Annotated in this window: 55 protein-coding genes and 5 tRNA genes (1 of these 60 running past the window's edge); 33 read left to right on the top strand and 27 right to left on the bottom strand. The window is 63.8% G+C overall.

Annotated features, from left to right (window positions below; translation table 11 throughout):
- Window positions 1-1578, top strand: the 3' portion of a protein-coding gene (locus MnOB_RS06155) for a DEAD/DEAH box helicase (protein WP_077523077.1). The gene continues 108 nt to the left of window position 1, outside the view; only the last 1578 of its 1686 coding nucleotides appear in the window; the start codon falls outside the window, past its left edge; it ends in the stop codon at window positions 1576-1578.
- Between the two features lie 185 nt (window positions 1579-1763).
- On the opposite strand, the gene MnOB_RS06150 is transcribed toward MnOB_RS06155, so the two are convergent.
- On the bottom strand, window positions 1764-2531 hold the full coding sequence (locus MnOB_RS06150; RefSeq protein WP_077523075.1) for a DODA-type extradiol aromatic ring-opening family dioxygenase: 768 nt from the start codon (window positions 2529-2531) through the stop codon (window positions 1764-1766).
- A 99-nt stretch (window positions 2532-2630) separates the two neighbouring features.
- On the opposite strand from MnOB_RS06150, the gene MnOB_RS06145 reads away from it, so the two are divergent.
- Window positions 2631-3287, top strand: coding sequence for a thiopurine S-methyltransferase (locus MnOB_RS06145; protein WP_077523073.1), 657 nt, complete (start codon window positions 2631-2633; stop codon window positions 3285-3287).
- A gap of 168 nt (window positions 3288-3455) precedes the next feature.
- On the opposite strand, the gene htpX is transcribed toward MnOB_RS06145, so the two are convergent.
- The 3 genes from htpX to MnOB_RS06130 all read right to left on the bottom strand — a co-directional run bounded on the left by htpX (window position 3456) and on the right by MnOB_RS06130 (window position 6087).
- Entirely contained in the window at window positions 3456-4328 is an 873-nt protein-coding gene (htpX, locus tag MnOB_RS06140) for a protease HtpX (protein WP_077523071.1), read from the bottom strand.
- Window positions 4329-4416: 88 nt separating this feature from the next.
- A complete protein-coding gene (locus MnOB_RS06135; RefSeq protein ID WP_077523069.1) occupies window positions 4417-4869 on the bottom strand; it encodes a hypothetical protein in 453 nt (150 codons plus the stop codon).
- Between the two features lie 6 nt (window positions 4870-4875).
- Window positions 4876-6087 (bottom strand): pyridoxal phosphate-dependent aminotransferase, encoded by a 1212-nt coding sequence (locus MnOB_RS06130; RefSeq protein WP_077523067.1) that lies wholly within the window; start codon window positions 6085-6087, stop codon window positions 4876-4878.
- Between the two features lie 175 nt (window positions 6088-6262).
- Here MnOB_RS06130 and msrB point away from each other — a divergent pair, with 175 nt between their 5' ends.
- From msrB to MnOB_RS06115, 3 genes are all read left to right on the top strand, one after another.
- Window positions 6263-6655, top strand: a complete 393-nt coding sequence (gene msrB / locus MnOB_RS06125) for a peptide-methionine (R)-S-oxide reductase MsrB (protein WP_077523065.1) — start codon at window positions 6263-6265, stop codon at window positions 6653-6655.
- Window positions 6656-6771: 116 nt separating this feature from the next.
- Window positions 6772-7257 (top strand): glutathione peroxidase, encoded by a 486-nt coding sequence (locus tag MnOB_RS06120; protein WP_077523063.1) that lies wholly within the window; start codon window positions 6772-6774, stop codon window positions 7255-7257.
- Window positions 7254-7721, top strand: a complete 468-nt coding sequence (locus tag MnOB_RS06115) for a MarR family winged helix-turn-helix transcriptional regulator (protein ID WP_077523060.1) — start codon at window positions 7254-7256, stop codon at window positions 7719-7721. The genes MnOB_RS06120 and MnOB_RS06115 overlap by 4 nt, the downstream gene beginning before the upstream one ends.
- Here the strand turns inward: MnOB_RS06115 and MnOB_RS06110 are convergent.
- Entirely contained in the window at window positions 7702-10029 is a 2328-nt protein-coding gene (locus MnOB_RS06110; protein ID WP_077523488.1) for a response regulator, read from the bottom strand. The two genes, MnOB_RS06115 and MnOB_RS06110, sit on opposite strands and share 20 nt — an antisense overlap.
- Before the next feature lie 98 nt (window positions 10030-10127).
- Between MnOB_RS06110 and MnOB_RS06105 the strand changes: the two genes are divergently transcribed.
- On the top strand, window positions 10128-11018 hold the full coding sequence (locus MnOB_RS06105) for an ATP-binding protein (RefSeq protein ID WP_077523058.1): 891 nt from the start codon (window positions 10128-10130) through the stop codon (window positions 11016-11018).
- A complete protein-coding gene (locus MnOB_RS06100; protein ID WP_077523056.1) occupies window positions 11015-11497 on the top strand; it encodes a GAF domain-containing protein in 483 nt (160 codons plus the stop codon). Before MnOB_RS06105 ends, MnOB_RS06100 begins: the two co-directional genes overlap by 4 nt.
- Window positions 11498-11563: 66 nt before the next feature.
- Here the strand turns inward: MnOB_RS06100 and MnOB_RS06095 are convergent, their stop codons facing one another.
- The gene (locus tag MnOB_RS06095) at window positions 11564-12226 is read right to left on the bottom strand and encodes a glutathione S-transferase family protein (protein WP_077523053.1); all 663 of its coding nucleotides are present in this window, start codon (window positions 12224-12226) and stop codon (window positions 11564-11566) included.
- 23 nt (window positions 12227-12249) lie between these two features.
- The gene (locus tag MnOB_RS06090) at window positions 12250-13020 is read right to left on the bottom strand and encodes a hypothetical protein (RefSeq protein ID WP_077523051.1); all 771 of its coding nucleotides are present in this window, start codon (window positions 13018-13020) and stop codon (window positions 12250-12252) included.
- A 229-nt stretch (window positions 13021-13249) separates the two neighbouring features.
- Here MnOB_RS06090 and MnOB_RS06085 point away from each other — a divergent pair.
- The 5 genes from MnOB_RS06085 (at window position 13250) to MnOB_RS06065 (ending at window position 13747) form a co-directional block, all read left to right on the top strand.
- Window positions 13250-13325, top strand: a tRNA-Glu gene (locus MnOB_RS06085).
- A gap of 12 nt (window positions 13326-13337) precedes the next feature.
- Window positions 13338-13413: transfer RNA gene (locus MnOB_RS06080), tRNA-Gly, on the top strand.
- Window positions 13414-13501: 88 nt separating this feature from the next.
- A tRNA-Gly gene (locus MnOB_RS06075) sits at window positions 13502-13577 on the top strand.
- Between the two features lie 6 nt (window positions 13578-13583).
- Window positions 13584-13659 (top strand) — tRNA-Glu (locus MnOB_RS06070).
- 12 nt (window positions 13660-13671) lie between these two features.
- A tRNA-Gly gene (locus MnOB_RS06065) sits at window positions 13672-13747 on the top strand.
- A 54-nt stretch (window positions 13748-13801) separates the two neighbouring features.
- Here MnOB_RS06065 and MnOB_RS06060 read toward each other — a convergent pair.
- Window positions 13802-14941, bottom strand: coding sequence for an SRPBCC family protein (locus tag MnOB_RS06060; RefSeq protein ID WP_077523049.1), 1140 nt, complete (start codon window positions 14939-14941; stop codon window positions 13802-13804).
- A gap of 88 nt (window positions 14942-15029) precedes the next feature.
- On the opposite strand from MnOB_RS06060, the gene bsrA reads away from it, so the two are divergent.
- Window positions 15030-15947, top strand: coding sequence for a LysR family transcriptional regulator BsrA (bsrA, locus tag MnOB_RS06055; RefSeq protein ID WP_077523047.1), 918 nt, complete (start codon window positions 15030-15032; stop codon window positions 15945-15947).
- Between the two features lie 288 nt (window positions 15948-16235).
- Window positions 16236-16424, top strand: coding sequence for a hypothetical protein (locus tag MnOB_RS06050; protein ID WP_077523045.1), 189 nt, complete (start codon window positions 16236-16238; stop codon window positions 16422-16424).
- A gap of 96 nt (window positions 16425-16520) precedes the next feature.
- Here MnOB_RS06050 and MnOB_RS29000 read toward each other — a convergent pair whose 3' ends face one another.
- The 7 genes from MnOB_RS29000 to MnOB_RS06020 all read right to left on the bottom strand — a co-directional run bounded on the left by MnOB_RS29000 (window position 16521) and on the right by MnOB_RS06020 (window position 25011).
- Complete coding sequence (locus tag MnOB_RS29000) at window positions 16521-16694, bottom strand: hypothetical protein (RefSeq protein ID WP_179062742.1); 174 nt, start codon at window positions 16692-16694, stop codon at window positions 16521-16523.
- On the bottom strand, window positions 16691-17821 hold the full coding sequence (locus MnOB_RS06045) for a PepSY-associated TM helix domain-containing protein (RefSeq protein ID WP_077523043.1): 1131 nt from the start codon (window positions 17819-17821) through the stop codon (window positions 16691-16693). The genes MnOB_RS29000 and MnOB_RS06045 overlap by 4 nt, the downstream gene beginning before the upstream one ends.
- Window positions 17822-17887: 66 nt before the next feature.
- The gene (locus tag MnOB_RS06040; RefSeq protein WP_077523041.1) at window positions 17888-20302 is read right to left on the bottom strand and encodes a TonB-dependent siderophore receptor; all 2415 of its coding nucleotides are present in this window, start codon (window positions 20300-20302) and stop codon (window positions 17888-17890) included.
- A 148-nt stretch (window positions 20303-20450) separates the two neighbouring features.
- Window positions 20451-21410 carry a FecR domain-containing protein gene (locus tag MnOB_RS06035; RefSeq protein WP_077523039.1) on the bottom strand — a complete coding sequence of 320 codons (960 nt, stop codon included), beginning with the start codon at window positions 21408-21410 and terminating at the stop codon, window positions 20451-20453.
- On the bottom strand, window positions 21407-21925 hold the full coding sequence (locus tag MnOB_RS06030; protein ID WP_077523037.1) for an RNA polymerase sigma factor: 519 nt from the start codon (window positions 21923-21925) through the stop codon (window positions 21407-21409). The genes MnOB_RS06035 and MnOB_RS06030 overlap by 4 nt, the downstream gene beginning before the upstream one ends.
- Before the next feature lie 156 nt (window positions 21926-22081).
- Window positions 22082-22492: a PA2817 family protein gene (locus MnOB_RS06025; RefSeq protein ID WP_077523035.1), complete on the bottom strand. Its 411-nt coding sequence runs from the start codon at window positions 22490-22492 to the stop codon at window positions 22082-22084.
- 71 nt (window positions 22493-22563) lie between these two features.
- Window positions 22564-25011: an acyl-CoA dehydrogenase gene (locus tag MnOB_RS06020; protein WP_077523033.1), complete on the bottom strand. Its 2448-nt coding sequence runs from the start codon at window positions 25009-25011 to the stop codon at window positions 22564-22566.
- Between the two features lie 153 nt (window positions 25012-25164).
- Here MnOB_RS06020 and MnOB_RS06015 point away from each other — a divergent pair, with 153 nt between their 5' ends.
- The 6 genes from MnOB_RS06015 to MnOB_RS05990 all read left to right on the top strand — a co-directional run bounded on the left by MnOB_RS06015 (window position 25165) and on the right by MnOB_RS05990 (window position 31501).
- Window positions 25165-25827, top strand: a complete 663-nt coding sequence (locus tag MnOB_RS06015; protein WP_077523031.1) for a transglutaminase-like domain-containing protein — start codon at window positions 25165-25167, stop codon at window positions 25825-25827.
- 87 nt (window positions 25828-25914) lie between these two features.
- Window positions 25915-26832 (top strand): AAA family ATPase, encoded by a 918-nt coding sequence (locus tag MnOB_RS06010; RefSeq protein ID WP_077523029.1) that lies wholly within the window; start codon window positions 25915-25917, stop codon window positions 26830-26832.
- Window positions 26832-27779, top strand: coding sequence for a DUF58 domain-containing protein (locus tag MnOB_RS06005; protein WP_077523027.1), 948 nt, complete (start codon window positions 26832-26834; stop codon window positions 27777-27779). The genes MnOB_RS06010 and MnOB_RS06005 overlap by 1 nt, the downstream gene beginning before the upstream one ends.
- Window positions 27776-29764 carry a transglutaminase TgpA family protein gene (locus MnOB_RS06000; protein WP_077523025.1) on the top strand — a complete coding sequence of 663 codons (1989 nt, stop codon included), beginning with the start codon at window positions 27776-27778 and terminating at the stop codon, window positions 29762-29764. The genes MnOB_RS06005 and MnOB_RS06000 overlap by 4 nt, the downstream gene beginning before the upstream one ends.
- A gap of 58 nt (window positions 29765-29822) precedes the next feature.
- Window positions 29823-30584, top strand: coding sequence for a CHAD domain-containing protein (locus tag MnOB_RS05995; RefSeq protein WP_077523023.1), 762 nt, complete (start codon window positions 29823-29825; stop codon window positions 30582-30584).
- A gap of 116 nt (window positions 30585-30700) precedes the next feature.
- Complete coding sequence (locus MnOB_RS05990; RefSeq protein ID WP_077523021.1) at window positions 30701-31501, top strand: acyl-CoA thioesterase; 801 nt, start codon at window positions 30701-30703, stop codon at window positions 31499-31501.
- A gap of 243 nt (window positions 31502-31744) precedes the next feature.
- On the opposite strand, the gene MnOB_RS05985 is transcribed toward MnOB_RS05990, so the two are convergent.
- From MnOB_RS05985 to MnOB_RS05975, 3 genes are all read right to left on the bottom strand, one after another.
- Complete coding sequence (locus tag MnOB_RS05985) at window positions 31745-32104, bottom strand: Mpo1-like protein (protein WP_077523019.1); 360 nt, start codon at window positions 32102-32104, stop codon at window positions 31745-31747.
- Window positions 32105-32327: 223 nt separating this feature from the next.
- A complete protein-coding gene (locus MnOB_RS05980) occupies window positions 32328-33809 on the bottom strand; it encodes a methyl-accepting chemotaxis protein (protein ID WP_077523017.1) in 1482 nt (493 codons plus the stop codon).
- Window positions 33810-33915: 106 nt separating this feature from the next.
- On the bottom strand, window positions 33916-34722 hold the full coding sequence (locus MnOB_RS05975; protein ID WP_077523015.1) for a TatD family hydrolase: 807 nt from the start codon (window positions 34720-34722) through the stop codon (window positions 33916-33918).
- A gap of 233 nt (window positions 34723-34955) precedes the next feature.
- Here MnOB_RS05975 and MnOB_RS05970 point away from each other — a divergent pair, with 233 nt between their 5' ends.
- Both MnOB_RS05970 and MnOB_RS05965 read left to right on the top strand, forming a co-directional pair.
- Entirely contained in the window at window positions 34956-36377 is a 1422-nt protein-coding gene (locus tag MnOB_RS05970) for an MltF family protein (protein WP_077523013.1), read from the top strand.
- Between the two features lie 101 nt (window positions 36378-36478).
- Complete coding sequence (locus MnOB_RS05965; protein ID WP_077523011.1) at window positions 36479-36913, top strand: DoxX family protein; 435 nt, start codon at window positions 36479-36481, stop codon at window positions 36911-36913.
- 47 nt (window positions 36914-36960) lie between these two features.
- On the opposite strand, the gene MnOB_RS05960 is transcribed toward MnOB_RS05965, so the two are convergent.
- The 3 genes from MnOB_RS05960 to thpR form a co-directional block, all read right to left on the bottom strand.
- The gene (locus MnOB_RS05960; RefSeq protein ID WP_077523009.1) at window positions 36961-37998 is read right to left on the bottom strand and encodes a lipase secretion chaperone; all 1038 of its coding nucleotides are present in this window, start codon (window positions 37996-37998) and stop codon (window positions 36961-36963) included.
- Between the two features lie 55 nt (window positions 37999-38053).
- On the bottom strand, window positions 38054-38998 hold the full coding sequence (locus MnOB_RS05955; protein ID WP_077523007.1) for a triacylglycerol lipase: 945 nt from the start codon (window positions 38996-38998) through the stop codon (window positions 38054-38056).
- A 210-nt stretch (window positions 38999-39208) separates the two neighbouring features.
- Complete coding sequence (thpR, locus tag MnOB_RS05950; RefSeq protein ID WP_077523005.1) at window positions 39209-39739, bottom strand: RNA 2',3'-cyclic phosphodiesterase; 531 nt, start codon at window positions 39737-39739, stop codon at window positions 39209-39211.
- A gap of 197 nt (window positions 39740-39936) precedes the next feature.
- Between thpR and MnOB_RS05945 the strand changes: the two genes are divergently transcribed.
- The gene (locus MnOB_RS05945; protein WP_077523003.1) at window positions 39937-40245 is read left to right on the top strand and encodes a hypothetical protein; all 309 of its coding nucleotides are present in this window, start codon (window positions 39937-39939) and stop codon (window positions 40243-40245) included.
- Window positions 40246-40266: 21 nt separating this feature from the next.
- On the opposite strand, the gene greB is transcribed toward MnOB_RS05945, so the two are convergent.
- Genes greB through MnOB_RS05930 form a run of 3 tightly spaced genes read right to left on the bottom strand, consistent with a single transcriptional unit; the run spans window position 40267 to window position 43986 of the window.
- Complete coding sequence (greB, locus tag MnOB_RS05940; RefSeq protein ID WP_077523001.1) at window positions 40267-40764, bottom strand: transcription elongation factor GreB; 498 nt, start codon at window positions 40762-40764, stop codon at window positions 40267-40269.
- Window positions 40765-40798: 34 nt separating this feature from the next.
- Window positions 40799-43303, bottom strand: a complete 2505-nt coding sequence (locus MnOB_RS05935) for an ABC transporter permease (RefSeq protein ID WP_077522998.1) — start codon at window positions 43301-43303, stop codon at window positions 40799-40801.
- On the bottom strand, window positions 43303-43986 hold the full coding sequence (locus MnOB_RS05930) for an ABC transporter ATP-binding protein (RefSeq protein ID WP_077522996.1): 684 nt from the start codon (window positions 43984-43986) through the stop codon (window positions 43303-43305). Before MnOB_RS05930 ends, MnOB_RS05935 begins: the two co-directional genes overlap by 1 nt.
- A gap of 10 nt (window positions 43987-43996) precedes the next feature.
- On the opposite strand from MnOB_RS05930, the gene MnOB_RS05925 reads away from it, so the two are divergent.
- From MnOB_RS05925 to MnOB_RS05915, 3 genes are all read left to right on the top strand, one after another.
- A complete protein-coding gene (locus MnOB_RS05925; protein WP_077522994.1) occupies window positions 43997-44602 on the top strand; it encodes an arylesterase in 606 nt (201 codons plus the stop codon).
- 56 nt (window positions 44603-44658) lie between these two features.
- Window positions 44659-44940 carry a hypothetical protein gene (locus MnOB_RS05920; protein ID WP_077522992.1) on the top strand — a complete coding sequence of 94 codons (282 nt, stop codon included), beginning with the start codon at window positions 44659-44661 and terminating at the stop codon, window positions 44938-44940.
- A 73-nt stretch (window positions 44941-45013) separates the two neighbouring features.
- Window positions 45014-45976 carry a L,D-transpeptidase family protein gene (locus MnOB_RS05915; protein WP_077522990.1) on the top strand — a complete coding sequence of 321 codons (963 nt, stop codon included), beginning with the start codon at window positions 45014-45016 and terminating at the stop codon, window positions 45974-45976.
- Between the two features lie 172 nt (window positions 45977-46148).
- Here MnOB_RS05915 and oprI read toward each other — a convergent pair whose 3' ends face one another.
- A complete protein-coding gene (gene oprI, locus MnOB_RS05910; RefSeq protein WP_003448337.1) occupies window positions 46149-46400 on the bottom strand; it encodes an outer membrane lipoprotei OprI in 252 nt (83 codons plus the stop codon).
- A 451-nt stretch (window positions 46401-46851) separates the two neighbouring features.
- Between oprI and MnOB_RS05905 the strand changes: the two genes are divergently transcribed.
- Entirely contained in the window at window positions 46852-48126 is a 1275-nt protein-coding gene (locus MnOB_RS05905; RefSeq protein WP_077522988.1) for a hypothetical protein, read from the top strand.
- 18 nt (window positions 48127-48144) lie between these two features.
- Window positions 48145-48429: a GNAT family N-acetyltransferase gene (locus MnOB_RS05900; RefSeq protein ID WP_077522986.1), complete on the top strand. Its 285-nt coding sequence runs from the start codon at window positions 48145-48147 to the stop codon at window positions 48427-48429.
- A gap of 59 nt (window positions 48430-48488) precedes the next feature.
- Here MnOB_RS05900 and MnOB_RS05895 read toward each other — a convergent pair whose 3' ends face one another.
- Together MnOB_RS05895 and MnOB_RS05890 are read right to left on the bottom strand one after the other, a co-directional pair.
- On the bottom strand, window positions 48489-49562 hold the full coding sequence (locus tag MnOB_RS05895) for a 3-deoxy-7-phosphoheptulonate synthase (RefSeq protein WP_077522968.1): 1074 nt from the start codon (window positions 49560-49562) through the stop codon (window positions 48489-48491).
- A 167-nt stretch (window positions 49563-49729) separates the two neighbouring features.
- Window positions 49730-50140 (bottom strand): PilZ domain-containing protein, encoded by a 411-nt coding sequence (locus MnOB_RS05890; protein WP_077522950.1) that lies wholly within the window; start codon window positions 50138-50140, stop codon window positions 49730-49732.
- Between MnOB_RS05890 and MnOB_RS05885 the strand changes: the two genes are divergently transcribed.
- The 5 genes from MnOB_RS05885 (at window position 50139) to cysB (ending at window position 54180) form a co-directional block, all read left to right on the top strand.
- On the top strand, window positions 50139-50525 hold the full coding sequence (locus tag MnOB_RS05885; RefSeq protein ID WP_077522948.1) for a YbbN family protein: 387 nt from the start codon (window positions 50139-50141) through the stop codon (window positions 50523-50525). The genes MnOB_RS05890 and MnOB_RS05885 overlap by 2 nt on opposite strands.
- Complete coding sequence (locus MnOB_RS05880) at window positions 50526-51479, top strand: putative 2-dehydropantoate 2-reductase (protein WP_077522947.1); 954 nt, start codon at window positions 50526-50528, stop codon at window positions 51477-51479.
- A gap of 12 nt (window positions 51480-51491) precedes the next feature.
- The gene (locus MnOB_RS05875) at window positions 51492-52397 is read left to right on the top strand and encodes a 5'-nucleotidase (protein ID WP_077522946.1); all 906 of its coding nucleotides are present in this window, start codon (window positions 51492-51494) and stop codon (window positions 52395-52397) included.
- Window positions 52398-52585: 188 nt separating this feature from the next.
- Window positions 52586-53086: a universal stress protein gene (locus MnOB_RS05870; RefSeq protein ID WP_077522945.1), complete on the top strand. Its 501-nt coding sequence runs from the start codon at window positions 52586-52588 to the stop codon at window positions 53084-53086.
- 119 nt (window positions 53087-53205) lie between these two features.
- Window positions 53206-54180 carry an HTH-type transcriptional regulator CysB gene (cysB, locus tag MnOB_RS05865; RefSeq protein ID WP_077522944.1) on the top strand — a complete coding sequence of 325 codons (975 nt, stop codon included), beginning with the start codon at window positions 53206-53208 and terminating at the stop codon, window positions 54178-54180.
- The last annotated feature ends 86 nt before the right edge of the window (window positions 54181-54266 follow it).

Here is a 54266-nt window from a genome sequence, read left to right as displayed (position 1 = left end):
ATTCCGGTAATCCTTGCCGGTCACGACATGATTGGCCAGGCCCAGACCGGTACCGGCAAGACTGCAGCCTTCGCGCTGCCGATCCTGTCGCGCATCGATCCGGCCAAACGAGAGCCGCAGGCGCTGATCCTGGCACCGACCCGCGAGCTCGCACTGCAAGTTGCTACCGCTTTCGAAACCTACGCCAAGCAGATGCCCGGCCTGAACGTGGTCGCCGTATACGGCGGCGCGCCCATGGGTCCGCAGCTCAAGGCCCTGCGCCAGGGCGCCCAGGTGATCGTGGCGACTCCCGGCCGTCTGTGCGACCACCTGCGTCGCGATGACAAGATGCTCGCCACCGTGCAGCAGCTGGTGCTGGACGAAGCGGACGAAATGCTCAAGCTCGGTTTCATGGATGACCTCGAAGTGATCTTCGAAGCTCTTCCGGAAAGCCGTCAGAGCGTGCTGTTCTCCGCCACCCTGCCGCCGTCGATCCGTTCGATCGCCGAGCGTCACCTGAAAACCCCGCAACACGTCAAGATTGCCGCCAAGACCCAGACCGTAGCCCGTATCGAGCAGGCTCACCTGATGGTTCATGCCGACCAGAAGACCCAGGCTGTGCTGCGTCTGCTGGAAGTCGAGGAATTCGACGCGCTGATCGCTTTCGTGCGCACCAAGCAGGCCACCCTGGACCTGGCCAGTGCCCTGGAAGCCAAGGGCTACAAAGCCGCCGCGCTGAACGGTGACATCGCCCAGAACCAGCGTGAGCGTGTGATCGAGTCGCTGAAGGATGGCCGTCTGGACATCGTGGTCGCCACCGACGTTGCCGCTCGCGGTATCGACGTGCCGCGCATCACCCACGTGTTCAACGTGGACATGCCCTACGACCCGGAATCCTACGTGCACCGTATCGGCCGTACCGGTCGTGCCGGCCGTGATGGTCGTGCGCTGCTCCTGGTGACCCCGCGCGAACGCCGCATGCTGCAGGTGATCGAGCGTGTGACCGGCCAGAAAGTCGCCGAAGTGCGCCTGCCTAACGCGCAACAGGTTCTGGACGCGCGCATCAAGAAGCTCACTGCCAGCCTCACTCCGCTGGTGGCTGATGCTGAAGCCAGCCACGGCGAGCTGCTTGACCGTCTGATCGCCGACATCGGCTGCAGCCCGCGTGCCCTGGCCTCGGCGCTGCTGCGCAAGGCCACCAATGGCCAGGCGCTGAACCTCGCCGACGTTGAGCGCGAGCAGCCCCTGGTGCCGACCTCCCAGCCGCGTGAGCGTCGTGAGCGTGAAGGTGGCGAGCGTGCTGAGCGTGGTGAGCGTGGCGAATACCGCGAGCGCCGTGCGCCGATGCCGCTGGCCGAAGGCCGCGTGCGTTGCCGTACCGCCCTGGGTACTCGCGACGGCATCGCCGCGAAGAACCTGCTGGGTGCCATCCTCAACGAGGGCGGCATTGCCCGTGACGCCATCGGTCGCATTCAGATCCGCGAAACCTTCAGCCTGATCGAGCTGCCGGAAGAAGGTCTCGACCGCCTGCTGGGCAAGCTGAAGGACACCCGCGTCGCCGGCAAGCAGCTGAAGCTGCGCCGCTACCGCGAAGACTGATACGCGCCGCTGTAAACAGAAAAGCCCCGCACTAGCGGGGCTTTTTTGTGTCCGATCATTGAGGTATCGATTCTTTGTAGGGGTGAATTCATTCGCCAAGGGCGACGCAGTTGCCCCCTTCGGCCTCGCCAGCAGTCCTGCGGGCTGCATGGTGAATGAATTCGCCCCTACAAGCGCATCGCCTCTTAGTCGAACCGATAGATATCCATCCCCAGCGCACCCAGGGTGAAGCCGCTGTGCACCAGGCCGAAGCGCTTGCCGGCGCCTCGGGCGAAGTAGAGCGGCAGCAAGTGCTCGTCCCGTGGGTGATTGCGCGCGGCATGGGGCGCCTCTGTGCGGTAGGCGTGCAGTGCGTCTTCGTCGTCTTCTTCCAGGCGCTCCACCATCCAGTCGCGAAACTCCTTCGCCCAGGGTGTGACGACTTCCGGGCCGGCGCGCCAATCCAGTTCGCCCAGGTTGTGGGTGATGCTGCCGGAGCCGATCAGCAGGATTCCGCGTTGGCGCAGGCTTGCCAGCGCTTGCCCGACTCGGGTCTGGAAGGCGGGGCCGAGGCGGCTCGGCAGGGACAGTTGGACCACCGGGATATCGGCAGTCGGATACATCAGTGAAAGCGGTACCCAGGTGCCGTGGTCGAAGGGGCGCTGCGTGTCGATGCTGGCTGGAAGTCCGGCTCCAGTCAGCAAGCCGGCGATTTCTTCGGCCAGCTCGGGCGCGCCGGGCGCGGGGTATTGCACGGCGTAGAGCGGCGGTGGAAAGCCGTAGAAGTCGTGCCAGGTTTCCGGATGCGCAGCGCCGCTCAGCAGCAACTGGTCGCTTTCCCAGTGGGCGGAGACCACCAGGATCGCCCTGGGGCGTGGCAGCGCAGCGGCCAGGGCCCTGAGTGCCGGACCGCTTTCGCCGGGCTCCAGGGCGAGCATGGGCGAGCCATGGGAGATGTAGAGGCTGGGTAGCATTTCAGAATTCCTCCGGTAGGATGCCGGCATCATCCGGGCTGGATATATCGATATCCAGCATAAATATTTGAGCTATTTGATCGAATTGATGGAGGCGTCATGGACGAGCAGTTCTGGCAAGCACGCTGGGCGGAGAATCAGATCGGCTTCCACCTGCGCGAGGTCAATCCCTACCTAGAGCGCTACTGGCCGAAGCTGGGGCTGGCGAGGGGATGCCAGGTGTTGGTGCCGCTCTGTGGCAAGACGCTGGATCTGGTGTGGCTGGCCGGGCAGGGCTACAGGGTGCTGGGCGTTGAGCTGGCCGAGCGTGCGGTGGAGGATTTCTTCGCCGAGCAGGGGCTGAAGCCCGAGGTGTCGCAACAGGGCGCCCTGCGTCGCTACAGCGCTGGCGCCATCGAGATTCTTCAGGGTGACTTCTTCGCCGTCACCGCGGCGGATGTCGCCGCGTGTCACGCGCTCTACGACCGCGCTGCGTTGATCGCGTTGCCGCCCGCCATGCGTGATGACTACGTGGCGCATCTGCAGCGCATCCTACCCGCGCGTTGTGACGGGCTGATGGTGACGTTGGACTACGAGCAGGCGCGTCTGGATGGTCCGCCGTTCTCGGTGCCCGAATCCGAAGTGCGCAGTCATCTGGAGGCAGGCTGGGAAGTGGAGTTGCTGGAGCGTAACGACGTGCTGGAGAAGAACTGGAAGTTCGCCTCTCGCGGGCTGGATAGCCTGCATGAGCCGGTGTTCCGCCTGGCGCGGCGTTGAGGAGTATCTTTCGGCAGGGCTGCGCCCTGCTTGGCGAATGAATTCGCCCCTACAGGTAGGATGGCGTAGAGCGAAGCGAAACCCATCAAGGTGCTGCGCCGTGGCCTGTGGAAAATGCTGCGCAAAAAAAGGGCGGCCAATTGGCCGCCCAAGTCAGTGTGATTCGTTTCAGCCGCGGCGGCGCAGGGCCTCGATGCGGTCTTCCAGCGGCGGGTGGCTCATCAGCAGGCCGGCGAGGCCGTGCTTCAGGCCGCCGTTGATGCCGAAGGCAGTCAGGCTGTCGGGCATCTGCACCGGTACGCCTTGCTCGGCGCGCAGGCGTTGCAGGGCGCCGATCATGGCGTTGGTGCCGGCCAGGTGGGCGCCTGCTTCGTCAGCCTTGAACTCGCGACGGCGCGAGAACCACATGACGATGATGCTGGCGAGGATGCCCAGGACCAGTTCGGCGAAGATGGTGGCGATGAAGTAGCCAATGCCCGGGCCTTCTTCGTTCTTCAGGATCACCTTGTCGACGAAGTTGCCGAAGATGCGCGCGAAGAACATCACGAAGGTGTTCACCACGCCCTGGATCAGGGCCAGCGTGACCATGTCGCCGTTGGCGACGTGGCCGATCTCGTGGGCCAGCACGGCTTTCACTTCGTCAGGGGAGAAACGCTCCAGCAGGCCCTGGCTCACGGCCACCAGTGCGTCGTTCTTGTTCCAGCCGGTGGCGAAAGCGTTCGCTTCGTACGCGGGGAAGATGCCGACTTCCGGCATCTTGATGCCGGCTTCGCGGGACAGTTGCTCAACGGTCTGCAGCAGCCATTGTTCATGGCGGGTACGCGGCTGGGTGATGATTTCGGTGCCGGTGCTCATCTTCGCCATCCACTTGGAGATGAACAGCGAAACCAGCGAACCGGCGAAGCCGAACACGGCGCAGAAGACCAGCAGGCTGCCGTAGTTCTGGCCGGTGAAGCGGTCTACGCCCAGCAGTTTCAGCGTGATGCTGGCAATCACCAGGACTGCAAGGTTTGTGGCCAGGAACAACAGAATGCGCATCATGATTGGAACAATCTCCTCACGGCGGAAAGCGGTTTGGTATGCGGGGGTATATAAGGGGCGGCCCTGGCGTATTCAACCGGGGACTATTTCAAACTATGTCGCCTGACGCCTTTGCGCTGCTTTCGAAGATTAGCCGAGTCAGGCGTACCAGTCGTTCACTGTCGGCGCTGCGAAGTGCTTCGCGCAATTGCTGCGCAAGGCTGGCGCGAACCCGCAGGATGCTGGCGGCCAGGGTTTCCGGGGCGTCCAGGGCGTCGGGCAGTACGCGGGAAAGCCGAAGGAAGCCTTTCTCTGTGAGCACTGCCTGGTCCAGCGCTTCGAAATGAATGGTGCTGTCGAAGCGCAGATAACCCTCGTCCGCGAGCCAGAGGAGGGCGCCCAGGCAACTTTCGTGGCGTTTGCTGGGCAGGCCGAATTCATCCGGCTCGGACGGGCCGATCAGGTCTTCCACATAGAGCGCGACCCGCCTTGGAAAGGCCTGATACAGCTGTAGCAGGCCCGTGGCGCAATCCTTGTAGAAGTCGTCGATCTGCAGGTCCATGGGACGTTACTGGCGATACGACTTGAGGAAGCCACCGATACGGCCGATCGCTTGTTCGAGATCGTCGACGCGGGGCAGGGTGACCACGCGGAAGTGATCAGGCCACGGCCAGTTGAAGGCGGTGCCCTGGACGATCAGCAGCTTCTCGGAGAGCAGCAGGTCGAGGACGAACTTCTCGTCGTTGTGGATCGGGCAGACCTTGGGGTCGATCTTCGGGAAGGCGTAGAGCGCGCCCATGGGCTTTACGCAGCTGACGCCGGGGATGTCATTGAGCAGTTCCCAGGCGCGGTTGCGCTGTTCCAGCAGGCGGCCGTTGGGCAGAACCAGGTCGTTGATGCTCTGGTAGCCGCCGAGTGCGGTCTGGATCGCATGCTGGCTGGGCACGTTGGCGCACAGGCGCATGTTGGCCAGGATGTCGATGCCTTCGATGTAGCTCTGGGCCTTCTGCTTGGGACCGGAAATGGCCACCCAACCGGAGCGGAAGCCCGCCACGCGGTAGGACTTGGACAGGCCGTTGAAGGTCAGGCAGAGCACGTCCGGCGCCAGGGAGGCGGTGGAGATGTGCACGGCTTCGTCGTAGAGGATCTTGTCGTAGATCTCGTCGGAGAAGACCACCAGGTTGTGCTGGCGCGCCAGCTCCACCATGCCTTCGAGGACTTCCTTCGAGTAGACGGCGCCGGTGGGGTTGTTCGGGTTGATGATCACCATGGCCTTGGTGTTCGGGGTGATCTTGGCCTTGATGTCTTCCAGGTCTGGCCACCAGTTGGCCTGCTCGTCGCACAGGTAATGCACCGGCTTGCCGCCGGCGAGGCTCACCGAGGCGGTCCAGAGCGGGTAGTCGGGCGCCGGGATCAGGACCTCGTCACCGTTGTTCAGCAGGGCCTGCATGCACATCACGATCAGCTCGGATACGCCGTTGCCGAGGTAGATGTCCTCGATGCCGATGCCTTCGACCTGCTTCTGCTGGTAGTACTGCATCACGGCCTTGCGCGCACTGAACAGGCCTTTGGAGTCGCTGTAGCCCTGGGCGGTGGGCAGGTTGCGGATAACGTCCTGGAGGATTTCCTCCGGGGCTTCGAAACCGAACGGCGCCGGGTTGCCGATGTTCAGCTTGAGGATGCGATGGCCTTCCTCTTCCAGGCGTTTGGCGTGCTTGAGCACCGGTCCGCGAATGTCGTAGCAGACGTTGGCGAGCTTGTTCGATTTGCTGACCTGCATGATGCGTAACTGTCCCGAGGTGAAAAGAGTCGCGCGAGGGCGACGGGGATCGATGCGCCTTGGCAGCCTGTAACGCCGCTGCCAGACTGGCGTCTGATGAATCGCGCATGATACGTGCGGCCCGTTGGCCCGAAAAGGTCGGGACCGGGCTTTTTTAACACTGCCGAGGACTGTCATGGACAAGCTTGAGAAACCCCTGGAAAGCTGGCGCGAGGAGCTTTCCGACAACCAGTTCCACGTCTGCCGCCTGGGTGGCACCGAGCGTGCGTTCACCGGGGAGTACTACGCCACCAAGACCCCGGGCATCTATCACTGCTCCTGTTGCGGCGAAGCGCTGTTCGATTCCGACGCCAAGTACGACTCCGGCAGCGGCTGGCCGAGCTACTTCCAGCCGGTGAGCAAGGACGTCATCACCGAGCTCGAGGATTTCAGTCATGGTATGCATCGCGTCGAAGTGCGTTGCGCCCGCTGCGATTCCCACCTGGGGCATGTCTTCCCCGACGGTCCGCGACCTACGGGCATGCGTTACTGCATCAATTCGGTATCGCTGAAGCTCGAGCCACGCTGAAGGGTCCCACTGACAAGGCTCGCCGCGAGGCGGGCCTTTTCATAGTGAAATTAAATTGCACGCAATTTAATTGGGAGCTATTTTCTTCTGGATTTCCTCCAGAACAGGTTCCGACCATGAGCGACAAGATTCTCGATATCCCCGTTACCACCATCAAAGGTGAGCAGAAGACCCTCTCGGATTTCGCCGGCAAGGCGCTGCTGGTGGTCAACACCGCGAGCAAGTGCGGCTTCACCCCCCAATACAAAGGCCTGGAAAGCCTCTGGCAGCAGTACAAGGACAGGGGCCTGGTGGTGCTGGGCTTCCCCTGCAACCAGTTCGGCAAGCAGGAGCCGGGTGACGAAGGCGCCATCAGCGAGTTCTGTGAACTGAATTTCGGCGTCAGCTTCCCGCTGTTCAAGAAAATCGACGTGAACGGCGCCAACGCCCACCCGCTCTACGTGCAGTTGAAGCAGCGTGCGCCGGGCCTGCTGGGTAGCCAAGGCATCAAATGGAACTTCACCAAGTTCCTGATCAGCCAGGATGGCCAGCTCATCAAGCGCTTCGCGCCGACCACCAAGCCGGAAGAGATCAGCACCGAGATCGAAGCCCTGCTGAAATGAACGCGCCATCCATCGAGCCGGAGCTGCTGCTGGACAACCAGCTGTGCTTCAAGCTCTACGCAGCTTCTCGCGCGGTGATCCGCGGATACCGGCCGCTGCTGGAGTCCCTTGGCCTGACCTACCCGCAGTACCTGGCGATGCTGGTGCTCTGGGAGTGGCACGCGCGTCCGCCCGAGCAGCCCACGGTCAAGGCTCTGGGCGAGCGGCTGCTGCTGGATTCCGGCACGCTCACGCCGTTGCTCAAGCGCCTGGAGCAGCTTGGCTTCGTGCGTCGCCGGCGCGCGGCCCATGATGAGCGTGAAGTGCACCTGGCATTGACGGAGGAGGGCATTGCCTTGCGGGACAAGGTAATGCCCCTGCGTGATGAGCTGATCTGCTCCAGCGGCCTGGATCTCAACGAGATGGCGGAATTGCGCGCGCGTCTCGGCGAGTTGCTGGGTCAGCTCATGGGGTTGCCTGGGTAGCCGGCAGCCAGGTGTCGAGTAGCGCCACCAGCTCTTCGCGGCGGAAGGGCTTGGCCAGGTAGTCGTCCATGCCGGCGGCGCGGCAACGCTCGCGCTCGTCCGGCAGGGCGTTGGCGGTCAGGGCGATGATCGGCAGGTCCTGCCAGCGCCCGCTCTGGCGAATGCGTCGGGTGGCTTCGTAGCCATCCATCACCGGCATGTTGCAGTCCATCAGCACCAGGTCGACGGTCGTCTGCTCCAGGTGACTCAGGGCCTCGGCGCCGTGACCTGCCAGCAACACCTCGCAGCCCAGCTTGGCCAGCATGCCCTTGGCCACCAGTTGGTTCACGGCATTGTCTTCCACCAGCAGAACACGCGCATGGCGCAGCTGCGGCTCGGCTGCTTGCGTGACAAGGGCCGATACCTCCTCCGGGAGTTTCAGCAGGACCCGTTGCAGCGCCTGGTGCAGCGCCGCCCGCGACAGGGGGCGCGCCAGTTGGTGCAGCGGCGTCAGCGTCGCCGCCCGCGGGGGTGGCAGGAAGCTGCCGTAGCCGGTCACCAGCAGGATCGGGATCTGCGCGGTACGGCGCACATGTTCGAGGTAATCCGGGTCGTCGCTGATCAGCAGGTCTGCCTGAACGTCGGCAAGATCGGCATCCCGGTCCCGTCGCTCGAACTTCAGGCCCCAGATCGGCAGCCAGATTCCCAGTAGTTCTGCCAGCCCGCTCTTCGCCCCGCACAAGGCGACGACCTTGCCCTGCATGGGGGCGCGTGGTTCAGCCGGACTGTGCTCTACCAACGGCAGTTCGGCGCTGAACAGGCTGCCCACGCCTTCCTGTGATTTCACCTCAAGCTGCCCCTGCATGGCTTCGCAGAGGTGGCGGGTCAGCGCCAGGCCCAGGCCGGTTCCGCCGAACTGGCGGGTAATGCCGGCATTGCCCTGTGAGAAGGGCTGGAACAGTTTGGGCAGCGCTTCGGCGGAGATGCCTATACCCGTGTCGCGGACGGTGATCAGCACGCCGCCGGGGCTGGGTGCCGCGCGCAGGTCGACACGGCCGAAACGGGTGAATTTGAGGGCGTTGGACAGGAGATTGCTGATCACCTGGCGTACCCGCGTGGGGTCGCCGACTACCAATGACGGCAGCTTCGGATCGACCAGGCAGGTGAGCTCCACACCGGGGGCGGTGTTCTGCGACAGCAGGTTGGCGGTGTCTTCCAGCAATGTGCCCAGGTCGAAGGGAATCTGCTCCAGCTCCAATTGGCCGGCTTCGAACTTGGAAAGGTCGAGGATGTCGTTGAGCAGTTCCACCAGCACGCTGCCGGAGTCATGGGCGATCTGCAGCTGGCGGCGCTGCTCGTTGTTCAGCGGGCCGTCGAGGGCCAGGTCGAGCATGCCCAGCAAGCCATTGAGCGGGGTGCGGATCTCGTGGCTCATGTTGGCGAGGAAGGCGGCGCGGGCCTTGGCCATTTCCAGTGCGGTGCCGCGCGCCACTTCCAGTTCCTGGTTGTAGCGGCTGAGGCGGCTGTTCGCGGCCTTCAGCTCGGCTGTGCGGGCCGAAACGATGTCCTCCAGTTCGGCCAGGTACTGGTTCAGACGTTGGTCCGCATCGCGACGCTGCTGCATCTCGGTCGCCAGGCTGGCCAACTGGCGGTTGATGACGCCGACGAGCACGCCGATCTCGTCGTGCTCGTGGCTGGGTGGGCAGGGCAGCTTGGCGTCCGGCGAGGCGCGCGTATCGCGCTCGCTGAGCCCGCGAATCAGTTCCACCAGGGGCTTGGTCAGCATGCTGTAGAAGAGCACCAGGAGGATCAGCGACAGCAGCAGGCTGCGCACGAAGCCGCTCAGCAGGGTGATCATGGCGCGGCGCAGGAAGTGGTTGCCGAAGGCGAAGGTGTCCACTTCCAGGCGGAGCACGCCCAGGGTCTCGTTGGGTGCATGGACGATGTAGAGCGGGTCTTCGAACTCGCGTCGCTCACCGAACAGGTAATCGCTGAAGATGCGGAAATCGCTTTCGGCTCGTGGCCGGCCCACGCTGGCGAGCATCGCGCCGTTGTTATCGACGATCTCGGCGCGGATCACCGCCGGCGAACGCAACAGGCCGAGCACCAGCTCCTGGGCCAGTTCGGCGTCGATGTTGTAGGCGATGCGCGCGGCAGGGCTGTGGGCGATCTCGAGCAGGGCCTTGATTTCCCGGTCGATCGACTCGTTTTCGTTGAAGTAGTCGCTGGCGACCTGGACGATGCTGAGAACGGTGCCGAGGATGAACGCCACCAGCACCGTCAGGCTGGCCTGCTTGAACGACAGCCGTTGTGTCAGCGGAATATCCATGGGACGTGGGATTTGGCCTTGTTCCGAGGGCTTGCCAAGCATAGCCTATCCGGTCTGCCGACAGCGTCTGAAGGCTGCGGCTGAACTAGGAGTTGAACGTGGATTCCCGTCTGTTTGAGATTCTCGAGCGTGCCGATGCGGTGCTGGCCCGTCTCGAACCCCTGTTGCCGGTGCCTCGCCCGGTGATCGACTGGCAGAAGAGCCTGGCTGCACGCTGGCACCGTGATGGTCGCAGTGGTTACCTGCAGCCGCTGGATGTGAGTCTGGACCTGTCCCTGGCCGACCTGATCGGCGTCGACAAGCAGCGCGAGCAACTGGCCGGCAATACCCGCCAGTTCGTCGATGGACTTCCGGCCAACCACGCCCTGCTGTGGGGCGCTCGCGGAACCGGCAAGTCCTCGCTGGTTCGCGCGCTGCTGGCCGAGCACGCCGGTGCTGGCCTGCGCCTGATCGAGATCGAGCGTGATCACCTGGCGGACCTGCCGCGCGTGGTTGAGCAACTGGCCGGCCTGCCGCAGCGCTTCGTGGTGTTCTGCGACGACCTCTCCTTCGAGGCGGGCGAGGGCGACTATCGCGTGCTGAAGAGCGTGCTGGATGGTTCCCTGGAGCGCGCTCCGGACCATGTGCTGCTCTACGCCACCTCCAACCGCCGCCACCTGGTGCCGGAAAAGCAGAGCGACAACGAGCACTGGCAGATGGTCGATGGCGAGCTGCATCCCAACGAGGCGGTGGAAGACAAGATTGCGCTGTCCGACCGTTTCGGCCTCTGGCTGTCCTTCTATCCCTTCACCCAGGACCACTTCCTCGCCGTTGTCCGTCACTGGATCGGCGTCCTGGCCGAACCCGCGGGCCTGAACTGGGAGTGGACCGAGGAACTGGAAAAACTGGCGATTCGCTGGGCCCTGGGGCGCGGCAATCGCAACGGCCGCTGTGCCTATCAATTTGCCCGCCACTGGGTTGGGCTCGCTTTGCTGGAGTCTTCCAAATGATCGATCTGCAGCAGGCCGGTAGCGGCCTTGCGGGCTATGCGCTGCTGGCCGCGCAGCTGGAATCCCTGCTGGCTGACGAGCGTGATTTCATCGCCAACAGCTCGCAGTTTTCCGCATTCCTCTTCAATGAGCTGTCGGACCTGAACTGGGCGGGCTTCTATCTCAATCGCAATGAAGAGCTGGTGCTCGGCCCGTTCCAGGGAAAGGTCGCCTGTGTGCGCATTCCCTTCAGCAAGGGCGTGTGCGGTGCGGCGGCACGTACCCGGGAGACCCAGCGCATCGAGGACGTACATGCCTTCCCCGGACACATCGCTTGCGACAGCGCATCCAACAGTGAACTGGTGGTTCCGCTGGTCAAGGAGGGGCGTCTGATCGGCGTGCTCGATCTGGATAGTCCGAATCTGGCGCGCTTCAAGGAAGAGGACCAGGCCGGTATCGAGCAGCTGGCAGCGATTTTCCTGCGCCTGACCGATTGCTGATCGCGCGGCAAAGAAAAAGCCCGGACTTGTCCGGGCTTTTTTGCTTCGTCTCGTCGGCCCGGGATATCAGACGCGGCCGGCCAGCTTGGCGAGGATTTTCTGTTCGCCCGGCAATACCGCTTGTACCGAATCTCGCGCGACAAGACGCTCATAGTGCGCGGCCAGGCGTGGCCAGCGGTCGGCATCGAGGCGTTCGCCACCGTGTTCCATGTTGACCAGTTGGGTGACGAAGGCGAGGTCGGCCATGGTCAGGTGCTCGCCAACGAAGTGCTCGGCGTTCCCCAGGGTTCTTTCCAGGTAGTCGAAGTGGGGCGGCAGCTTGTCGACGAGGGCGGCTTGTACCGTGGCTTCGTCGCAGGTTTGACCCATCGACGGCTTCAGGGTGCGATTGCGGAACACGCCGAAGGTGGCCAGCGGTGCGAGTTCGTAGTCGGAATACTTTTCCAGCCAGCGCACTCGGGCGCGCTCGCCGGCATCACGGCCATAAAGAGGCGAAAGCTCGGGATGCTTCTCTTCCAGGTACTGGCAGATCACGCTGGAGTCGGCCAGGGTGGTGTCGCCGTCGCGCAGGGCGGGAATCCGGCCCAGCGGACTCAGCTCGCGAAACCAGCTCGGCTGGCTGAACGGCGAGACTACCTCTAGCTGGTAGTCCAGGCCTTTCTCCAGCAGGTAAAGGCGAACCTTGCGCACGAAGGGGGAGAGCGGTGCGCCGAATAGGGTCAGGCTCATCGGGTGGTCCTCGTCTGAGCGGATCAGTCGTAGATGTTCTTCTTCTTCCAGATGTCTTCGTCATCCAGTGACTTCAGACCTTCGGTGAGCTCGCTCGGTTCGTCGGCGCTGGGTTGGGCATTCTCCAGTACCAGGGCGTTGGCGCGGGCGAGCTGGGCCTTCATCTGTTGCAGGCGATCCTGGTAGCGGGCCGGGTCCGGCTGCTTCTGCAGGTACTGGACGCCACGCTCGAAGGCGAGGCGAGCCTGACGTGGCTGGTTCTCCTGGAGGGCCTGGAGACCCAGGTTGGTGAAGAACTCCACGTGCAACTGCACGAGCATGTCGCGGATATCCCGGACCCGGCTCTTCGCCTCGTTGGCGGGCAGTTGGCCGTCCTGGGCGGCACGGGTGATCTGGCCGTGGAGGCTTTCCAGCTGGAAGCGGATTTCCTTGGCCTTGGCTTCGGTGAGGATCTTTTGCGGCGGATTGTTCACCGGGATGGATTCGCCCTGGCCGACCAGCGCGCGAAGCTGCTCTATGCGCGCCTTGAGGGCGTTGTCACCCTTGTCCACTTGCAGCAGGCGTTCGCTGAGCTGCAATTGCAGACGGGTCAGCAGGAGCTTGAGGTCAGGAGAGACCATCTGGCCGGGGAGGGTTTCGGAAAGGTCTGCGCAGCGGCGGATGCGGTCGCTGAGGTCGGCTTTCAGACGAGCCTTCTCCAGCTTGCTGTTCTCCACCATATGGTTCACGTAGCCAATGACAATGAGGATGACGATACCGACAACGATCAACAGGGTGATCACGAGTGGCGACATCTGCAGGGCTCCGATGTTCTTGTAAGGTGCGGCTGAGTGTAGAGGCTTGCCCTCGACGCTCATAGAGGTGGATCAAATTTTGAGCAGAAGTCTTTGATTTTAAAAAGTTTTTGATAAGGGGTTGACGGGTGTTGATGGCCTCCCTAGAATGCGCGCCACTTCGACGCGATGCCCAGGCAGCGCAGAGAAGCCGGAAGTAGCGTTTAAGCTGTTGTAAGTTCCGGGCCGCGTCCCCTTCGTCTAGTGGCCTAGGACACCGCCCTTTCACGGCGGTAACAGGGGTTCGAGTCCCCTAGGGGACGCCACTTTTGTGTTATGCGGGAATAGCTCAGTTGGTAGAGCACGACCTTGCCAAGGTCGGGGTCGCGAGTTCGAGTCTCGTTTCCCGCTCCAGATTCAAAAGCAGGGCCAAGGCCTTGCTTGCCAAGACCCGGTAAGGGTTGAGGGATGCACCGCAAGGTGCAGGCTGTAAAAGTTGCATGCGGGAATAGCTCAGTTGGTAGAGCACGACCTTGCCAAGGTCGGGGTCGCGAGTTCGAGTCTCGTTTCCCGCTCCAATTTCAGTCCCCTTCGTCTAGTGGCCTAGGACACCGCCCTTTCACGGCGGTAACAGGGGTTCGAGTCCCCTAGGGGACGCCACTTTTGTTTTACGCGGGAATAGCTCAGTTGGTAGAGCACGACCTTGCCAAGGTCGGGGTCGCGAGTTCGAGTCTCGTTTCCCGCTCCAGTTAAACGAAAACGCCGCTCATTCGAGCGGCGTTTTCGTTTCTGCGTTTCCGGCTCAGGCCAGATCGTGCTGGCGAGTTCCGGGCTTCTCGATGGCACGTTCGGCCATCTCCTTCAATTGCGTCATGGATTCGACCGACTCCCGGTCGATCTTGTTGCGCATCACCAGCCAGTTCGCGATCTGCATGGCCAGCCCGGAGAAACCGTATTCCAGGGTGCGGATGAACCGTGTCCCGTTGCCGGTGCTTTCGCACTCATAGGTCAGTACCAGTTCCAGTCCATGGGTGCCTCGGGCGGTCGCACGCCAGAGGCGTCCGGGGCTGTATTCGGTCACGTCCCAGCTAAGGTGCCCCGCACGCCCGCCTGCGTGGATGTCTTCCTCAAAATGGCTGCCCGCCGGCAGTGGCCCTGCAGGGCCGTCCACGCGAAGTGAGGAGGGGTGCCATTCGGGCCAGCGGGTGGCGGTGCTGGCATAGGCCAGCACCCGCTCCGGGTTCCGGTCGATTTCCACGGCGTGCTGCATTCGGGTCATGGAGCTCTCCTGTTCCAGTGGTTCCCAGTGCAGGCTGCCTTTGAGCCAGTCCATCAGCGGGAAGACGAGGTTGAAGTTGTGGGTCTGCATCAGGTCGCGGCGGTGGTGCAGTTCGTGCAACCGGCGCATGTGGCTGATCCATGGCAGGCGCGAGATGGGGTGATCGGCAGGCAGGTGCTCGCAGGCGTGGAAGACCTCATAGCTCAGGTAGCCGGCCAGCAGCGTGGTGGAGAAGAGGGCGGCGACGTTGCTGTTCACGAAGGACAGCAGCCACCAGGCGGCGAACAGCCCGACGCTGTAGAACACGATCAGCCAGGCAGGAAAGAGGATCACTCGCCAGTCCCGCGCGGATTCCCAGGTCATCTTCCCGGCGACGAAAAAGCTGTGATGATCTCCGGTGTGGCGCTTGTAGAACATCGAGCCAGCGCGGGTCTTGTGGTGGCCGAGGTTCTTGTGGATGGAGTACTCGCCCCAGTTGAAGAAGACCAGGGCTGCAGGCACTACCAGCCATTCCCAGGGTTTCACGTCGTTCAGGCTGCTGATGAAGAAAGCCAGGCAGGCCGCGCCGTAGATCAACACGAAACCGCCATGCAGCCAGACATTGTAGAGAGGGTGGATGCCCGCCCGATAGCGGTCGCGAAAGGCCTGGGTGTCGTGGCTCATGGCTGCTCCGGCAGTCTTGTTGACATATCAGGGAGCATAGTGGTGAATGCTTTATTCCGATAATGGATAGTCGAAATGAGCATTATTCATGAGCCTGAATTTGCGCCGCATCGACCTGAACCTGCTGCTGGTGTTCGATGCGCTGATGCAGGAGCAGAACCTGTCGCGGGCCGCCACGCGCCTGCATATGAGCCAGCCGGCGGTGAGCAACGCCCTGGCGCGGCTGCGTAGCCAACTGGGCGAGCCATTGTTCAAGCGCACGGCGCGCGGCATGTCACCCACCGCCCATGCACAGGTGCTCTATGCGCCAGTGCGCCAGGCGCTGAACCTCCTGCAGCTCGGGCTGGGAGCCCAGGAGGTCTTCGATCCGGCGGCCGAGCATTGCTTTCGGCTGTCGATGAACGATTACGCCCAGGCCATGCTGCTGCCGCCGCTGCTCGAGCAGTTGAAGTGCGAAGCGCCGAGGGTGGTGTTGGAGGTGCAAGACGACGAGGCGCAAAGCCTGGTGACGCGCTTGGCCACCGGCGACCTGGACCTGGCCATCGACTACCTCTATTTCGACAACCCCGACCTCTGCTACCAGCCCCTGATGGAAGAGGAGCTGGTGGTGATCGGTCGCGCCGGGCACCCGGCTTTCGCGAGTGGGCTCACCCGCGAGGGCTACCTGGGCAGCCAGCACGTACTGATATTGCCGCGCGCCGGTCGTGGTTCACCGCTGGAGATCGTGCTCGGCTCGGCGAAGGTCAAGCGTCGGGTCGGCCTGCAGGTTCCTCACTACCTGTCGATCCCGCCCATCGTGGCCCGCTCTGATCTGCTGGGCACCGTGCCGCGTCGGCTGGCGGTGCACTTCGCCGCCATCTATGCGCTGGAGGTGGCGCCGCTGCCGGTGGAGACGCCGTCCGTGCAGGTCAGCCTGATCTGGCACCGTCAGCAGGAACTGGCGCCGGGACTGGGTTGGTTGCGAGAACAGTTGGCGCAACTCGGCGCGACGCTGGCCATTGGCTGAATTTCATCTGCGCGCTGCCATCGTTTCGTTCGCAATCAGTGGCTTAAGCAGGTGGACCGACAGGCGGTTCGGGGCGCTCTAGGCTCCCGGCAACAGCGCGTTTCGATGTGTCTTCGGGTGCGGCAAACAAGTTAGCTAGCGAACTAATTGCCATTTGGGTGGGTCCTATCTTCCGAATTGATCATTGGCCCTCGCCATCGGCGCATCAGCGCGTACCGAGTCACCGGCTTTGATCGGACCCCGATGATCCTTTCCGTTTTGCCTTGTTTGTTGTCCGGAGTTTGATTTATGAAATCTGTTATCGCCCTTGCTTCCGCCCTGACCATCGTTCTTTCGGCCACCACCGCCATGGCCGCAGGCGGCGGCGATCGCACCACCCAACGCTGGCAGGTTCGCCTGGCGAAGGTTCAGCTGGAGCAGAAGCAGCAAGAGGCTGTCGCCGCCAAGCAACGTGCCGAACAGGCTCGTCAGGGCTGATCCGAAGCGGCGGCCAGCGTTCTTCCTGGTCCCGCATTCTCGCCCCCATTAAAAAGGCCCGCCCGGCAATGCCAGGCGGGCCTTTTTTGCACCTGTTTATTCGCGCGTGCGGCGCAGAAGCGGCCATGAGCCGAGCAGGGCAGGTACGCCCAGACCCAGCCAGGCCAGGCTGTCCCACCAGCCGTCGCCCAGCAGCGCGCTGAACAGACCCACCGCACAAAGCAGGCCAATGACCAGGGGCAGGCTGAAGGTGGATTGGCGCCACTTCATGCTGTGACCTCCCCGGACGAGCGTTGCCCGCTGCTGCGCCGCTGGCGAACCCACCAGAGATAGAGGCCGCTGCCCAGCACGATGATGGTGAGGACATCCAGGACCGCCCAGAGCAGTTGCATGGGGCGGCCGCCGTAGTCGCCGAAATGCAGCGGCTGGGACATCGCCAGTGCATCCATGTACCAGGGACGTTGCGCGACGGCGGTGACCTCCAGGGTTCGCGCGTCGATCAGCACTGGTGTCCACAGGTGAGCGGTCAGGTGGGTGCTGCCGACCATGAACACCGTGTAGTGATGCTCGCTGGAGAAGCGTGTGCCGGGGAAGGCGATGAAGTCCGCCTGCATGCCCGGAAGCGCTGCGCCGGCGATATTGAGGACGTTGTCCGCCGGAGCACGCTCGGTCAGCGGTGGGGCGTTGCGGTAGGGCTCTACCAGGGCGGTCAGTGCGTCCTGGCGCCAGGCGCCGATCAGCAGGTCGGCACAGGCGCTGATGACGCCGGTGACGCCCACCACCAGGGCCCAGGTCAGGGTGACGATGCCGATCAGGTTGTGCAGGTCCAGCCAGCGCGTGCGGGTCGAGCGCTGGTGGCGCACCTCGGCGAACTTGAGGCGGCGCATGAACGGCGAATAGAGCACCACGCCGGAAACGATGGCGACGACGAAGAGCACGCCCATGAATGCCAGCAGCAGCTTGCCCGGCAGCCCGGCGAACATGTCCACGTGCAGGCGCAGGATGAACATCAGCACGCCGCCGTTGGCCGCGGGCATCGCCAGCGCGTCGCCGGTACGGGCATCGAGCATGAAGGTATGCGACGAGTTGGGTTCGGTGCCAGCGGTGGCGGCAGTGATGGTGACCACGCCGTTGGGCTCGTCCTTTTCATAGCCCAGGTACTGCACCACCTCACCGGGGCGATGGCGTTGGGCGGCATCAACCAATTGCTGTAGCCCGAGGTGCGGCGTGTCCGGTGCCATCTCGCGAAGTTCGGGTGCTTCGCCAAGGAGGTGCTCCAGCTCGTGATGAAAGATCAGCGGCAAGCCGGTGAGGGCCAGCATCAGCAGGAAGAGGGTGCAGATCAGGCTGGTCCAGGTGTGGACGAAGGACCAGCGGCGGATGGTGGAAGATTTCATCGGCATTCCAATGGCGAAGGCCGCCCATGGGGCGGCCTCGGTGGTGCTTGGTTACGACCTAGTGCCTTACCACTTGTAGCTGGCACTGGCGACGACGCTGCGTTCGTCGCCGTAGTAGCAGTAGAAGCCGTCGCAGGTCGAGATGTAGTCCTTGTCGAGCAGGTTGGTTGCGTTCAGCGCAACCGATGCACCGGTGAGGCTGCTGTCCAGGCGACCGAGGTCGTAGTGCACGGCCGCATCGAACACGGTGTAGGAGTCCGCATGACCCAGCTCGGTGTTGGCCTGGTCGCCATAGGTGTTGCCGGTGTAGCGCGCGCCGGCGCCGATGCCGAAGCCGTCGAGCACACCGTCATGCCAGGTGTAGTCGGCCCACAGCGAAGCCTGGCGGTTGGGAATCAGCTGCAAGCGATTGCCTTTGAACTCACCGTCCTGCACTTCGGATTCCGCCTGGGTGTAGGCGGCAATCACTTTCAGGTTTTCAGTCACGTCCGCCACGGCTTCCAGCTCCAGGCCCTTGACCTTCACTTCGCCGGTCTGGCTGGTGACGGGGATGCCGGCGATGCGGTTGGTGACCGATACGTTCTGCTGCGTCAGGTCGTAGACCGCTGCGGTGAGCATGATGTCCGTGCCGGGCGGCTGGTACTTGACGCCCAGTTCCCACTGCTTGCCCTGGGTCGGCTTGAACGACTCGGTCGGCGAGGCCGTGGCGTTGCTGGTCGGCTGGAAGGACTCGGCGTACGACAGGTACGGCACGAATCCGGACTCGAACACATAGCTGAGGGCGGCGTTGCCGCTGAACTCCTTGTCTCGTTCGGTGTTGGTGGCGTCGCCCTTGTTGAAGAACTCGGTGCCGGTGTGCACCCAGTCTTCGCGGCCGCCAAGGGTCAGGCGCCACTGGTCGAGGGCCATCTGGTCCTGGACGTAGAGGCCGGTCTGACGGGTCTTCTGGTTGTAGTCGTAGAAGGCGTCGGAGCGCGGCGGGCGAGTGATCGGCAGGCCGTAAATCGGATCGGTCACGTTGACGCCCGGTACCTGGCCGAAGATCGACAGGAAGTTGGTGTTGCTGCGCTGGTGGTCGAGACCGAGCAGCAGGGTGTGGGTGATGTCGCCGGTGGCGAAATCAGCCTGGAAGTTGTTGTCCACGGCGAACTGGCTGATGTCCTCGTCCACGTTGGTGGAGCTGCGGCCAGTGTTGCCCTCGTCGTCGACGACAAAGCCGAAATCGGCGAAGGCCGGGATATAGCTGTTGACGGTGATGGTCTGGAACGACAGATCGGACTTGGTGTAGCGCAGGTTCTGACGGAACTGCCAGACGTCGTTGAAGCGATGCTCGAAGGCGTAGCCCAGCGCGTAGTAGGTGCGGTCGTAGTACTCGTAGTTCGGGTCGCCCAGGTTCTTGTGGTGGGAGATCTTGCCGAACGGCATGTCGATCTTGGTGCCCTGGATGGGGCGGAACTGACTGGTGACGCCGGTATCGTCGCGGGTGAACTGCGACAGCAGGGTCAGGGTGGTATCGGTGTCGATGTTCCAGGTCAGGCTGGGCGCGATGTTGTAGCGCTTGTCGTCGATATGGTCGATCTGCGTGCCGCCGTCGCGTACCACGCCGCTGACGCCGTAGAGGAACTGGCCCTGCTCATCGATCTTGCCGGTGCTGGCGAAGTTGATCTGGCGGTGATTGTCGCTGCCGTACTCGACCTCGATCTCATGGCTCGCTTCGGCGCTCGGACGGCGGCTGACCATGTCCAGCAGGCCGCCAGGCGGGGTCTGGCCGTACACCGACGAAGCCGGGCCGCGCAGCAGGGCGAGGCGGTCGAGGTTCCAGGTTTCCGGTTTCGGGTTGGCGTATACACCCTTGGGCAGCGGCAGACCATCGAGGAACTGGGTCGGCTCGAAGCCGCGCACGCGCATCCAGTCGAAGCGGGTGTCGCTGCCGTAGCTGCTGGAGACGATCCCCGGCATGTACTTCACGGCGTCATCAAGGCTATGCACGCCGCGGTCCTGCATCTGCTCGCGGGTGGCGACGGAAATCGAGCGTGGGACCTCGACCAGCGCCGTATCGGTCTTGGTGCCGGCGGCGGTGCGCTTTGCCAGGTAGCCGGTGGTCGGACCCCACGCGGTTTCGTAGCTGCGACTTCCGTCGATGTTCACGTCCGGCAGGCTCATCGCTTCGTCGGCCACCGGCGCCAGGCTGTAGCTGTCGGTACCGTTCTGCACCAGGCGCAGGTTGCTGCCTTGCAGCGCCTTGGACAGCGCCTGCAGCGGGCTCAGCTCGCCCTGCACGGAGGGGGCGGTCTTGCCGGCGGTGAGGGCGGGGTCGACGCTGAGGACGATGCCGGCATCCGCCGCGATGCGGTTCAGGGTGCTGGCCAGCGGCGCGGAGGGCAGCTCATAGGTGTCGGCCTGGGCCTGGCTGGCCAGGCTGCCAACGGTGACGGCCAGCGCCATCAGGGTGCGGCGGAACGGTGCGGAAGCAAGTTGCATTGCGAACATCTCCTAAGTGAGAAATCGTCTCAATGCCTTCTTGCCGAGCCAGAATCGAAAAGTGACAGGGGGACGCTAAAAAATTTTCCCCGTCCCTGGGTGTCGTTGTTTTCGAGGTGGGCAGCGCCGCTCTGCCCACCTTGCATCTTCAGTCCTTGGTCGGCACTACGCGTGTCCACCAGTGACCCATGCGCTCGATGCGTACGGGCAGGCTGGGGGGCAGGGCGGCCAGTGCCTTGTCGCTGTCGTTGAGCGGGAAGACGCCGCTGATGCGCAGGTCGTCCAGGCCAGGGTCCAGGCCCAGGTAACCATCGTGGTACTGGCTCAGGGTGTCGATCAGCTGGGACAGCGGCATGTCCTCGGCCACCAGCAGTCCCCGGCTCCAGGCCTCGGCACCCACGGGGGCGGCGCGAGTAGGACCAAGGTGGTCGTTGTCGATCCAGACCTGCTCGCCGGCGCGGACCACCCGCTCGGCTGAACCGTTGTGCGGTCGTGCCGCCACGGCGGACTCCAGCACGATCAGTTGGGTCGCCTCGCCGTCGCGGCGCACGAGGAAGCGGGTGCCGAGAGGCTGCAGGCGGCCCTGGTCGGTTTCGATGATGAAGGGGCGCGGGTCGTCGTGGCCGGTCTTCACCAGGATTTCACCGCTGCGCAGATAGATACGGCGCTGCGGACCGTCGAAATCGATGTCCAGCGCAGTGCGGCTGTTGAGTTGTACGAGGCTGTTGTCCGCCAGGCGCAGTTCACGGTGTTCGCCGTTGGCTGTCCTTTCATCGGCCAGGTAATCGCCGAGGGGACGCTGCTGGGCCAGCAGGCCAAGGCCAAGCCCAACCGCCAGCACCAGGGCCAGGGCGTTGCCAGCCAGGCGATGCAGGCTGCGCCGGCGTACGCCGCCACCGCGCAGCAGGGCGCGTCGGGCGTGGGGAGAGGCTGCCGCTGCCAGTTGCTGGTCGATGCCGGAAAGTTGCTGCCACACCTGGGCATGCTCGGGGTGGGCGCCGAGCCAGCGGCGGAATTCATGCCGCTCCTGATCGGTGGCCTCACCAGAGTCCAGGCACAGCTGCCAGGCGATGGCTTCGTCCAGGGCGCGTGCGGACACCTGGCTCATACCGGTTCTCCGTACAGGGCGATGTAGCACTGGCGCATGCCCTGGGCCAGGTATTGGCGAACCCGTGAGGGGGAAACACCCAGACGCTCGGCGATCTCGGCATGGCCGAGGCCGTCGAGGCGGTTATAGAGGAATGCGGCTCGCGCCTTGCTGGACAGCTGGCCGAGCAGGCGATCGATTTCGCGCAGGCTTTCCAGGATCAGTGCCTGGTCTTCGGGGCTCGGGTGCAGGTCTTCGGGAGCGCGGGCCAGTTCTTCCAGGTAGGCCCGTTCCAGGTCGTTGCGGCGGAACTGATCCACCAGCAGTCCACGGGCGATGGTGGCCAGCAGGGCGCGGGGTTCGCGGGGAGGTTGCAGGTCGGTTCGCGCGAGCAGGCGGACGAAGGTGTCCTGGCTCACGTCCTCGGCGCGATGGGGGCATTGCACCGTCTTGCGCAGCCAGTGGAACAGCCAGTCACGATGGTCTCGGTAAAGCAGCCCTACCAGTTGCGGATTCGCGGAATTACCGGCCGACACGCTGACCTCATTGAGAAGTACTTGAAAGAGTGTTTACGAATGATTCGCAATGATGGCAGAGGCTGGCACCTTGCCGCAATTGTGTCGGTAAATCGGGCGATGGGTGGCGAATGTTGGGGGCAAGAAGGGGCGGTCAGAGTGCCGCCCCGGTAGGGCTCAGTGCTTGTTGCCGTTGTCCGGCAGGGCCAGCAGTTGCTTTTCCTGGTTCCAGTCGAACGGTTCGCCATTCTGCTCGGCTTCGTAGCGGCGCTCGTCGAGGCGCTGGAACATGTCGATTTCTTCGTCGGGCATGAAGTGCAGGCAGTCACCGCCGAAGAACCAGAGCAGGTCGCGGGGGACCAGGTGGGCGATCTGCGGGTAGCGATGGAAGACCTGGCTGATCAGGTCCTGGCCGAGGTACAGGCTGCCTTCAGGGTCGCGCGGGAGTTCGCTCATCAGGTCGTCGAAGCGCTCGACGAAGAGCGCGTGGTTCTCTTCGGGAACCTGCTCCGCCTCGCCCAGGGCGACCAGGATGCTGCGCAGGTGAGCGAGCAGGGCGAGATGATGGTCGAGATAGGGATTGGACATGGCGGACTTCCTGAAGCTGGATCGGGCGCGGGAGTATAAGGCCCGCCGCGCCCGCTGTCCTGCCTGCGGGCTCAGCGGATCTTGCCAGTGCTGGGCGCCAGTTCCTCCTTGCTGAAGTCGTCGACGTCTATGACCCGCCGCCGGGCCGCCTCGAGGGCGCGGAGCTGCGTGGCACCGTCGGCATCCAGCAGTCCCGCGGCCAGGGCTGCGTCCACCAGCGGTTCCTCGGGGGCGGGGTTCAGGCTGCCCGCCCTGAGCGCGTGTTGCAACTTGCGCTGCAAGGGTTGGCAGTTGTTGGCGAGGTCGACGGCGTGTTGCAGGGCGCCCACCGGGTCGTTTGCCGATTGCGGTCGGTAGCAGCCGGCGAGCAGTTCCTCCAGCGCCGGATCGCCCCGGTCACGGCCGATCACCCCGGCGACTTCGGCGGCCAGCGCATCCGAGGGGCCGGGATGGCGGCGGCCAAGGGGGAACACCAGCACTCTCAGCACTGCGCCCATGAACGCATTGGGGAAGTTGTCGAGCAGCCCGTCCAGGGCCTGCTCGGCCTTGCCCAGGCTTTCCTCCAGCGCCCAGCGCACCAGCGGTTGCAGGTGCTCAGGATAGTCGCGGTCGTGATAGCGCTTGAGGGCCGCCGATGCCAGATAGAGGTAGCTCAAGGCGTCGCCTAGCCGCGCGGACAGCCGCTCGCGGCGTTTCAGCTCGCCGCCGAGCAACAGCATGCTGCTGTCGGCGAGCAGGGCGAATGACGCGGCCAGACGGTCGAGCGCTCGGAAGTAGGGGCGGCAGAGATTGTCGCCGGGCACGTCGCCGATGCGCCCGAGGCTGAGGCCCAGCAACAGGCTGCTGGCGGCATTGCCCACGGCAAAGCCGATGTGCCCGAGCAGCAACTGGTCGAACTCCTCCAGCGCCTGCTCGCGGTCATCGCGGCTGGCCAGGGCCATTTCCCTGAGGACGAACGGATGGCAGCGGATCGCGCCCTGGCCAAAGATCATCAGGTTGCGCGAGAGGATATTGGCGCCTTCCACCGTGATGGAAATGGGCGCTCCCTGCCAGGCGCGGCCCAGGTAGTTGTTCGGACCGAGGATGATGCCCTTGCCGCCATGCACGTCCATGGCGCGGCCAATGCATTCGCGGCCGCGCTCGGTGAGGTGGTACTTGAGGATGGCCGACAGCACCGAAGGTTTTTCGCCCAGGTCCACCGCGCTGGCAGTGAGGATGCGAGCGCTGTCCATCAGCCAGGCGTTGCCGGCAATGCGCGCCAGGGCTTCCTGGATGCCTTCGAACGCGGCCAGGGGTACGTTGAACTGTTCGCGGACGCGGGCGTACTGGCCCGTCACCAGACTGGTGAACTTGGCGGCGCCGGTGGAGGCGGCGGGGAGGGAAATGGAACGACCCACCGACAGGCAATTCATCAGCATCATCCAGCCCTTGCCGAGCATGGCCTGGCCGCCGATGACGAAGTCCAGCGGCACGAACACATCCTTGCCGGAGTTCGGGCCGTTCATGAAGGCCGCGCCCAAGGGGAGGTGGCGCCGGCCGATTTCCACGCCGGGGGTATTCGTCGGGATGAGCGCCAGGCTGATGCCGAGTTCTTCCTCGTCGCCCAGCAGATGCTCCGGGTCGTAGGCCTTGAATGCTAGGCCAAGCAAGGTGGCCACCGGACCGAGCGTGATGTAGCGTTTTTCCCAGGTCAGGCGCAGGCCGATCACTTCCTCGCCTTGCCACTGGCCCTTGCAGATGATGCCGACGTCCGGCATGGAGCCGGCATCCGAACCGGCGAGCGGTCCGGTGAGGGCGAAGCACGGAATGTCCTCGCCGCTCGCCAGGCGTGGCAAGTAGTGCCGGCGCTGCTCGTCGGTGCCGTAGTGCAGCAGCAGTTCGGCGGGGCCGAGTGAGTTGGGCACCATCACGGTGGAGGCCAGGTCGCCGCTACGGGTTGCGAGCTTCATCGCGACCTGGGAGTGGGCATAGGCGGAGAAGCCCTTGCCGCCGTATTCCTTCGGGATGATCAGCGCGAAGAAGCCATGCTGCTTGATGTGCGCCCAGGCCTCGGGCGGCAGGTCGAGCTGCTGGCCGATCTGCCAGTCGCTGACCATGGCGCAGAGTTCTTCCGTGGGGCCGTCGAGAAAGGCCTGCTCCTCTTCGGTCAGCTGCGGGCGAGGGGACTCCAGTAACTTGCGCCAGTCCGGACGTCCGCTGAACAGTTCACCGTCCCACCAGACCGTGCCGGCCTCGATGGCATCGCGCTCGGTCTCGGACATGGGCGGCAGCACGCGCTGGAACCAGGCAAACAGCGGCGCGCTGAGCCACTGCCGGCGCAGCCCGGGGAGCAGCAGGGGCAGGGCGACGGCCAGCCAGAACAGCCAGAACACCAACAGCAACCAGCCCGGGGAGTGGCCGAATAGCCCCATCAGCAGGAGAAAACCGGCGACCAGACCCAATGCGGGCAGGGGGGCCGTGCGGCGGTGGGCGAGCAAGGCGACGCCCAGGACCAGGGCGAGTAACCAGAGCAACAGCATGGTCGATCCTCCTTGATGGCGGCGCGGGACCGTCACGAGATGAGTCGCCAGCCATGACCATGGCGACAGGAACGGCGAGCTTGGCCGGAATGTCGTACCCGGGGTCGCAGGGCTCTGGATAGACTTGCGTGGTCAACCGCAGGAGAGCACGCCATGCAGCACTACCTGGAGCCCGGCCGCTTCGTTGATAGTGACCACCCCCTGGTGGTCGAGTTCGCGCAAATGCACCGTGGCGCAAGCCGCGACCCCATCGACCAGGCGGTCAGTCTGTACCGCGCGGTGCGTGACGAGATTCGCTACAACCCCTACGTGTTCAGCCGCGACCCGCAGACCCTGAAGGCCAGCCACGCGCTGGGCGCTGGCGAATCCTACTGCGTGCCCAAGGCGATCCTGCTGGCGGCTTGTGCGCGGCATTGCGGCATTCCTGCACGCATCGGCCTGGCCGACGTACGCAACCACCTGGCCACGCCCCGGTTGCTCGAGCTCCTGCGCAGCGAAGTATTCGCCATGCACGGCTACACCGAGCTGTACCTCGACGGTCGTTGGGTCAAGGCCACACCGGCGTTCAACCTGGCGCTGTGCCGTCTGTTCAATGTGCCGCCGCTGGAGTTCGACGGTCGCCAGGACAGCGTCTTCCACCCGTTCAACAGTCAGGGCGAGCGCTACATGGAATACATGGCTGACCACGGCCAGTTCGCGGACCTGCCCGAGAAGCTGTTCTTCGATCACCTTGCCGAGGTTTACCCACACCTGTTCCGTGAAGGCGCGGCTTTCCTGACCGGTGACCTGCATGCCGAGGCTGGCGCAGCGAGCTGACGCACAGTTTCATGAGTAAAGTTTGCCGGGCGCTTTGCCATTACCCGGCCTGCCAGTAGCATCGTCGCATTGCACAGGGAGCGACGAATGCGAACCAAACTGGATGCCTGTCTGCACGCGGTCAATCAGGTAGTGCTGGGCAAGGAAGCACAGGTGCGCCTGGCCCTGACCTGCCTGCTGGCCCGTGGACACCTGCTGATCGAAGACCTGCCCGGCATGGGCAAGACAACCCTGGGCCAGGCCCTGGCCAGGGTGCTGGGGCTGAGTTTCCAGCGCATTCAGTTCACCTCGGACCTCTTGCCCGGCGACATCCTCGGCACCTCGGTGTTCGACAAGGACAGCAGCCAGTTCGTCTTCCATCCCGGGCCGGTGTTTGCCGAGCTGGTGCTGGCCGACGAGATCAATCGCGCCACACCCAAGAGCCAGAGCGCATTGCTGGAAGCCATGGAGGAAGGGCAGGTGACCATCGAAGGGGCGACTCGCCCGCTGCCGGAGCCTTTCTTCGTCATCGCCACGCAGAACCCGGCCAGCCAGGGCGGCACCTTCGCCTTGCCGGAGTCGCAGCTGGATCGCTTCCTTATGCGCCTGTCCCTCGGCTATCCGGCCAGGGCGGCGGAGAAGGCGCTGCTGCAAGGCGAAGCGCGGCGCGAGCTGCTGCCGCGCCTGGAACCCATCTTCACTCACGCCGAACTGGGGCTGATCCAGGCGGAAGTACCCAAGGTGGTAGCCCGCGACGCACTGGTGGACTACGTGCTGCGCCTGGTGGACGCCACCCGCAGCCAACCGCAGTTCGCCTGGGGCCTGTCGCCCCGCGCCAGCCTGGCGCTGCTGTCGGCGGCGCGTGCCTGGGCGTTACTGGCGGGGCGTGATTATGTGATTCCGGAAGATGTCCAGGCGGTCCTGCCTTCGGTGGTCGGTCACCGCCTGCGCGAGCGCGCCGATCCTTCCGGCCATGGCGGCGGCGCGCTGGTGCAGTGGCTGCTGCGCGAAGTGCCGGCCCTCTGATGCTGGAACTCCAGGTCGACCGCTGGCTGGCGCGGCGCATCCCGGCAGCGAACCAGGTGCGCCTGAATCAGCGGCGGATTTTCATTCTGCCCACCCGCGCCGGTGCCGCTTTCGGGCTGGCCCTGCTGCCGATGCTGCTGGTGGCGATCAATTACCAGAACAGCCTGGCCTACGCGCTGACCTTCCTGCTGCTATCGGTGTTCCTGGTGGCCATTCTGCATACCTTCCGCAACCTTGCGGGGCTGAATCTCAAGGCGGCTGGCGGTGCGCCCGTGTTCCTCGGCGAGCAGGCGCATTTCCACGTCACGCTGGAAAGCGGCGGCCGCGAGCACCAGGCGATCGCGTTGGGCTGGCCGCCCTTGCCGTTGCAGGTACAGGACGTAGCGGCCAAAGGCGCCTGCGAGGTCGAGCTGCATGTGCCCACCCAGCGTCGTGGCTGGTTGCGGCCCCGGCGTCTGCGTGTCGAAAGCCGTTACCCGCTCGGGTTGCTGGTGGCGTGGAGCTGGGTGGACCTGGATCAGGCTCTGCTGGTCTATCCGCGCCCCCTGGAGGGCGACCTTCCGCTGATGCCCGGCCGCGGGGATGATGACGGCGACGATGGCCAGCATGTACTCGGCGCGGGAGCGGACGACTACCAGGGACTGCGCGCGTACCAGCCGGGCGATTCGCGCCGGCGCCTGCACTGGAAGGCCTTTTCCCGTGGTCAGGGTCTGTTCGTGAAAGACTTCGCCGCCCTGGCCGGGCGTGACGTCTGGCTCGATCTCGACCGGCTGGACGGCGACCTGGAGCAGCGATTGAGCCTGCTCTGTTACTGGGTGCTGCAGTTTTCTACCCGTGGCCAGCCGTTCGGCCTGCGCCTGGGGGGCCTGGAGCTGGGGGCCGATATCGGCGAAGCGCACCGGGAAGCCTGTCTGCGGGCCCTGGCCCTGTTTGGGACGTCGCAATGAAAGCGAGGCTGCCGATTACCCGGATCGGCCTGACCTGGCTGCTGGTGGCGCAGGTGCTGGTGATCCTGCCGCACCTGCCTTATCTGCCGCTGTGGATCATCGCCATGTGGCTGGGCTGCGCTGCCTGGCGAATCCAGATATTCCGCATGCGTGCGCAGTACCCCAGGGGCACGGTAAAGGCCGCGCTGATCCTGGCGGTGGCCCTGGGCGTCTTCTTCTCCAGGGGCACACTGGTGGGACTGGAGGCGGCGGTCGTGCTGCTGGTGGCAGTGTTCATCCTCAAACTGGTGGAACTGCGCACCCAGCGTGATGCCCTGGTGCTGGTCCTGCTCGGGTTCTTCACCCAGGTCACGGCCTACCTGTTCAACGACGGCATGCTGGCCGGCCTATACAGCCTGCTGCCCCTCTGTGCGTTGCTGGCTTCACTGGTGGGGTTGCAGCAGAGCCGCTTCGCCGAACGCCCGCTGGTGCCATTGAAGGCGGCGGGCAGCCTGTTGCTGCAGGCGGTGCCGCTGATGCTGTTGCTATTCATGTTCTTTCCGCGCCTGGGGCCGCTGTGGTCGCTGCCCCTGCCGGGCGACAAGGGAGTCACTGGCCTCTCGGATGCCATGAGTCCGGCGGATATTGCCGAACTGAGCCGCTCCGGCGATTTGGCCTTCCGCGCCAGCTTCGAAGGACCGGTACCGCCGATGAGCCAGCTCTACTGGCGCGCGCTGACCCTGGAGCGATTCGATGGTCGCCGCTGGTCCCAGTCCCTTACGTCCCAGTTCGGCCAGGAGGCGGACTGGCGCCGCGAAGGTGAACCGCTGCGCTACAGCATCGTCATGCAGCCCAGCGGCAGGCCGTGGCTGTTCGGCCTGGATGTGGCCGAAACGCACGAGGAGGGCGTACGCGCCCGGGGCGACTTCCGCCTCGAAAGACGCACACCGGTGGATCGTCCGCTGCTTTACCAGGTCACTTCCTGGCCCCAGGCCGTGCGTGAGCCCGAGGGCAACCCCGACGCGCTGCGCAGGGCCCTGCAGCTGCCGCCGAACGGCGAGTCGCGAACGCGGGCCTGGGCCGAGGAGCTCAAGCGGGAGCACGCCGAACCGCAACAGCTGGTGGATGCACTGCTGGCGCATTTCAATCGCGAGCCCTATGTCTACACCCTCAAGCCGCCGCCGCTCGGAGAGAACAACATCGATGCGTTCCTCTTCGATACGCGCCGGGGTTTCTGCGCCCATTACGCCGGCGCCATGACCTTCGTCCTGCGAGCCGCCGGGATTCCCGCGCGGGTCGTCGCCGGCTACCAGGGTGGCGAACTCAATCCCGCCGGGAACTATGTGTTGGTGCACCAGTTCGATGCGCATGCCTGGGTGGAATACTGGCTGCCGGGACGCGGTTGGATCAGTGTCGATCCCACCTTCCAGGTGGCGCCGAACCGTATCGAACTTGGCCTTGAAGATGCCGTGGCCCGCGAACAGAGCTTCCTCGAGGGCTCACCTCTGTCCCCATTGCGCTTTCGACAGCTGGGGTGGCTGAACCAGGCGCGCCTGGCCTGGGACAATCTCAATTACGGCTGGCAACGCTGGGTGCTGGGCTATCAGGGTGAGGCCCAGATGGAACTGGTGCGACGCTGGTTCGGCAGCCTGGATGGACGCTCGCTCGGCCTCGGCCTGGTCGGTGCCGGAGCGGTGCTGATGGCACTGCTGGCCGTGTTCCTGTTCGCGCCCTGGCGCCGTGAGCGTGACCCGCAGTTGCGTCAGTTCGAGGTTTTCGAGCGACTGCTGGCACGTCATGGCCTGGTGCGTGGCAAGGGCGAAGGGCCGCGCGCCTTCGCTGAGCGCGCAAGTCGCGAGTTGCCCCGGCAAGCGGCACAGATCCGCGCTTTCCTCGCAGCGTTCGAGGCCAGCCGATACGCCAGTCAGCGGGCATCCGATCCCGCCAGGCAGCTGCGCGCCCTGCGCAAGGCATTGCCCTGGCGCCTGCGGGGTGCGCGCGGATGATCCATGCTGAGTAACTTGCCGCAGACTTTTGCGTGGCTGATCCCTGGAGAGACTGACGATGGCCGGAATGCTGGATGACCTGATCGCCCAAGTCATTGGTCTGGAGATTCGCCTTCATGCCTGTGCCGAGCGCCTGGCGGCGGGCACGGATGATGAGGCCCTGCATGACCTGCGCGTCGCTACCCGGCGTCTGCGCAGCCTGCTGCGGCCGTTTCGTGGCCTGCCTGCGGTCGATGTGCTGAACGAGGCGGCTGCCGCCCTGGCAGGTCTGAGCGGGCCGCTGCGAGATCTGGAGGTGCTGATCATCGAGTTGCGCAGCCACGGTCTGGATCGACTGACGACTGACCGCGAACGTGCGCGGCATCTTGGCTACGCGCAGCTCCTGTTGGCGCCGGAGCTTGCTCGTCTTTTCCAGGTGCTCGAAGCCTGGCCCCATCTGATGCGCGTGTGCGAGCGCGAGGGGTTGCTGAAGGGCTTGCAGGGCGCCGTGGGCAAGTCACTTCGCAAGAGTTGCCGTCGGCTCATACAAGCGCTGGAGGATCCTTCCCATGACCGCCATCGCCTGCGTCTGCTGATCAAGCGCCTGCGCTACGGCGTGGAAGCCCATCCGGATCTGATCGGCTTGTCGCCCAAGACCCAGAGGCTGCTGGTGGGCGCGCAATCGGCCCTGGGCAAATGGCATGACAACATGCAGTGGCTGGCCCGTGCGAACCTGGAGCCGGACCTGCGTCCGCGAATTCGAGCCTGGCAGGTGGCGCTGCATGCCGCCGAAGTGCGTTCGGACCGGGTTCTGGAGAAGCTGCTGCGGCGTCTGGCCTGAGCGGTCGTGGCCGTTATCCCGTTGGCGTTGGCGTGGCAGCCCTGTGACGCGTCTTTCGAGCCGGTGGGGCAATGCCCTAAGATCGCCGACTGAACGATTTAGTACAGGGACTGCAGATGAAATTTTTCTCCGAACTGATCCAGGCGGCTCGCAGCAATCCGAATGCAATCGTGGTGCCTGCCACCTGGGGACAGGGGCGGGCGGCCTTCGGTGGCGTCGTTGCGGCGCTGGCGTTCGAAGCCATGCGCGCCAAGGTCGAGGCGGGTCGGCCCGTTCGATCCCTCGCGATGACGTTCGTCGGTCCACTTGAGCCTGAAGTGCCCGCCAGTTTCGAGGCCGAACTGTTGCGCGAAGGCAAGGCGGTGAGCCAGGTGTTCTGCCGCGTGGTGCAGAAGGGCCAGGTCGTGGCACTGGTGCAAGGCAGCTTCGGCGGCTCCCGCCAGTCGGTGGTGCAGATGGCCGCCGAGCCCGCCCCTGACATGAAGCCCGCCGCGGACTGCTTCGAATTGCCTTTCCTCCCGGGCGTTACGCCGGAGTTCACCCGTCACCTGGCCATGCGCTGGGCCATCGGCGGCATGCCGTTCTCCGGAAGCCGCGAACGCGACATGGGCGGGTGGGTACGTTTCCGGGGAGAAGTGGAGCGGGAGCCTGTCACTGAGGCCCATCTGCTGGCCCTGGTTGATGCCTGGCCGCCGGCTACCGTACCGCACCTCCCGACGCCCGCACCGGGCAGCACGCTGACCTGGACCATCGAATTCGTGCAGCCACTACCCAAGCTGGATACCCATGATTGGTGCAAATATCGCGCGCGCATCGAGCACGCCAGCGATGGTTACGGCCATGCGGCAGCAGCCCTGTGGACGCCGGACGGCGAGTTGGTGGCCATGAGTCGGCAGACCGTGGTGGTGTTTGGCTAATCGCCCCGGGCCATGCCAACTCGCGGGGACAACTGTAGGTTGCGGCTGAGCTACGCGAAGCCCAACGGTGCGGACCTGATACCGCGCCACGTTGGGCTTCGCTGCGCTCGCGGAACGCCGCCCGGCCCAACCTACCGAAAGGCGCATCGTGCAAGGGTGGACGTCGCTTTTTACGTCCACCAGCCGAAGTCGGGATCGACACCGACGGTGGATGAAAAGAGCGTCATCCACCCTACAGGTGGGTCAGCGCCTCTTATTGCGCCAGTTACGCCACCACTGGCCGCTTAGCAGGAAGCGCGGGAAGGTGACGAACTGCTCCACCAGCAACCGGCCGACAGCGTCCTTGCGATCGTGGAAGGGTTCCGGTGCCACCGCTTCCATTTTGTGCCCGCGCCCTTGCAGCGCTAGGGAGGCGACGATGCCAATGATGCCGAGCACGAACGGCCGGAAACTCAGGTTGAACAGCCCGTACACCAGGGTGATGGCCGCGAGGATGAACAGCGGCACGGCAATCACATGCAGGATCAGGTTGGCTGGATGCTGGTGGTTGTCGGAGTAGGTCCGCCATTGCCACGCATGCAGGTTGGGAAGTCGTTTGCCCATGTCCGGCTCCTTTGGGGGGAATGTCGGCAGCATAGACCGGCCCTGATGGGCCGGCGAATGCCTTCTCCCTATGGAGCGGATAGCCCGTAGCCCAACTCTGCTGGATCTCGCGAGCCAGAGAAGAACAAGGCGAAAGAGGCTGAGGGGCGGAGTTTACGAGCTGTAAATGAGCAAGCCCGAAGCCTCTTTCAACGCAGTTATTCCGACGCGCAGCAGATCCAGCTCAGGCACCTAGTTTGAGCTGGCGAATCGCCTGGGACAGCTCGCTGGCCAGCTCCGCCAGCTCATTGCTGGTCGCGGCAGATTCCACGGTCTGGCTGACGGTCAGCTCAGTCACGTCGCGAATCCCCACCACGGCGCGGGTCATTTCCTCGGCCACCTGGCTCTGCTGTTCGGCGGCCACCGCGATCTGCGTATTGCTCTCGCGCATCTGGGCGACCGCGCCGGTGATCGCGGCCAGGGCGGCACCAGCCTCGTGGGCGGCTTGCACGCAATCGTCGGCCTTGATCGAGCTTTCCCGCATGAACTCCACCGCATCGCGAGTGCCGGCCTGGAGGGCGCCGATCATGCTGGTGATCTCGTCGGTGGAGTCCTGCACACGCTTGGCCAGATTGCGCACTTCGTCCGCCACGACGGCGAACCCCCGACCCATTTCCCCTGCGCGTGCGGCTTCGATGGCGGCGTTCAGCGCCAGCAGGTTGGTCTGCTCGGCAATGCCGTGGATGACGTTGACCACGCCGCTGATCTTCTGGCTGTCCTCGGCCAGGCGCTGGATGGTCTCGGCGGTCTGCTGCACGCCGGACGACAGCCCGGCAATGGAATGCTCGACCCGCTCCACCACCAGTTGACCGGTGCCGGCAAGCTGGTCGGCGTTCTGCGACTGGTCGCGGGTGTCCGCTGCATGCTGGGCGATATGGTGCACGGTGGTGGACATCTCGTTGATGGCCGTGGCGGCCTGATCGGTTTCGCTCTGCTGGCCGAGCATGCCCTGGCGCACCTCTCCCATGCTCCCAGCCAGGCGTGCGGCGCCTTCGTCGAGGCGTGCCACGGCCTGGGCGACGGTGCCGACCACGCGCGCATAACCGGCTTGCATGGCATTGAAGGCGCTGGCCATCTGACCTACTTCGTCACGGCTGTCCAGCGGCACGCGCGCGGAAAGATCGCCGCTGCGTTCGACGTGGAGCATCACGTCCTTGAGGGTGTTGAGATGGCTGAGCAGGAAGCGGATCAGCAATTGCGAGGCCGCCAGCAGGGCAACCATCAGCAGGAATACTGAGATTGCGTACTCCACGGCGCGGGCGCCGAGCAGTTGGGTCAGGCTCGGGCTGCTGGCCAGTACGGCGACGCGCTGGCCGTCGGCGTGATCGAACACCTGGGCGCCGATGACCGGATCGCTGCCGAGCAGAGCGTCATGCTCCAGTTCCGCCCAGCCGTTGGCGCGGGCCAGCGCCTGGCCGCCAGGCAATTGCGGGGCGCTACCGGCATCAAAGGCGAGGACGTGGGGCAAGGAGGGCAGGGGTTGGGCGGCGGGCCAGGATTTCAGTAGCTGGACCTGGGCCGCGGCGGCTTTGCGGGCATCTTCCGCCCGGCCCTGCTGCTCCAGGTAAAGCGCGTGGAGGACCAGCAGGAGTGTGGTGCAGAAGGCCACGGCGTTGACGGCCCAGAACTTGTATTTCAGGGAGATATCGCGAATCCAGGTTCCCATGATTTTCTTCTTGTGGCTCGGAGAGTATTGGCAAGGTGCCACTATTTTCTGACGGAAGATTCCTACCAGAGTTGATCCGAATCAAGAAGGAATCTGATTGCCTGCTTCAGTCGATGGTCGGAAGTCCGAAGAAGGCGCGAGCACAGGTGGTCGTGTGGAGGGCCAGCTCTTCGGGGCTTTCGCCGCGATGCACGGCAACTTCCCGCAGTACTTCGGTGAGGAAGGCCGGTTCGTTGTGGCCATGCTTGGGTTTGGGGCGCAGGCTGCGCGGCAGCAGGTAGGGCGCATCGCTTTCCAGCATCAGCCGGCCACGGGGAATGTCACGGACCAGGGCGTGCAGATGGGTGCCGCGACGCTCGTCGCAGATCCAGCCGGTGATGCCGATGTGCAGGTCGAGGTCCAGGTAACCGTAGAGAGCGCGCTTCTCGCCGGTGAAGCAGTGCACGACGGCGGCGCTGAGCTGATCGCGGAACTGCCGCACGATGGCCAGCAGGCGTTCATCGGCGTCGCGCTCGTGGAGAAACACCGGCTTACCCAGTTCGGCGGCCAGTGCCAGCTGCTCTTCCAGCGCCTTTTCCTGTTGCGGGCGTGGGGAGAAGTCACGATTGAAGTCCAGGCCGCATTCGCCCACTGCGCGTACCCGTGCTTCGCCCAGCAGTGCACGCAGTGTCCGCTGGCTATCGCTGTTCCAGTCGCTTGCTTCATGGGGATGGACGCCAGCGGTGCTGAACAGCAGCAGGCCGCTTTCATCCAGTTGCTCGGCGACGAGCAGGGCCTTTTCGCTGTCATCCAGGCTGGTGCCGGTCAGCACCATCTGGCGGACGCCGGCGGCCTGGGCACGCTCCAGCAGGGCGCGGGCATCGCGGGCGAGGCTGGGGTGGGTCAGATTGACGCCGATGTCGATGAGTTGCATGGTGCTACCTCGGATTGGAACAGAGCAGCTGAACAATGCTCGAAACAATTAAAAAAACCAATCTTTACAGGAACTTGGCGCCTTATGTTGAAGTCAATACCACGCTTTGACTGGCGTCAGGCGCGTAGCTGTGACACTCTCCGCGCCCCTCGCTCGCCATCCAAGGTTTCGCGGCGCAGCAACTCTACACGTTCGGGTGCGCGCTGACGTCCCGCCCAGTCCCTGGAGAATTGATGACGCGACCGCTGCTGTTCCTGCTCTGCCTGCTGGCGCTGTTGCCCTTCACGGCCAGCGCTCGCCTGGCTGGGCCGCCGGAAGTCTGGCAGCAGCCGGCCGAAGCGCGCGACCTGGCACAGATCCGCCGCAGCGGTGTGCTCAAGGTGCTGGTGAACCAGAGCCGCAACAGCTCCGGCGAGGTCAAGGGCGAGTCCGTCGGCGTCGAGTACCACCGAATCCGTGCCTTCCAGCAGTACCTCAATCGCAATGCCCGCGACGGGCGTGAAATCAAGCTGAAGATCATTCCGAAGGCCAAGGATCAGTTGCTGGCTGCATTGCAGCGGGGCGAGGGTGACCTCGTGGCGCCGGGGGAATTGGTCAGCCAGGGCATCGGCAGCAACATCAGCGCCAGTGCGCCACTGCGCAAGGATGTGCCGCTGGTGCTGGTCAGTCGTCAGGGGCAGCGTCGTTATCAGCGCCTGGAGCAGTTGTCCGGCCGCAGCATTGCACTGCCAGTCGGTAGCGCGGCGGGTGAGGCATTGCGGCCGGTGAACGAGAAGCTCGCGGCGCGCAAGCTCGCCCCTATCGTCATCGAGTGGGTCGACTCGACGCTGGCGGTGGAAGATGTGCTGGAAATGGTCCAGGCCGGCATCTTCCCGCTGACGGCCGTGGAGCAACCGATTGCCGAACGATGGGCCAAGGTGATGCCCAAGCTGCGCCTGGATAAGCACCTGGTGCTTGACCGGCAGGGCGACATGACCTGGTTCGTTCGCCGGGATGCGCCGACGTTGCGGGCCAGTGTCGACCGTTTCCTCGCGGGGTATCGCGCACCTGAAGATCAGGATGCTGCGTTCCAGCGCGTCTACCGGCGCCTCTACAAGGTTCACAACCCGCTTGCCCGCACCGAGCGCCAGCGCCTCGAGCGCGTGCGCCCGGTGCTGCAGCGCTACGCCGACCAGCATGACTTCGACTGGCTCAGCCTTGCGGCACTTGCCTATAAGGAGTCCAGCCTGAATCCGGCCGCCAAGGGTGCTGGCGGCGCCACCGGGCTGATGCAGATCACGCCGGGAGCCGCGAGCAGCGTGGGGGTGGGGAACATCCAGAAGCTCGACAACAATGTGCAGGCGTCAGCGCGGTATCTGGCCAAGCTGCGTCGCAGTTTCTTCTCCAGCACCCAGCTCGATGAGCGTGAGCGCATGGCCTTCGTGCTCGCGGCCTACAACCTCGGCCCGCAACGGGTCCAGGGGATGCGCGCCGAAGCCCGGCGGCGGGGCCTGAATCCCAACCAGTGGTTCTTCCAGGTAGAACGCATCGCTGCTGAACAGGCCGGGATGGGTGTGGTGAGCTACGTCAACAGCGTGAACAAGTACTACCTGGCCTTCGATCGCGAGCGTTATCTATTGGAGCCTTCAAAAAAGGCTGGCAAGGCGCGAAAATAATCGAACAATTCGATGATGTGGGTGAGAATTTTCCGGTTTTAATATCAAAAAATTCTACTAAGCTTGTGTTCATCGACTCCCACAACACAAGGAACACCTCGATGAGCAACCCGATCAAATCCATCCTCGCCACCAATGCCGGCTATGGCATCACCCTGCTGCGGGTCATCACCGGCCTGACTTTCATGGCGCACGGCGCGCAGAAGCTCTTTGGCATGTTTGGTGGTTATGGCCTGGCGGGTACTGGGCAGTGGATGGAAAGCATCGGCCTGACTCCCGGCTACCTCATGGCCCTGATGGCCGGTAGCGCCGAGTTCTTTGGTGGCCTGGCCCTGGTAATCGGTTTGCTGGTGCGTCCGGCCGCTGCGGCGTTGATCGTCGCGATGGTCGTGGCGATCTTCAGCGTGCACTGGGCCAGCGGTTTCTTCATCACCAACGGTGGTTTCGAGTACGCCATGATCCTTGGTCTGATCAGCGCCACGCTGCTGGTCGAAGGCGCCGGCAAGATGTCCCTGGATCGCAACCTGGCCAGCTGAGCCAGGACGTTGAAAAAAAGGCCCGCTCATGCGGGCCTTTTTGCGTCTCATGGCTGCTTTTTCCTGGCCATTGCCAACTCGGCGGCGGCCTGGAGGCGCAGGCGCTCCTGCGGATTGAAGCCTTCCTCCTCCAAGCGGTTGATCGCAGCCGTCTTGTCACTCTGGCTCAGGCCCTCGCTGGCCTCGATACGGCCTTTCTCCTTCAGGTAGGCCTGCAACCGTTGCTGCCATTGCAGGCGCTGCTGGTCCAGGTTCTCCAGCCGCGCCGTTGCTTCGGCCCCCACCAGTTGCTGGCGGAGCTGACGAACCTGCTCTGGGCTGCCGCCTGATGCCTGGAGCGCCCCCACCTGGACCCTGAGTTCGGCCTGCAACTGGCTCGCGGCCAGGGCCTGCATCTCTTCCGGCAAGCCAGCGCGTAGTTGGTCGATGGCTGCAGCCTTCGCGGCCGGGGTCATGTCGGCGTCGCGCTGAATGGCCAGGCGCTGCAGGGTGAAGGCGTTGTAGGCCTCCTCGGAGGCGAAGAAGGCTTGATGGGCATCGGTGCTGAAGATGCGGGCGCGCAATGCCTGGACGGCCGCTTCTCGCTGGCGCAGAGCGGCGAGGTCGGCGAGCAGCGGCAGGTCGCGCTCCAGTTGTACCAGCTGACGCTTGTAGTCCAGGTACTGGTCGAGCAATGCCAGGGCCTGGCCTTGCGCCGGCGTTTCCAGTTGCTCGGCGATGAAGCTTCTGAGGCGCTGGATGCTGTTGGCCAGCGACTCTTCACCCTGGGTGCTGAGGAAGTAATCGAAGATGCGCCGGACGTCTTCGGTGATCAGCAGGTTGCCGGCGGTATCGAGGTGGAAGCGGCCGTCTACTTCTGTTCCCACCAGTGATCCGGGCTGTTTCGCGACGCTGGTTGCGCCCGCCAGGGGGCTTTGCAGAGGCTGCGAAGTGGGGAAGGCGTCGGCGGTGGGAGCGGGCGCTGCGGTCACGGCTTTCGGAGGCGCTACGCCTGGTGAGGCAGGGGCCGGTTTGCCGCCCCATTGCAGCAGGATGGCCAGGGCGCCGGCAAAGGCGATAGGGAACAGCAGCAGGATTCTTTTCACGGGGTCACTCGGCAGTCTGGAGAGAAGCGGGGCCCGAAGGCCCCGCGAAGCAGGCTCAAAGCCCGTCGTTCTTCAGCCGGTTGGCCTGTTGACGATAGACGGTAGTTGGGTCCGTCTCGAACAGACTCGTCAGGCCCAGGGTCTGATTGACTTCGTCCAGGTGGTTCATCCGATAGTCGTCGCGGATGACCTTGCCCAGGTGCGAACTGCAACGTCCCACCAGGCCGTCGTTGGCTTGGCCGTTGAACGGTAGGGAGCTGGCGCCAAGCAGACCGTCGCTGACATCCAGCACGTTGGTCAGGGGACTGGTGCCGCTCCAGGAGTAGTAGCGCACGCCATTGACCTGATAGGCGCCTTCACCGCAGGCCGTGGTCGGCAGGCCCTGCGGGAAGCGTGCGTTGAACGCGGCCGCGCCCTGGCTGTTGAGGGATTCCAATGCGCCAAGGGCGTTCTGCTGGAGGTCGCTGTTGCTGCCGGATAGGAAGTTGATCAGCGCGCCCAGGCCGTTGACGATGCCGGCCAGCATGACTTCACCCGCGGAGCCTGGTGGTATCTGGCGAAGGAAGTCAGCAGTGGCGGAACCTTTGTGGGGAGCGCCGACGCTGGTGGCGGAGGCGACGAGATCCGGGCGCACCGCTGCCACATAGCGAATGGTCGGGCCGCCATGGCTGTGACCGATCAGATTGACCTTGGGGCTGCCACTGATGGCGACGATCTCTTCCACCTGTTCAAGCAGCTCTTCGCCGCGTGCTTCGGTGGTGTTCAACTGGCTGACTTCCGTGACATAGACGCGGGCGCCATCACTGCGCAAGGCAGAGGGGATGCCGTACCAGTAGTCGACGCCCAGGATGCTGTCGAATCCGAGCATGCCGTGGGTCAGGACGATCGGGTAGCGGGTCTGGGTATAGCCGCTGGAGCCGAACCAGAGTGCCTGGGCTTGCGCGGAAGCAGCGAGTCCAGTGGCGAGGCAAAGGGCGAGCAGGGTCTTGTTGTTCTTCATGTGCGCTCTCGATGTTGTGCGTGGGAGGGCCTGACTGCTTTCCCTGGCGTGGCCACGCCCTTCCTGGGCGTGCACTTCAGGCAGGGCGGAGCGCAGGAACCATGCCATTCGGGGCGAATATCAAGCGAGTGCTCTGGGTTGGGCTTTTCGCGGATGTTTACATCCGTTCACCCTAAGATGTCGGCCAGTTTCCTGTTACTCGCCGAAACGTCAGGCTGGGGTCGAAGGCCGCAACGGCCAGTGTCCGAGCGCGCGATAACGGGTGCCCCTGGCTGTGTTTTCCGAGGCGAAGAGGGCGAATTCCGTGGCTGGCCAATCGAAGGTTGGGGTGCTGGCCGCGGGAAGTCGCGGGCAGTGGCGAGCCAGCGTCAGGTGAGGCTTGAAGGGGCGGGTCTCCAGAGTGAAGCCGGCGCCCAGCAATTGCTCGCGCAGGTCGCGTTCCAGCTCGATCAGTGCGGGCGGTATCCGGCTGGGTGCCAGATACAGCAGGCCGTTTTTCCAGCGCGCCAGGCGATCCAGGTGCAGGGTGAACGCCTTCGGTTCGAGGCTGGTCGCCAGGGCTTCCAGGGCTTCCACCTGGCCACGGGGTTGCGAGCCGAGGAAGGCGAGGGTGAGGTGAAGCTTGTCGGGCGCCACGGGTTTACCGTCAACAGGGTTCCGGGTGCGCCAATCGGCAATGTCGTGGGCCAGTTGCGGGCAACAGGGAAGGGCGAAGAACAGGCGCAGGGGCGGGGTGCTCATGGGCGTCTCGCAAGGCGTGGTGGTCGCCTTGACAGTATTGCGCGGGCTTCTCTAGGATGTCGCCCCATGCGCCGATTTAGTCAGCTACTTGCGGGGCGCAGAAGTCTTCAGAGGCTTCCAAATACCGCTAAAACGCTGGTTCGGTGTCGCCTCTCACCGCTGCCCAGCGGGACCCCACGAGGCGGAGACATGACACCATGACCTGTCCCCAACCCCTGCTCCGACTAGCCCCGATCACCACCGGGCTGGTTTTGCGCAATCCCCGAATCCTGCTTGGCGGCTCGCACCAGCCAACGCTCCTGCGCTATCTCGAAGGCTGGCCCAAACGTTGGGGCCGTCCGCGCAACTTCCTGATCCAGTTCGCTCGCGAAGGCGAGTCATTGGCTCGCTTCGCCAGCGACAGCTTCGACATGGCCGTGATCCAGACGCCATCTGCCCAGGAGTTGCCGGAGGTACTCGGCCAATTGGTGCGGGTGGCGCGGCAGGGACTGATCACTCGGCGCTGACCGGCCGGCTCGACCGCTGATCTACGGATAATCGATCTCTACGACGTACCAGGTCTTTTCCCCGGTTGGGGTGCTGACCCGGACTTCGGCGTCCAGCGGCTTTCCCACCAGCGCACGGGCAAGGGGGGAGTCGATGCTGATGAGGTTCTGCTTCAGGTCGAATTCGTCAGGTCCGACGATGCGGTAGCGAGCCTGCTCGCCATCGTCGTCTTCCAGGGTGACCCAGGCGCCAAAGTAGACCTTGTCGGGATCGCTCGGACGCTCGCGCACCACTTTGAGGTTTTCCAGGCGCTTGGTGAGGAAGCGAACGCGACTGTCGATCTCCCGCAGCATCTTCTTCCCGTAGGTGTATTCGGCGTTCTCGGAGCGGTCGCCCTGGGCGGCCGCTTCACTCACGGATTGCGTGACCTTGGGGCGGCGTACATGCCACAGCTCATGAAGCTCGGCGCGCAGCTTTGCCTCACCTTCCGGGGTGATTAGAGGGGTTCCGGCGGTGCGTGGCGGGCGATAACGGCTCATGACGGTCCTGCGGGGTTTCGGAAAGCGAAGCCTATCAAGCTTCGCGCAGGACCGTCAGTGGGCTGGCGTTGAGCGCGCGACGCGTCCCCATCACGCCTGCCGAACCCACGAGCAGGGCACCCAGCAATGGCAGCAGGAGCAGCCAGGGGTGGGGTTGCCAATCCAGGTCGAAGGCGAAGCGATAGAGCAGGGCGCTGACCAGTTCGCAGCCGAGTGCAGCGAGCAAGCCGCTGCAGGCGCCGAGCAGGGCGAACTCCGCGCGACGGGCTTTCAGCAGCAACTGGCGCTCGGCGCCCAGGGCGCGCAACAGGGCGCCTTGGCGGATGCGCTCGTCCAGCGTGGATTGCAGACCCGCGAACAGTACGGCCAGGCCGGCCGCGAGGACGAAAAGCAGCACGAACTCCACTGCCAGGGTGACCTGGGCGAGGATGCTGCGCAGCTGCGCGAGGATGGCTTCCACCTGCAACAGCGTCACCGCCGGGAAGGCACGGGACAGCTCCACCAGATCGCGGTCGTGGCGCGGTGGCAGATAGAAACTGGTGAGGTAGGTGACGGGAAGGTCGGACAGGGTGTCCGGCGCGAAGATCATGTAGAAATTCGGCTGGAAGTTGTCCCAATCCACCTCGCGCAGGCTGGTTACCTCGGCGTCGCGTTGCAGGCCGCCGACGCTGAAGCTGAGCTTGTCGCCCAGCTTGAGGCCAAGGCTTTCGGCAAGTTTGGATTCGACGGAAACACCTGGCAGGGCGGATTTGCCCAGGTCGCTCCACCAATGCCCGGCTACCAGGCGATTGTCGCCGGGTAGTTCGGCGGACCAGGTCAGGCTGAGGTCGCGCTGCACGGCACGTTCCCCCTGGGAGTCCTTGCTCACCAGTTGGCGTACCGCTTCTCCGTTAATGGCCGTGAGTCGGCCGGGCACTACCGGATAAAGCGGAGAAGGATGCGGCGACAGACTGGCGAGGCGGCTGGCGAAGGCGTCTCTCTCAGCCGGCAGCACGTTCAGGGCGAAATGGTTGGGCGCGTTCTCGGGTAGCTGGTTCTGCCAGGTATCCAGCAGTTCGCCCCGAAGCAATGCGATCAGCGCCATGGCCAGCAGAATCAGGCCAAAGGCCAGGGACTGGCCGGCCGCCGCCAGTGGGTAGCGCAACAGTTGGCCAAGGCCGAGTCGCCAGGGCAGGGCGGCGTTGGCCAGGACCTTGCGCAGCCCCTTCAATCCGGCCAGCAGCAGGCCGCCCAGCAGCAGGGCCGCGATCAAGCCGCCACCGAGCAGGGCGAGCGTCAGTTTCAGGTCCAGGCTCAGTCGCCACATGATCAGGCCAAGGGCCAGCAATGCCGCGCCATATATAAGCCAGGCACTTGGGGGCAGCGGCAGCAGGTCACGGCGCAGGACGCGCAAGGGCGGCACCCGGCCCAGTGCAGCCAATGGCGGGAGTGCGAAGCCGCCCAGGGCGAGCAGGCCAGTGGCGATCCCGGCCAGCGCGGGTACGAGGCCGCCGTCAGGAATCACCGCGGGCAGGAGTCCGCCCAGCAATTCGAACAGCACGACCTGCGCCAGCCAGCCGAGCAGGGCGCCCAGTGCACTGGCAAGCAACCCCAGCAGAGCCAGTTGCAGACCAAATAGAAAGAGGGCTTCGCGGCGCGACAGGCCAAGGCAACGTAGCAGGGCGCTAGCGTCGTAACGACGCGCGGCGAATCTGGCCGCAGACAGCGCCACGGCGACGCCGGAGAGCAATACGGCGGCGAGGCTGGCCAGGTTCAGGTAGCGTTCGGCGCGACCGAGGGCTCCACCGATCTGGCGATTGCCTTGTCTGGCATCTTCCATGCGCTGGTGCGCTGCCAGGTTAGGTTCAATCTCCGTTCGGTACTGCGCCAGCGCTTCATGCGAACCGCTCCACAGTTCCCGGTATCGCACCCGACTACCGGGTTGCACGATGCCGGTGGCATCGAGGTCATCCAGGCTGATCAGTACCCGTGGGGTGAGGCTGTAGAAGTCGCCTGCACGGTCGGGTTCGTAGGTGAGCACGCGCGTCAGGCGCAGGGTTTTCTGCCCGACATCGATACTGTCGCCGGGCTTGAGGTCCAGCGTTGCGAACAACCTCGCCTCCGCCCAGGCTTCACCCGCTTTCGGACCGCTACCGGTGGTCTCCTCGCCATAGGGCTGTGCGGCGCTCTTCAATTCGCCGCGCAGCGGATAGGCTGCGTCGGCGGCCTTGACGCTGGAGAGCTGGATACCGTTGTCGGTGGCGATAACGCTGGAGAATTCCACCGCGCTGGCATGTTTCAGGCCCAGCCGGATGCCGCTTTCGACTTGCTCGGCGCTGGCCGGTGACGAGCCGCTGAGCAGGAGGTCGGCGCCGAGGAATTCCGTGGCACGCAGTAGCATGGCGCCATTAAGGCGGGCACTGAAGTAGCCGATGGCGCTGCTGGCGGCTACGGCTACCAGCAGGGAGAAGAACAGCACCCGCAACTCGCCGCTGTGGGTGTCGCGCCACAGTTGGCGGGCGGCCATTGTCAGCAGGCGAGCGAGTGGCAGGCGTCGCATCAGGGTTCCACCTGTTCGACCAGGCGTCCGCCTTCCAGACGGATAAGTCGGCGGCAGCGATGGGCGAGGCGTTCGTCGTGCGTCACCAGCACAAGGGTGGTGCCGCGCTCCTGGTTGAGTTGGAACAGCAGGTCGCTGATGCGCTCGCCGGTGTGGCTGTCGAGGTTGCCCGTGGGCTCGTCGGCGAACAGCACATCGGGTTCGGCGGCAAAGGCGCGGGCAATGGCGACGCGTTGCTGTTCGCCACCGGAGAGCTGGCGCGGGTAATGGCTGAGGCGCTGGTCCAGGCCGACCCGTTCGAGCAGGTGACGGGCACGTGAGCGCGCATCGCGGTTGCCTTCCAGTTCCAGCGGCAGCATGACGTTTTCCAGGGCGTTGAGGTTGTCCAGCAACTGGAATGACTGGAAGACGAAACCGACATGCTCGGCGCGCACCCGCGCTCGCTGGTCTTCGTCCAGGCTCGACAGGGCGCGGCCAGCCAGGTGCACCTCGCCGGCGCTGGGCAGGTCGAGCCCGGCGAGCAGGCCGAGGAGGGTGGATTTACCGGACCCGGAGCTACCGACGATGGCCAGGCTGTCGCCCTTGCCGAGGTCGAAGGAGAGGTCGTGAAGGATGGTCAGCTCGCCTTCCGCGCTGGGAACCACTTTGCTAAGGTTCCGCGCATCGAGAATGCTTGCGCTCATGGAGAATCCAATGCGTGCCTGGTTGTTGGGCGGCTGCCTGTCACTGTTGCTGTTGGCGCAGGAGGCCATGGCGGGGACCGTGCTGGTCGTCGGCGATAGTATCAGCGCTGCTTTCGGGCTGGAATCCAGCCAGGGATGGGTCTCGCTGCTGGAAAAACGCCTTGCCGAAAAGGGTTACGAACAGCGTGTGGTGAATGCCTCAATCAGCGGTGACACCAGTGCCGGCGGGCTGTCCAGGCTGCCGGCGCTACTGGCCGAACACAAGCCGGAGCTGGTGATCATAGAGCTTGGCGGCAACGATGGACTGCGTGGCCAGCCACCTGCGCAATTGCAACAGAATCTTGCCGCCATGATCGACAGCGCCAAGGCGCAGGGTGCATCCGTGCTGCTGCTCGGCATGCGTCTACCGCCCAACTACGGCGTGCGCTATACGACGGCGTTTGCCAACGTCTATAACAGCCTGGCAGCAGAAAAACAGGTGCCGCTGGTGCCCTTCTTCCTCGATGGGGTCGGGGGCGTGCCGGAGATGATGCAGGCCGATGGCCTTCACCCTCGCGCGCAGGCCCAGCCAAGGCTGCTGGACAACCTCTGGCCGACGCTGGAACCCATGCTCTGACGCTTTTCCCGAGGCTCGCTTTCGGCTAATGTTGCGCACCCTCCCTGGAGTCCTCCATGCCGCGCCCCGCCTGGTCCCTGTTTGGCTACAAAGTCATTGAGCCCGACGAGCAACTCGACCTGTTCGCTTGCCGCGAGATTCGCCTGCACCTGGTGGCGCGACAGCTGGAACTGGACGGCTTCGCGGATCGGACCCTTTGCGGCGGTTTGCTGCCGGCGCAGCCGCGCTGGAGTAGTCTGGAGCAGGAGTTGCTGCGTGATCGGCGGCTGTGCTCCAACTGCCGTTCCACCCTCGATGCACACCGCAAGGGGCAGCACTCGGTCTGGTCGGAGGCCTGAGGGCTCCCGGCGCGGCGCGCGCCGGTGTAGAATTCTGAGTCTTTTAATCAGTCAATTTGCCAAGGATTCCCGGATGTTGCCGCGCTTTACAGCCGTCGCCCGCTCCCTGTCGTTAGCGTCCCTGCTGGTGGCGGGCCCTGTCGTAGCCCTTGAGCTGCCCCTGCCGCCGCCCGGCGAAGATATCGTCGGCCAGGTCCAGGTGATCAAGGCCAAGTACGAAGACACCTTCGCCGATATCGGTGTAGCCAATGACCTGGGTTACCTGGAAATGGTTGCCGCCAACCCTGGCGTCGATCCCTGGCTGCCCGGTGCGGGCACCGAGGTCATCCTGCCGACCCGCTACATCCTCCCGGCCGGGCCGCGCGAAGGCATCGTGATCAACCTTGCCGAGTACAGGATGTACTACTTCCCGAAAGGGCAGAACGTGGTGCATACCTATCCGCTCGGCATCGGTCGTGAAGGCTGGGGTTCGCCCATCGCGCACACCACCATCACCGCCAAGACCTCCAATCCGGCCTGGTATCCGCCGAAGTCGATCCGCGAAGAGCATGCAGCCGATGGCGATCCGCTTCCGACCATGGTGCCGCCGGGCCCGGACAATCCCCTGGGGCCGTTCAAGTTCAAACTGGGCGTACCGGGCTACCTGATTCATGGCTCGAACAAGAAGTTCGGCATCGGCATGCGCGTCAGCCACGGTTGCTTCCGCATGCTGAACAACAACGTTCTGGCACTGGCTGCCATGGCGCCGGTGGGCACTCCGGTTCGCATCATCAACGAGCCCTACAAGTTCGGCGTGAGCGGCGGCAAGGTCTACCTGGAAGCCCATGCCCCGCTGGATGATCATGGCGATCCGTCCGTAGTGGACAAGCACACTGCTGTGATCAACGCGCTGCTCAAGCGTGAAGAGTTGGTCAACACCATCCGCCTGGATTGGGATGTGGTGCGCGAAGTAGTCGCGGCCGAGGACGGCCTGCCGGTAGAAATTGCCGAGCCCAACTCGGCGGTTGCGGCCACTATTCCCAATACCGAGCTGTAAGCGCCGGTCGTTTCAAGGAAGCCCGCTGAGCGATTCGCCAGCGGGCTTTTCTTTTGCCCGTGAATTGGCGATGCAGCGGCGTTTGAAAGTAACTCGGAACAGAAGGGCAGAAAGTGCGGGCAATAAAAAAGCCGACCCAGCGAACTGGATCGGCTCTATAGCCCGAGAGCTATTACTTGCGGCTGGCTTTTTCCAGCATACGCAGGGCGCGCTCGTTAGCCTCGTCAGCGGTCTGCTGGGCTTTCTGAGCGGCGGCCAGAGCTTCGTCAGCCTTGCGGTAGGCTTCGTCAGCACGGGCTTGAGCGCGAGCTGCTGCGTCTTCAGTCGCAGTCAGACGAGCTTCGGTTTCTTTGGATACGCTGCTGCAACCGGTGGCCAGAACTGCGGCCAGAGCCAGAGCAGAGAATTTCAGAACGTTGTTCATCGTGTTCCCCTTAAGGTGGACATTTCCATAAAGCAATTCCCCGAGCTTGGGAAATTAGCCGGCGTACATACTACCCATAACTTGTAGTAAGTAAACTGACCTTGTGCAAGGCAGGCACATTTTTTTCAGCTTGCCGGCTAGTTCACGAGCAACTAACGAGGTCGCTGATCAAAAAACGGTCAGGCTGATTGTTCTTTGATCAGTCGAAATTCCAAGTGTAGGCCCTGCCCAGCGCTCTGGGTCGTTTCCCTCCCATAATCTGACAAGCGTTACCTCGAGCCCGGACAAGGGCATTCATGCGCAAATCGTGCATTGAAAAGGGAACTTTTTCCGAGAACCGTGAATTATCACTCTCTATACAAAGAGCGGCCGTAGTAGTGCCTGTGGGCCGCTGATAAGCTTGCACGGCTTCCGATATCCGTAGCGAAGCGCAGACTTCAAGGACGTCACTATGTCGAAGATTCTCAAGTGGGGAGTGCTCTCGGTTCTGGCCGTGGGGTTGATCATCAAGTTGTCACTCTGGTGGTCGGTCAGATCGATCATGGATGACGCAATCAGCAAGTTGTCGCCGATGGTGGATATCACCTATGGCGGCATTACTTCTTCCTTCGATGGCCGAGTTGGCCTCGAGAACCTTCAACTTCGCGTCCCGGTCATGGGAGATAGCCTCCACGTGCAGCAGGCTGAACTGAAGTTCAAGAGCTTGCGCGAACTCCTCAGTTTCAAGGAGCGCCTTGCCGAGGGCAAGTTTCCCGAACAGATGGCGCTCAGCCTGAAGGGCATGGCGCTGGAAGTGCACGGGCCGTTCATGCAGCAGCTGTACAATGCTCCGGCCGAGCGCAGTGTATTCACTGCAATGAGCGAGGTGGCGTGCGGCACAGTGCGCAATATCGGCACTGACGAACTCCTGGAAATGGGCTATCGCACCCTCGAATCCGACGTCGAGTTCTCCTATCTGTTCCAGCCGGGGGCGCAGAAACTCAACCTGAACCTGACTTCCGACACCCGGGACATGGGCGAGGTGCGTCTCAACCTGTCGTTGTCTAACATGTCGGAGAAGCCGGGCGACCTGCAGGTCAATCCGCCGCAACTCTCCAGCGTGATCTTCGAGTTGAACGACAACCAGTACCAGCGCAAGGTGCAGCAGTTCTGCGCCGGTAAACTCGGTCAGACGCCGGATGTGTACCTGAAGAGCGCAGTTCAGCAGTTCGATACCGTACTGCGGAGCCAGAAGGTCGCCCTCGGGCAATCGATGCTGGATGCTTATGGGCGTTACCTGAAGGACCCGCAGTCGCTTCGCGTCGAACTCACCCCGAGCGAAGGCATGGCGTGGGATGGCCTGCAGTTCTTCGAGGCCAAGGATGTGGTTGCCATGCTGCGTCCGGCGGTATTGGTGAACCAGGAGTTGGTCCAGCCGGTCGAATTCACCTGGGTTGACCCCTCGGCAGCGCGCAATGAGCAAGTTGCAATGGAGAAGGTCACCGCAGAACCGGAAAACGATGGCGACGGACGTGCCGTGCAGCAGTATGAGTTCGTCAATGTTGCCGACCTGCCGGGTTATGCCGGCAAGCGACTACAGTTCATCACCTTCGATGGCGCCTATTACCAGGGTGTATTACACAAGGTGGAGAACGGGAAGGCGTACCTCAGCGTGCAGTTCGGCTCCGGCACGGCAGAGATGTTCCTTCGGCTGGAAAAGATCGATAAGGTACGCGTAAGGTTTTAGATCCTCAGAGGAGTAGTGATGAGCGAGGCATTGTCCATCCACCATGACCAGGCAGGTCATCAGTTCGAGACCACCGTGGAAGGTCATCGTGCATACCTGGCCTATATGGACCTGGGTAAACAGACTTTGGACATCTATCGCACTTTTGTGCCGAACGTCCTGCGCGGCCGCGGGATTGCTGCAGCATTGACCGAGTCGGCCCTGGAATATGCCGAGGATCATGGTTATACCGTGATCCCATCCTGCTCCTACGTCGAACGCTATATCGAGCGACGTCAGCGTCAGGCCCAGCGCAACGGCTGAGCTGAAGCGCAAAGAAAAACGCCGGGCAATTGCCCGGCGTTTTCGTTTCCAGCTTTCGATCAGCGCTGGCGCTTGGGCAGCACATCCTTGAGCTTGGCGTGCATGCTGCGCAGTGCTTTCTCGGTGGCTTCCCAGTCGATGCAGGCGTCGGTAACGGAAACGCCGTACTTCAGCTGGTCGAGGTCTTTCGGGATCGACTGGCTGCCCCAGCCCAGATGGCTTTCCACCATCAGGCCGACGATGGAGTTGTTGCCTTCGAGGATCTGGTTGGCGACGTTGTCCATCACCAGCGGCTGCAGGGCGGGGTCCTTGTTGGAGTTGGCGTGGCTGCAATCGACCATGATGTTCGGCCGAATGCGAGCCTTGGTCAGTTCCTGTTCGCAGATGGCGACGCTGACCGAGTCATAGTTCGGCTTGCCGTTGCCGCCGCGCAGAACCACGTGGCCATAAGCGTTGCCCTTGGTGGTGACGATGGACACGCCACCTTCCTGGTTGATGCCGAGGAAACGGTGCGGGCTGGAAACCGATTGCAGGGCGTTGATCGCTACGGTCAGGCTGCCGTCGGTGCCGTTCTTGAAGCCGACCGCTGACGAAAGGCCGGAAGCCATTTCGCGGTGAGTCTGGGATTCAGTGGTACGTGCGCCGATGGCTGACCAGCTGATCAGGTCCTGCAGGTACTGCGGGGAAATCGGGTCCAGGGCTTCGGTGGCGGTGGGCAGGCCCTTTTCGGCCAGGTCGCGCAGCAGCTGGCGGCCGATATGCAGGCCGTCCTGGATCTTGAAGGAGTCGTCGAGGTACGGGTCGTTGATCAGGCCTTTCCAGCCGACGGTGGTGCGCGGCTTCTCGAAGTACACGCGCATCACCAGGAAGAGGGTATCGGACACTTCGGCAGCCAGGACCTTCAGGCGATCGGCATACTCGTGAGCGGCCTTGATGTCGTGAATGGAGCAGGGGCCCACGACCACGAACAGGCGATGGTCCTTGCCATCGAGGATATTGCGGACCACCTGGCGGCCATTGGCTACGGTGCCCAGGGCTTCATCGGTCAGCGGAATTTCGCGCTTCAACTGCTCCGGCGTGATCAGGGTCTCGTTGGAGGCAACGTTAAGGTCGTCGATCTGTAAATCAGCCATCGTGCTTTTCATCGTTCAGGTCGTCAGGTCACGGGTGCAGGCCGCCAGCGATCCCCGTTTGGCGGAGAGCACAGCAGTAAAAACGCGGCGGGGACGGGAACCTTAACGCTTTCCACGTAACCTCGACAATGGCGAATGCATGCGCCGAACGTGGAATTTGCACGAATTCAGACAGGGGCGAAGTCGGCTGCGTGCAGGGTGATCCATTCCTGCGCCACCGCTTCCGGCGCGAGGGCATGGCCAACCGCCTCCTCGCGCTGCTTGCGGTACTGTTCGATCAGGCAGATCTGCTCGACCATGCGTGCGCGGAACATGTTTTCTTCATCGGTGAACGCGATGCCGATCATGTAGTCGTCGACCTGTTTGCGGCACCAGGCGACGGTCCCGGAAAAGCGTGCCTGGTCGCCCAGCAGCGGGATGCACAGTTCGATGGAGGTGCCGCGCCGGAACGCCCGGACGGAGTTGCATGCCACCCCACCCAGGCTGATATCGTGCAGCCGCTGCGGGGGCATGTGCCTGCCCTTGCGCGGAACCAGCTCCACGGGCATCTCCGTGGGGTGACGCAGGAATTGACGCATGACCGCGAACTCCAGATGCCTCGAACCCGGCATCGCACCAGACACTATAGTGCCCGAGGTGGAACTGACCGACCTCGATGCCGATCGCCGTCTGCTCGACCTGCCCGGCACTTCACTGGTGATATTCACCAGTATCGGCTGCGCCAGTTGTCGCTGGGCTCGCGGGCATCTGCCGGGAGCCGGCCTGCCGGTGGACCGATTGTGCTGGATCGATGCCGGCAATAATGGTGGGCTGGTCGAGCGCTATGAGGTATTCCACCTGCCTGCGTTATTCGTGGTTCAAGATGGCAACTTCCATGGCGCGCTGCACTCCAGCCTGCGGCGCGACGATCTGACAAAGTCCCTGGAGCGGGCCTTGGCCCGGCCGGCAGAGGAGCTTCCTTAAATGAGTACGAGCAAACCGCGTATCGGCATTATCGGTACCGGCGCCATTGGCGGCTTTTATGGTGTGATGCTGGCGCGTGCCGGCTTTGATGTGCACTTCCTGCTGCGCAGCGAATACGACGCCGTGGCCGCGCGTGGCCTGCAACTGAACAGTGCGGTGCATGGCGCCCAGGCGCTGTTCCCTGTCCAGGCCTACCGTGATGCCGCTGACATGCCGCCTTGCGACTGGCTGCTGGTAGGTGCCAAGACCACCAGCAATGCCGCGCTCTCGCCGGCCATTGCCCAGGCTGCAGCGCCGGGCGCGAAAGTGGTGCTGCTGCAGAACGGCCTGGCGGTGGAGGACGAACTCCGTCGGCTGCTGCCAAGCTCGCTGCATCTGCTTGGTGGTCTCTGCTACATCTGCGTCCACCGCTCGGCGCCGGGCGTGATCGAGCACCAGTCCCTGGGTGCGGTGAACCTCGGCTACCACTCCGGTCCGGCGGTTGGCGACGCTGAACGTCAGGCGCTGACGGAGGAGGGCTCTGGTCTGTTCAAGGCTGCTGGCATCGATTCCGCGGCGGTCGCCAACCTGGACCAGGCGCGCTGGCAGAAGCTGGTGTGGAACGTGCCCTACAACGGCTTGTCGGTGCTCCTGGATGCCGGCACCACCGCGCTCATGGGCAACGCCGATACGCGCGCACTGATCCAGGCGATCATGCAGGAAGTGGTGGACGCGGCGACCGCCATCGGGCATCGCATTCCGGATAACTTCGCTGCAAAGCTGCTGGCTTCTACCGATCGCATGCCCAACTACCTGCCGAGCATGTATCACGACTTCGCACAGAAGCGCCCGCTTGAACTCGGTGCCATCTATGAAGCCCCTCTGGCCGCGGCTGCAGCCATTGGCTTCGAGATGCCGCGTATCCGTGCGCTCTATCAGGCGCTACGCTTCATCGACGCACGCAATCAGGGCTGAGGGCGGACCTTCATGGGCAAGGGGCTGGGTGACAAGCTGGTATTGGCAATCTCTTCGCGGGCGCTGTTCGACCTCGACGAAAGCCACCGGGTCTACGAGGCGGAAGGCATAGAGGCCTACCGCCAATACCAGATCGACCATGAAGATGAAGTGCTCGCGCCTGGGGATGCCTATCCGCTGGTGGAGAAGCTGCTTGGCTTGAACGAGCAACTGGGCCAACAGCGGGTGGAGGTCATCCTGGTGTCGCGCAACAGCGCTGACACCGGGCTGCGGGCCTTCAATTCCATCCAGCACTACGGCCTCGGCATATCCCGCGCGGCCTTTGTCGGAGGGCGCAGTCCCGAGCCGTATCTGCGCGCCTTTGGTTGTCACCTGTTCCTGTCTACCCATGCCGAAGATGTGCGTCGCGCCCTGCAAACCGGATACGCCGCAGCCACCATCCTCTCTGGAGGACCGCGCCGCGCCGCGAGCAACGAGTTGCGCATTGCCTTCGATGGCGACGCGGTGCTGTTTTCCGACCATTCCGAGCGCATCTACCAGACTGGCGGCCTTGAGGCTTTCCAGGCCCACGAGCGCGATTCGGCGCGCGAACCACTGGACGGTGGCCCCTTCAAACCCTTCCTTTCGGCGCTTAACCGGCTGCAGCAGGAGTTCCCGCCGGAGGCCTGCCCGATTCGCACGGCGCTGGTAACCGCGCGCTCCGCACCGGCACATGAACGGGTTATCCGTACTCTTCGCGATTGGGATATCCGGCTGGACGAGTCCTTCTTCCTGGGTGGGCTGGAAAAGGCCGCGATTCTCGAAACCTTCGGTGCGGATGTGTTCTTCGACGATCAGGCCGGGCACTGCGAAAAAGCCCGCGACGTAGTGGCTACCGGGCACGTGCCGCATGGCGTGAGCAACGAATCGCAGTTGTGACCAGGTTCTGCGCCAAAATTGCCTGCGCATCGGCGATGCGTCGTCAAAAATCGCTTCGGAATACTCATTAGCAGCTCGTTAACTCCGCTTCCTCAGCGATTTTTTCCTCGCCTGACCATCGCTCGACGACTTTTCGTACAGAACCTAAGCTCTGGTGAGGCCAGCCATGCAAGGCGGTAGGAGGCCTCATGATTCGCTCCATTCTCTATGCCACGGACCTCGGTCTCTATGCCCCATATGTTCTGCAACACGCCCTGTCTCTTGCTCGCGCCTACAACGCCCAACTGTACGTAGTCCATGCGGTGGAGCCCCTCGGGCTGTTCGCCGAATCGGTGCTGCAAACCTATCTGGACGACGACACCCTGAAGGAGCTGCGGGCCAAGGGGCTGGGCACCGTGATGTCGAGTATCGAGCAGCGGGTGCTGGAAGGATTTCGCGATGAGATGGGCGAGGCCGTCCAGGACCTGGACATGATCCGCGCGGTACGGGTGGTCCAGGGGGACCCGCCGCTGGTCATTCTCGAAGAAGTGCAGAAGCTATCCGTGGACCTCCTCGTCGTAGGAAGCCACAGCCACGGGACTTCGCTGGATACACCGCTGGGTCGTACGGCTGCCAGATTGGTGCAGCTTTCCGAGGTGCCGGTGTATCTGGTGCCGATGCTCCAGCATCGCGGACACAACGACTTCTGATCACCGCTGGTCGCTGGTTGTGCAAAGCGCAAAAAAACGTCTAGTTTTATTCAGCAAACCATTAATATGGTTATAAACGCCGCCGACATCCTGCGGCGTAATCGCTTTGAGGATTGCCTATGAAGCTCCAGCAATTGCGCTACATCTGGGAAGTAGCGCACCACGACCTTAACGTGTCCGCTACTGCCCAAAGTCTCTACACATCGCAGCCGGGCATCAGCAAGCAGATCCGTCTGCTGGAAGACGAGCTGGGCGTCGAGGTTTTCGCTCGTAGCGGCAAGCACCTCACCCGTGTCACTCCGGCCGGTGAGCGCATCATCACCACCGCGGGCGAAATCCTGCGCAAGGTCGAAAGCATCAAGCAGATTGCCCAGGAGTTCTCCAACGAGAAGAAAGGCACCCTGTCCATCGCCACAACCCACACCCAGGCGCGCTATGCACTGCCGCCGGTGATCGGTGGATTCATCAAGCAGTACCCGGATGTCGCCCTGCACATGCACCAGGGCACGCCCATGCAGATTGCGGAGATGGCTGCCGATGGCACCGTCGATTTCGCCATCGCCACCGAAGCCCTGGAGTTCTTCGGTGACCTGGTGATGATGCCGTGCTACCGCTGGAACCGCTGCGTCATCGTTCCTCAGGGCCACCCACTGACCAAGTTGCCCAAGCTGACCCTCGAAGCGCTGGCCGAACATCCCATCGTGACCTACGTGTTCGGTTTCACCGGGCGCTCCAAACTGGACGAGGCGTTCAGCCATCGCGGCCTGACTCCCAAGGTGGTCTTCACCGCGGCCGACGCCGACGTGATCAAGACTTACGTTCGCCTGGGACTGGGCGTTGGCATCGTCGCGAAAATGGCGGTGGACCCCAAGCTCGACAGCGACCTCGTGGTGCTGGACGCCAGCGAACTGTTCGAGGCGAGCGTGACCAAGATCGGCTTCCGTCGCGGTACTTTCCTGCGCGGTTTCATGTGCGACTTCATCGAGAAGTTCGCCCCGCACCTGACCCGCGACGTCCAGGCTCGCGCCGTGCAGTGCCATAACAAGGCGGAGCTGGATGAACTGTTCCACGACGTGGAGCTGCCGACCTACTAAGGGATACGGCAAGAAAAAGCCCGGCGGATGCCGGGCTTTTTTATGGTTCATCGCGCTTTCCCGGGGAAGGCGGCCTTGATTTTCAG

Origin of the sequence: Metapseudomonas resinovorans (assembly GCF_002003485.1) — a bacterium.
GTDB lineage: Bacteria > Pseudomonadota > Gammaproteobacteria > Pseudomonadales > Pseudomonadaceae > Metapseudomonas > Metapseudomonas resinovorans_D.
This window is presented reverse-complemented; position numbering and strand designations above follow the sequence as displayed.

Bases quoted from the DNA above. Each gene is read 5' to 3' on its own strand.
- greB (WP_077523001.1), bottom strand. From the start codon at position 40,764: ATGAGCCGTTATCGCCCGCCACGCACCGCCGGAACCCCTCTAATCACC.
- MnOB_RS06115 (WP_077523060.1), top strand. From the start codon at position 7,254: ATGAACGCGCCATCCATCGAGCCGGAGCTGCTGCTGGACAACCAGCTG.
- MnOB_RS05935 (WP_077522998.1), bottom strand. From the start codon at position 43,303: ATGCGACGCCTGCCACTCGCTCGCCTGCTGACAATGGCCGCCCGCCAA.
- MnOB_RS05905 (WP_077522988.1), top strand. From the start codon at position 46,852: ATGTCGAAGATTCTCAAGTGGGGAGTGCTCTCGGTTCTGGCCGTGGGG.
- MnOB_RS05895 (WP_077522968.1), bottom strand. From the start codon at position 49,562: ATGGCTGATTTACAGATCGACGACCTTAACGTTGCCTCCAACGAGACC.
- MnOB_RS05985 (WP_077523019.1), bottom strand. From the start codon at position 32,104: ATGGGCAAACGACTTCCCAACCTGCATGCGTGGCAATGGCGGACCTAC.
- MnOB_RS05870 (WP_077522945.1), top strand. From the start codon at position 52,586: ATGATTCGCTCCATTCTCTATGCCACGGACCTCGGTCTCTATGCCCCA.
- MnOB_RS06010 (WP_077523029.1), top strand. From the start codon at position 25,915: ATGCGAACCAAACTGGATGCCTGTCTGCACGCGGTCAATCAGGTAGTG.
- MnOB_RS06015 (WP_077523031.1), top strand. From the start codon at position 25,165: ATGCAGCACTACCTGGAGCCCGGCCGCTTCGTTGATAGTGACCACCCC.
- MnOB_RS06060 (WP_077523049.1), bottom strand. From the start codon at position 14,941: ATGAGCCACGACACCCAGGCCTTTCGCGACCGCTATCGGGCGGGCATC.
- MnOB_RS06025 (WP_077523035.1), bottom strand. From the start codon at position 22,492: ATGTCCAATCCCTATCTCGACCATCATCTCGCCCTGCTCGCTCACCTG.
- MnOB_RS06020 (WP_077523033.1), bottom strand. From the start codon at position 25,011: ATGCTGTTGCTCTGGTTACTCGCCCTGGTCCTGGGCGTCGCCTTGCTC.
- MnOB_RS06005 (WP_077523027.1), top strand. From the start codon at position 26,832: ATGCTGGAACTCCAGGTCGACCGCTGGCTGGCGCGGCGCATCCCGGCA.
- MnOB_RS06135 (WP_077523069.1), bottom strand. From the start codon at position 4,869: ATGGACCTGCAGATCGACGACTTCTACAAGGATTGCGCCACGGGCCTG.
- MnOB_RS05875 (WP_077522946.1), top strand. From the start codon at position 51,492: ATGGGCAAGGGGCTGGGTGACAAGCTGGTATTGGCAATCTCTTCGCGG.
- bsrA (WP_077523047.1), top strand. From the start codon at position 15,030: ATGAGCCTGAATTTGCGCCGCATCGACCTGAACCTGCTGCTGGTGTTC.
- MnOB_RS05885 (WP_077522948.1), top strand. From the start codon at position 50,139: ATGACCGCGAACTCCAGATGCCTCGAACCCGGCATCGCACCAGACACT.
- msrB (WP_077523065.1), top strand. From the start codon at position 6,263: ATGGACAAGCTTGAGAAACCCCTGGAAAGCTGGCGCGAGGAGCTTTCC.
- MnOB_RS06130 (WP_077523067.1), bottom strand. From the start codon at position 6,087: ATGCAGGTCAGCAAATCGAACAAGCTCGCCAACGTCTGCTACGACATT.
- oprI (WP_003448337.1), bottom strand. From the start codon at position 46,400: ATGAACAACGTTCTGAAATTCTCTGCTCTGGCTCTGGCCGCAGTTCTG.
- MnOB_RS05970 (WP_077523013.1), top strand. From the start codon at position 34,956: ATGACGCGACCGCTGCTGTTCCTGCTCTGCCTGCTGGCGCTGTTGCCC.
- MnOB_RS06150 (WP_077523075.1), bottom strand. From the start codon at position 2,531: ATGCTACCCAGCCTCTACATCTCCCATGGCTCGCCCATGCTCGCCCTG.
- MnOB_RS05980 (WP_077523017.1), bottom strand. From the start codon at position 33,809: ATGGGAACCTGGATTCGCGATATCTCCCTGAAATACAAGTTCTGGGCC.
- MnOB_RS05920 (WP_077522992.1), top strand. From the start codon at position 44,659: ATGCCGCGCCCCGCCTGGTCCCTGTTTGGCTACAAAGTCATTGAGCCC.
- MnOB_RS05925 (WP_077522994.1), top strand. From the start codon at position 43,997: ATGCGTGCCTGGTTGTTGGGCGGCTGCCTGTCACTGTTGCTGTTGGCG.
- MnOB_RS06035 (WP_077523039.1), bottom strand. From the start codon at position 21,410: ATGAGCCAGGTGTCCGCACGCGCCCTGGACGAAGCCATCGCCTGGCAG.
- MnOB_RS06040 (WP_077523041.1), bottom strand. From the start codon at position 20,302: ATGCAACTTGCTTCCGCACCGTTCCGCCGCACCCTGATGGCGCTGGCC.
- htpX (WP_077523071.1), bottom strand. From the start codon at position 4,328: ATGATGCGCATTCTGTTGTTCCTGGCCACAAACCTTGCAGTCCTGGTG.
- MnOB_RS06045 (WP_077523043.1), bottom strand. From the start codon at position 17,821: ATGAAATCTTCCACCATCCGCCGCTGGTCCTTCGTCCACACCTGGACC.
- MnOB_RS05955 (WP_077523007.1), bottom strand. From the start codon at position 38,998: ATGAAGAACAACAAGACCCTGCTCGCCCTTTGCCTCGCCACTGGACTC.
- MnOB_RS05990 (WP_077523021.1), top strand. From the start codon at position 30,701: ATGAAATTTTTCTCCGAACTGATCCAGGCGGCTCGCAGCAATCCGAAT.
- MnOB_RS06050 (WP_077523045.1), top strand. From the start codon at position 16,236: ATGAAATCTGTTATCGCCCTTGCTTCCGCCCTGACCATCGTTCTTTCG.
- MnOB_RS05930 (WP_077522996.1), bottom strand. From the start codon at position 43,986: ATGAGCGCAAGCATTCTCGATGCGCGGAACCTTAGCAAAGTGGTTCCC.
- MnOB_RS06090 (WP_077523051.1), bottom strand. From the start codon at position 13,020: ATGTCGCCACTCGTGATCACCCTGTTGATCGTTGTCGGTATCGTCATC.
- thpR (WP_077523005.1), bottom strand. From the start codon at position 39,739: ATGAGCACCCCGCCCCTGCGCCTGTTCTTCGCCCTTCCCTGTTGCCCG.
- MnOB_RS06100 (WP_077523056.1), top strand. From the start codon at position 11,015: ATGATCGATCTGCAGCAGGCCGGTAGCGGCCTTGCGGGCTATGCGCTG.
- MnOB_RS05965 (WP_077523011.1), top strand. From the start codon at position 36,479: ATGAGCAACCCGATCAAATCCATCCTCGCCACCAATGCCGGCTATGGC.
- MnOB_RS05890 (WP_077522950.1), bottom strand. From the start codon at position 50,140: ATGCGTCAATTCCTGCGTCACCCCACGGAGATGCCCGTGGAGCTGGTT.
- MnOB_RS05995 (WP_077523023.1), top strand. From the start codon at position 29,823: ATGGCCGGAATGCTGGATGACCTGATCGCCCAAGTCATTGGTCTGGAG.
- MnOB_RS05900 (WP_077522986.1), top strand. From the start codon at position 48,145: ATGAGCGAGGCATTGTCCATCCACCATGACCAGGCAGGTCATCAGTTC.
- MnOB_RS06120 (WP_077523063.1), top strand. From the start codon at position 6,772: ATGAGCGACAAGATTCTCGATATCCCCGTTACCACCATCAAAGGTGAG.
- MnOB_RS29000 (WP_179062742.1), bottom strand. From the start codon at position 16,694: ATGAAGTGGCGCCAATCCACCTTCAGCCTGCCCCTGGTCATTGGCCTG.
- MnOB_RS05975 (WP_077523015.1), bottom strand. From the start codon at position 34,722: ATGCAACTCATCGACATCGGCGTCAATCTGACCCACCCCAGCCTCGCC.
- cysB (WP_077522944.1), top strand. From the start codon at position 53,206: ATGAAGCTCCAGCAATTGCGCTACATCTGGGAAGTAGCGCACCACGAC.
- MnOB_RS05945 (WP_077523003.1), top strand. From the start codon at position 39,937: ATGACCTGTCCCCAACCCCTGCTCCGACTAGCCCCGATCACCACCGGG.
- MnOB_RS06145 (WP_077523073.1), top strand. From the start codon at position 2,631: ATGGACGAGCAGTTCTGGCAAGCACGCTGGGCGGAGAATCAGATCGGC.
- MnOB_RS05915 (WP_077522990.1), top strand. From the start codon at position 45,014: ATGTTGCCGCGCTTTACAGCCGTCGCCCGCTCCCTGTCGTTAGCGTCC.
- MnOB_RS06110 (WP_077523488.1), bottom strand. From the start codon at position 10,029: ATGGATATTCCGCTGACACAACGGCTGTCGTTCAAGCAGGCCAGCCTG.
- MnOB_RS06095 (WP_077523053.1), bottom strand. From the start codon at position 12,226: ATGAGCCTGACCCTATTCGGCGCACCGCTCTCCCCCTTCGTGCGCAAG.
- MnOB_RS06000 (WP_077523025.1), top strand. From the start codon at position 27,776: ATGAAAGCGAGGCTGCCGATTACCCGGATCGGCCTGACCTGGCTGCTG.
- MnOB_RS05880 (WP_077522947.1), top strand. From the start codon at position 50,526: ATGAGTACGAGCAAACCGCGTATCGGCATTATCGGTACCGGCGCCATT.